The organism is Solibacillus sp. GQ1, assembly GCF_059758555.1.
Map to the genome: position 1 here is coordinate 1,095,759 of NZ_JCAXEX010000001.1, position 57,671 is coordinate 1,153,429.

At 38.3% G+C, this 57,671-nt stretch carries 54 protein-coding genes, 1 pseudogene and 1 riboswitch (2 of these 56 cut by a window edge); of the genes and pseudogenes, 44 read left to right on the top strand and 11 right to left on the bottom strand.

Annotated features, from left to right (window positions below):
• From AC6CH1_RS05340 to AC6CH1_RS05350, 3 genes are all read left to right on the top strand, one after another.
• Nucleotides 1–944 carry the 3' portion of a DUF4153 domain-containing protein gene (locus tag AC6CH1_RS05340; RefSeq protein ID WP_498316517.1) on the top strand. It extends 307 nt beyond the left edge of the window, so 944 of the gene's 1,251 nt are visible here — the last part of the coding sequence; its start codon lies off the left edge, out of view; it ends in the stop codon at nt 942–944.
• Nucleotides 945–1,121: 177 nt separating this feature from the next.
• Entirely contained in the window at nt 1,122–2,675 is a 1,554-nt protein-coding gene (locus AC6CH1_RS05345) for a class I adenylate-forming enzyme family protein (RefSeq protein WP_498316518.1), read from the top strand.
• Between the two features lie 81 nt (nt 2,676–2,756).
• Nucleotides 2,757–3,539, top strand: coding sequence for an enoyl-CoA hydratase/isomerase family protein (locus tag AC6CH1_RS05350; protein ID WP_251688498.1), 783 nt, complete (start codon nt 2,757–2,759; stop codon nt 3,537–3,539).
• A 115-nt stretch (nt 3,540–3,654) separates the two neighbouring features.
• Here the strand turns inward: AC6CH1_RS05350 and AC6CH1_RS05355 are convergent, their stop codons facing one another.
• Complete coding sequence (locus AC6CH1_RS05355; RefSeq protein WP_251688496.1) at nt 3,655–5,469, bottom strand: serine hydrolase domain-containing protein; 1,815 nt, start codon at nt 5,467–5,469, stop codon at nt 3,655–3,657.
• Nucleotides 5,470–5,653: 184 nt separating this feature from the next.
• On the opposite strand from AC6CH1_RS05355, the gene AC6CH1_RS05360 reads away from it, so the two are divergent.
• From AC6CH1_RS05360 to AC6CH1_RS05370, 3 genes are all read left to right on the top strand, one after another.
• Complete coding sequence (locus AC6CH1_RS05360) at nt 5,654–6,631, top strand: NADPH:quinone reductase (protein WP_498316519.1); 978 nt, start codon at nt 5,654–5,656, stop codon at nt 6,629–6,631.
• A 165-nt stretch (nt 6,632–6,796) separates the two neighbouring features.
• Nucleotides 6,797–8,635, top strand: a complete 1,839-nt coding sequence (locus AC6CH1_RS05365; RefSeq protein ID WP_498316520.1) for a hypothetical protein — start codon at nt 6,797–6,799, stop codon at nt 8,633–8,635.
• 132 nt (nt 8,636–8,767) lie between these two features.
• On the top strand, nt 8,768–10,195 hold the full coding sequence (locus tag AC6CH1_RS05370) for an aldehyde dehydrogenase family protein (RefSeq protein WP_251688489.1): 1,428 nt from the start codon (nt 8,768–8,770) through the stop codon (nt 10,193–10,195).
• A 443-nt stretch (nt 10,196–10,638) separates the two neighbouring features.
• Here AC6CH1_RS05370 and AC6CH1_RS05375 read toward each other — a convergent pair whose 3' ends face one another.
• Nucleotides 10,639–11,523, bottom strand: coding sequence for a glycine betaine ABC transporter substrate-binding protein (locus AC6CH1_RS05375; RefSeq protein ID WP_251688487.1), 885 nt, complete (start codon nt 11,521–11,523; stop codon nt 10,639–10,641).
• 406 nt (nt 11,524–11,929) lie between these two features.
• Between AC6CH1_RS05375 and AC6CH1_RS05380 the strand changes: the two genes are divergently transcribed.
• The 3 genes from AC6CH1_RS05380 (at nt 11,930) to AC6CH1_RS05390 (ending at nt 15,465) form a co-directional block, all read left to right on the top strand.
• On the top strand, nt 11,930–14,158 hold the full coding sequence (locus AC6CH1_RS05380; RefSeq protein ID WP_498316521.1) for an S-layer homology domain-containing protein: 2,229 nt from the start codon (nt 11,930–11,932) through the stop codon (nt 14,156–14,158).
• Nucleotides 14,159–14,407: 249 nt separating this feature from the next.
• Entirely contained in the window at nt 14,408–14,953 is a 546-nt protein-coding gene (locus AC6CH1_RS05385) for a GNAT family N-acetyltransferase (protein WP_498316522.1), read from the top strand.
• Nucleotides 14,953–15,465: a GNAT family N-acetyltransferase gene (locus AC6CH1_RS05390; RefSeq protein ID WP_251688479.1), complete on the top strand. Its 513-nt coding sequence runs from the start codon at nt 14,953–14,955 to the stop codon at nt 15,463–15,465. Before AC6CH1_RS05385 ends, AC6CH1_RS05390 begins: the two co-directional genes overlap by 1 nt.
• A gap of 124 nt (nt 15,466–15,589) precedes the next feature.
• Here the strand turns inward: AC6CH1_RS05390 and AC6CH1_RS05395 are convergent, their stop codons facing one another.
• The 3 genes from AC6CH1_RS05395 to abc-f all read right to left on the bottom strand — a co-directional run bounded on the left by AC6CH1_RS05395 (nt 15,590) and on the right by abc-f (nt 19,346).
• On the bottom strand, nt 15,590–16,534 hold the full coding sequence (locus AC6CH1_RS05395; protein WP_413078058.1) for a bile acid:sodium symporter family protein: 945 nt from the start codon (nt 16,532–16,534) through the stop codon (nt 15,590–15,592).
• Nucleotides 16,535–16,728: 194 nt separating this feature from the next.
• The gene (locus tag AC6CH1_RS05400; RefSeq protein WP_498316523.1) at nt 16,729–17,775 is read right to left on the bottom strand and encodes an LLM class flavin-dependent oxidoreductase; all 1,047 of its coding nucleotides are present in this window, start codon (nt 17,773–17,775) and stop codon (nt 16,729–16,731) included.
• 122 nt (nt 17,776–17,897) lie between these two features.
• Nucleotides 17,898–19,346 carry a ribosomal protection-like ABC-F family protein gene (abc-f, locus tag AC6CH1_RS05405; RefSeq protein WP_498316524.1) on the bottom strand — a complete coding sequence of 483 codons (1,449 nt, stop codon included), beginning with the start codon at nt 19,344–19,346 and terminating at the stop codon, nt 17,898–17,900.
• A gap of 471 nt (nt 19,347–19,817) precedes the next feature.
• Between abc-f and AC6CH1_RS05410 the strand changes: the two genes are divergently transcribed.
• Nucleotides 19,818–20,450 (top strand): LysE family transporter, encoded by a 633-nt coding sequence (locus AC6CH1_RS05410; protein WP_251688469.1) that lies wholly within the window; start codon nt 19,818–19,820, stop codon nt 20,448–20,450.
• 366 nt (nt 20,451–20,816) lie between these two features.
• The gene (locus AC6CH1_RS05415; protein WP_251690025.1) at nt 20,817–21,416 is read left to right on the top strand and encodes a DedA family protein; all 600 of its coding nucleotides are present in this window, start codon (nt 20,817–20,819) and stop codon (nt 21,414–21,416) included.
• A gap of 51 nt (nt 21,417–21,467) precedes the next feature.
• Here AC6CH1_RS05415 and AC6CH1_RS05420 read toward each other — a convergent pair whose 3' ends face one another.
• A complete protein-coding gene (locus tag AC6CH1_RS05420) occupies nt 21,468–22,331 on the bottom strand; it encodes a helix-turn-helix domain-containing protein (RefSeq protein ID WP_498316525.1) in 864 nt (287 codons plus the stop codon).
• A 212-nt stretch (nt 22,332–22,543) separates the two neighbouring features.
• On the opposite strand from AC6CH1_RS05420, the gene AC6CH1_RS05425 reads away from it, so the two are divergent.
• From AC6CH1_RS05425 to AC6CH1_RS05435, 3 genes are all read left to right on the top strand, one after another.
• The gene (locus AC6CH1_RS05425; protein ID WP_251688463.1) at nt 22,544–22,861 is read left to right on the top strand and encodes a hypothetical protein; all 318 of its coding nucleotides are present in this window, start codon (nt 22,544–22,546) and stop codon (nt 22,859–22,861) included.
• Nucleotides 22,862–22,986: 125 nt separating this feature from the next.
• Nucleotides 22,987–25,470: a hypothetical protein gene (locus tag AC6CH1_RS05430; RefSeq protein WP_498316526.1), complete on the top strand. Its 2,484-nt coding sequence runs from the start codon at nt 22,987–22,989 to the stop codon at nt 25,468–25,470.
• Entirely contained in the window at nt 25,470–26,336 is an 867-nt protein-coding gene (locus AC6CH1_RS05435; protein ID WP_498316527.1) for an ABC transporter ATP-binding protein, read from the top strand. Before AC6CH1_RS05430 ends, AC6CH1_RS05435 begins: the two co-directional genes overlap by 1 nt.
• Before the next feature lie 61 nt (nt 26,337–26,397).
• On the opposite strand, the gene AC6CH1_RS05440 is transcribed toward AC6CH1_RS05435, so the two are convergent.
• The gene (locus tag AC6CH1_RS05440; RefSeq protein ID WP_498316528.1) at nt 26,398–26,961 is read right to left on the bottom strand and encodes a DUF4256 domain-containing protein; all 564 of its coding nucleotides are present in this window, start codon (nt 26,959–26,961) and stop codon (nt 26,398–26,400) included.
• A 337-nt stretch (nt 26,962–27,298) separates the two neighbouring features.
• On the opposite strand from AC6CH1_RS05440, the gene AC6CH1_RS05445 reads away from it, so the two are divergent.
• Complete coding sequence (locus AC6CH1_RS05445; RefSeq protein WP_191701229.1) at nt 27,299–27,499, top strand: cold-shock protein; 201 nt, start codon at nt 27,299–27,301, stop codon at nt 27,497–27,499.
• 84 nt (nt 27,500–27,583) lie between these two features.
• Here AC6CH1_RS05445 and AC6CH1_RS05450 read toward each other — a convergent pair whose 3' ends face one another.
• Nucleotides 27,584–29,248, bottom strand: coding sequence for a sensor histidine kinase (locus tag AC6CH1_RS05450; protein WP_498316529.1), 1,665 nt, complete (start codon nt 29,246–29,248; stop codon nt 27,584–27,586).
• Between the two features lie 2 nt (nt 29,249–29,250).
• Nucleotides 29,251–29,952 carry a response regulator transcription factor gene (locus tag AC6CH1_RS05455; protein WP_498316530.1) on the bottom strand — a complete coding sequence of 234 codons (702 nt, stop codon included), beginning with the start codon at nt 29,950–29,952 and terminating at the stop codon, nt 29,251–29,253.
• A 143-nt stretch (nt 29,953–30,095) separates the two neighbouring features.
• Here AC6CH1_RS05455 and AC6CH1_RS05460 point away from each other — a divergent pair, with 143 nt between their 5' ends.
• The 4 genes from AC6CH1_RS05460 to AC6CH1_RS05475 all read left to right on the top strand — a co-directional run bounded on the left by AC6CH1_RS05460 (nt 30,096) and on the right by AC6CH1_RS05475 (nt 33,361).
• Nucleotides 30,096–30,617: a PH domain-containing protein gene (locus tag AC6CH1_RS05460; protein ID WP_498316531.1), complete on the top strand. Its 522-nt coding sequence runs from the start codon at nt 30,096–30,098 to the stop codon at nt 30,615–30,617.
• Entirely contained in the window at nt 30,586–31,962 is a 1,377-nt protein-coding gene (locus AC6CH1_RS05465; protein WP_498316532.1) for a PH domain-containing protein, read from the top strand. Before AC6CH1_RS05460 ends, AC6CH1_RS05465 begins: the two co-directional genes overlap by 32 nt.
• A gap of 160 nt (nt 31,963–32,122) precedes the next feature.
• Complete coding sequence (locus AC6CH1_RS05470) at nt 32,123–33,160, top strand: DUF1835 domain-containing protein (RefSeq protein WP_498316533.1); 1,038 nt, start codon at nt 32,123–32,125, stop codon at nt 33,158–33,160.
• Between the two features lie 60 nt (nt 33,161–33,220).
• Nucleotides 33,221–33,361 carry a hypothetical protein gene (locus tag AC6CH1_RS05475; protein WP_498316534.1) on the top strand — a complete coding sequence of 47 codons (141 nt, stop codon included), beginning with the start codon at nt 33,221–33,223 and terminating at the stop codon, nt 33,359–33,361.
• A gap of 295 nt (nt 33,362–33,656) precedes the next feature.
• On the opposite strand, the gene AC6CH1_RS05480 is transcribed toward AC6CH1_RS05475, so the two are convergent.
• Nucleotides 33,657–34,964, bottom strand: a complete 1,308-nt coding sequence (locus AC6CH1_RS05480; RefSeq protein WP_251688453.1) for a serine hydrolase — start codon at nt 34,962–34,964, stop codon at nt 33,657–33,659.
• A 191-nt stretch (nt 34,965–35,155) separates the two neighbouring features.
• Nucleotides 35,156–35,368 (bottom strand): alpha/beta-type small acid-soluble spore protein, encoded by a 213-nt coding sequence (locus AC6CH1_RS05485; protein WP_008406565.1) that lies wholly within the window; start codon nt 35,366–35,368, stop codon nt 35,156–35,158.
• Between the two features lie 262 nt (nt 35,369–35,630).
• Between AC6CH1_RS05485 and AC6CH1_RS05490 the strand changes: the two genes are divergently transcribed.
• From AC6CH1_RS05490 to AC6CH1_RS05610, 25 genes and pseudogenes are all read left to right on the top strand, one after another.
• The gene (locus AC6CH1_RS05490) at nt 35,631–36,398 is read left to right on the top strand and encodes a class I SAM-dependent methyltransferase (RefSeq protein ID WP_498316535.1); all 768 of its coding nucleotides are present in this window, start codon (nt 35,631–35,633) and stop codon (nt 36,396–36,398) included.
• Nucleotides 36,399–36,410: 12 nt separating this feature from the next.
• Nucleotides 36,411–36,920 carry a hypothetical protein gene (locus AC6CH1_RS05495; protein WP_498316536.1) on the top strand — a complete coding sequence of 170 codons (510 nt, stop codon included), beginning with the start codon at nt 36,411–36,413 and terminating at the stop codon, nt 36,918–36,920.
• 18 nt (nt 36,921–36,938) lie between these two features.
• Nucleotides 36,939–37,214 carry a GNAT family N-acetyltransferase gene (locus tag AC6CH1_RS05500; protein WP_498317738.1) on the top strand — a complete coding sequence of 92 codons (276 nt, stop codon included), beginning with the start codon at nt 36,939–36,941 and terminating at the stop codon, nt 37,212–37,214.
• A gap of 14 nt (nt 37,215–37,228) precedes the next feature.
• Nucleotides 37,229–37,633, top strand: coding sequence for an acyl-CoA thioesterase (locus tag AC6CH1_RS05505; RefSeq protein WP_498316537.1), 405 nt, complete (start codon nt 37,229–37,231; stop codon nt 37,631–37,633).
• A 3-nt stretch (nt 37,634–37,636) separates the two neighbouring features.
• Nucleotides 37,637–38,440 carry a DUF2785 domain-containing protein gene (locus AC6CH1_RS05510; protein WP_498316538.1) on the top strand — a complete coding sequence of 268 codons (804 nt, stop codon included), beginning with the start codon at nt 37,637–37,639 and terminating at the stop codon, nt 38,438–38,440.
• A gap of 15 nt (nt 38,441–38,455) precedes the next feature.
• The gene (locus AC6CH1_RS05515; RefSeq protein WP_498316539.1) at nt 38,456–39,343 is read left to right on the top strand and encodes a S16 family serine protease; all 888 of its coding nucleotides are present in this window, start codon (nt 38,456–38,458) and stop codon (nt 39,341–39,343) included.
• 167 nt (nt 39,344–39,510) lie between these two features.
• A riboswitch (cobalamin riboswitch) is annotated at nt 39,511–39,697 on the top strand.
• Between the two features lie 228 nt (nt 39,698–39,925).
• Entirely contained in the window at nt 39,926–41,587 is a 1,662-nt protein-coding gene (cobJ, locus tag AC6CH1_RS05520; protein WP_498316540.1) for a precorrin-3B C(17)-methyltransferase, read from the top strand.
• An 8-nt stretch (nt 41,588–41,595) separates the two neighbouring features.
• A pseudogene (gene cobK / locus AC6CH1_RS05525) lies at nt 41,596–42,345 on the top strand (precorrin-6A reductase); the annotation flags it as partial.
• Nucleotides 42,346–42,354: 9 nt separating this feature from the next.
• On the top strand, nt 42,355–43,029 hold the full coding sequence (locus tag AC6CH1_RS05530; RefSeq protein WP_498317739.1) for a precorrin-8X methylmutase: 675 nt from the start codon (nt 42,355–42,357) through the stop codon (nt 43,027–43,029).
• Nucleotides 43,004–44,140: a cobalt-precorrin-5B (C(1))-methyltransferase gene (locus AC6CH1_RS05535; RefSeq protein WP_498317740.1), complete on the top strand. Its 1,137-nt coding sequence runs from the start codon at nt 43,004–43,006 to the stop codon at nt 44,138–44,140. Before AC6CH1_RS05530 ends, AC6CH1_RS05535 begins: the two co-directional genes overlap by 26 nt.
• Nucleotides 44,115–45,311 carry a precorrin-6y C5,15-methyltransferase (decarboxylating) subunit CbiE gene (cbiE, locus tag AC6CH1_RS05540; RefSeq protein ID WP_498317742.1) on the top strand — a complete coding sequence of 399 codons (1,197 nt, stop codon included), beginning with the start codon at nt 44,115–44,117 and terminating at the stop codon, nt 45,309–45,311. The genes AC6CH1_RS05535 and cbiE overlap by 26 nt, the downstream gene beginning before the upstream one ends.
• Entirely contained in the window at nt 45,308–46,012 is a 705-nt protein-coding gene (gene cobI / locus AC6CH1_RS05545; RefSeq protein ID WP_498316541.1) for a precorrin-2 C(20)-methyltransferase, read from the top strand. Before cbiE ends, cobI begins: the two co-directional genes overlap by 4 nt.
• Complete coding sequence (gene cobM / locus AC6CH1_RS05550; protein ID WP_427710330.1) at nt 46,012–46,794, top strand: precorrin-4 C(11)-methyltransferase; 783 nt, start codon at nt 46,012–46,014, stop codon at nt 46,792–46,794. Before cobI ends, cobM begins: the two co-directional genes overlap by 1 nt.
• Entirely contained in the window at nt 46,787–47,926 is a 1,140-nt protein-coding gene (locus AC6CH1_RS05555; protein WP_498316542.1) for a cobalt-precorrin 5A hydrolase, read from the top strand. Before cobM ends, AC6CH1_RS05555 begins: the two co-directional genes overlap by 8 nt.
• The gene (locus AC6CH1_RS05560) at nt 47,923–49,281 is read left to right on the top strand and encodes a cobyrinic acid a,c-diamide synthase CobB (RefSeq protein ID WP_498316543.1); all 1,359 of its coding nucleotides are present in this window, start codon (nt 47,923–47,925) and stop codon (nt 49,279–49,281) included. The genes AC6CH1_RS05555 and AC6CH1_RS05560 overlap by 4 nt, the downstream gene beginning before the upstream one ends.
• Nucleotides 49,278–49,910: a precorrin-2 dehydrogenase/sirohydrochlorin ferrochelatase family protein gene (locus AC6CH1_RS05565; RefSeq protein ID WP_498316544.1), complete on the top strand. Its 633-nt coding sequence runs from the start codon at nt 49,278–49,280 to the stop codon at nt 49,908–49,910. The genes AC6CH1_RS05560 and AC6CH1_RS05565 overlap by 4 nt, the downstream gene beginning before the upstream one ends.
• Nucleotides 49,907–50,668 carry a uroporphyrinogen-III C-methyltransferase gene (gene cobA / locus AC6CH1_RS05570; protein ID WP_498316545.1) on the top strand — a complete coding sequence of 254 codons (762 nt, stop codon included), beginning with the start codon at nt 49,907–49,909 and terminating at the stop codon, nt 50,666–50,668. Before AC6CH1_RS05565 ends, cobA begins: the two co-directional genes overlap by 4 nt.
• Nucleotides 50,662–51,216 carry a nitroreductase family protein gene (locus AC6CH1_RS05575; RefSeq protein WP_498316546.1) on the top strand — a complete coding sequence of 185 codons (555 nt, stop codon included), beginning with the start codon at nt 50,662–50,664 and terminating at the stop codon, nt 51,214–51,216. The genes cobA and AC6CH1_RS05575 overlap by 7 nt, the downstream gene beginning before the upstream one ends.
• Before the next feature lie 12 nt (nt 51,217–51,228).
• A complete protein-coding gene (locus AC6CH1_RS05580; RefSeq protein WP_014824141.1) occupies nt 51,229–51,768 on the top strand; it encodes a cob(I)yrinic acid a,c-diamide adenosyltransferase in 540 nt (179 codons plus the stop codon).
• On the top strand, nt 51,768–53,261 hold the full coding sequence (locus AC6CH1_RS05585) for a cobyric acid synthase (protein ID WP_498316547.1): 1,494 nt from the start codon (nt 51,768–51,770) through the stop codon (nt 53,259–53,261). Before AC6CH1_RS05580 ends, AC6CH1_RS05585 begins: the two co-directional genes overlap by 1 nt.
• 5 nt (nt 53,262–53,266) lie before the next feature.
• The gene (locus AC6CH1_RS05590) at nt 53,267–54,109 is read left to right on the top strand and encodes a class I SAM-dependent methyltransferase (RefSeq protein ID WP_251688422.1); all 843 of its coding nucleotides are present in this window, start codon (nt 53,267–53,269) and stop codon (nt 54,107–54,109) included.
• On the top strand, nt 54,102–55,142 hold the full coding sequence (locus AC6CH1_RS05595) for a FecCD family ABC transporter permease (RefSeq protein WP_498316548.1): 1,041 nt from the start codon (nt 54,102–54,104) through the stop codon (nt 55,140–55,142). Before AC6CH1_RS05590 ends, AC6CH1_RS05595 begins: the two co-directional genes overlap by 8 nt.
• 1 nt (nt 55,143) lies before the next feature.
• On the top strand, nt 55,144–55,929 hold the full coding sequence (locus AC6CH1_RS05600; RefSeq protein ID WP_498316549.1) for an ABC transporter ATP-binding protein: 786 nt from the start codon (nt 55,144–55,146) through the stop codon (nt 55,927–55,929).
• Nucleotides 55,930–55,931: 2 nt separating this feature from the next.
• Nucleotides 55,932–56,915 (top strand): ABC transporter substrate-binding protein, encoded by a 984-nt coding sequence (locus AC6CH1_RS05605; protein ID WP_498316550.1) that lies wholly within the window; start codon nt 55,932–55,934, stop codon nt 56,913–56,915.
• Nucleotides 56,916–56,984: 69 nt separating this feature from the next.
• Nucleotides 56,985–57,671: the 5' portion of a sulfite reductase gene (locus AC6CH1_RS05610; protein WP_498316551.1), read on the top strand. It continues 51 nt past the right edge of the window; 687 of the gene's 738 nt are visible here — the first part of the coding sequence; it begins with the start codon at nt 56,985–56,987; its stop codon lies beyond the right edge, outside the window.

Consider the following 57,671-nt stretch of genomic DNA (forward strand, 5'->3'; position numbering starts at 1 on the left):
TTGGTATTATTCCCTTTATTGCTGCCTACTTTGTTTACAAGCATAAACCTAAAAAAAGTGTCATTTATTCGTTAGTGGCAATGTTCTTAGTTTCAGGAATTTATTTGAATATGCTGCCATTAAATTTCAACGACGATAGCATTATTTTAGCGTATTTACATTTCCCGATTTTCTTATGGGTACTATTAGGGCTTGCATATACAGGAAATGATTATTTAAATAGCAGTACAAGATTAGCTTATATCAAATTTAATTTAGAATATGGTATTCTCTACGTAAGTATGGCTGTTAGCGGGATGGTTCTGGCACTTTTAACAATGCAGTTATTTAGCTTTATCGCCTTGGATATTGGGGATTTCTATTTTAGCAATGTCGTGTTATTTGGTGCAGCGGCACTTGCAGTTGTAGGTGTACACCTCGTTTCAATGAATTTGAAGCTTGCCAAAAATATAACCCCATTTATAGCAAAAATTTTCAGTCCATTAGTATTAATCACTTTGCTTGTATACCTTGTAACGGTCTTATCGGTCGGAAAAAATCCGTTTTTGGACCGCGATTTCCTGATCGCTTTCAACGGCATACTACTTGGCGTACTGGCTGTTACAATATTCTCCATTACCGAGAAAGACTCGGACGATAAAAAGAGCATCTTCGACTATGTCAATTTCGCTTTAATCGTTGTTGCGCTAATTATTGACAGTGTCGCATTATCAGCGATCATGTTCAGAATGACATCCTATGGTATAACACCGAATAGGCTTGCGGTTTTAGGGGTAAATATACTAATCTGTGCAAATCTACTATGGATTATGATTTCCTATATGCGTTATCTGCAAAACAAATCCGGACCTAATGCTATCCAAAATGCCGTTACGAAGTATCTGCCGGTATACGGACTATGGGCAGCTTTAGTTATATTTACATTTCCGGTAATTTTTAATTAGTAATATAGCAATTTCAAGCAAAATATAAACGACCTATGCTTTGTGAGCAAGGTCGTTTTGTTTTTTCTACCTTTACATATATAAGTGGATATCCAATAAAGCGACTAGTCATCATTCTAAATATATCAGCGAATGAATATTTATTAATAATAAATATTAGAAAGAAAGGTGATGGAGATGGAACCAAAAGTATTATCGATGTCCCAACAACTGTTGATAGGGGAAGCGCTTAAATATGCCGCGCATAATGTTCCTGAAAGGGATGCGTTCATTTATGGAGATCGTCGAATAACCTATCGGGAACTTTTGTTACGTTCGAGGCATTTAGCAGGATGGCTACAAGCGCAAGGGATTGGTGTAAATGACAAAGTAGGGTGTTTGCTGAAAAATGGGCTACCATTTGTCGAGCTATATTTTGGTGTCTCATTAAGTGGTGGCGTTTTTGTCCCGGTCAATTACCGTTTAGTTTCTAAGGAGATTGAATATATTCTTAACCAATCCGATGTAACTATATTATTTATTGAAGAAGAATTCATAGAAAGCATTCGCTCGATTAACTTGCCTCAAGTTAAGCTCATTGTCCCAATTAAATGCGGGGATTCCGAACTTCAAACAAAAATGATTCCATATGAGGCAATATATAGTACTCCTGCTGACTACGAGGAAGTAAATGTCACTGACGAACATGCACATGCAATTATTTATACATCGGGTACAACAGGTAAGCCAAAGGGAGCAGTATTAACCCATAAAAATTATTATATGAATGCGATGAATAAACTCTATCATTCTCCACCTAGAAAGGGAGCAAAGCAACTGATTATTCCTCCTCTTTTTCACGTTGCGGCTCTATCCTCTCTTCTACAAAATTGTCTAATAGAAGGCACAATTATTTTGCATCGTGAGTTCCAGCCGGATGTTGTTCTAAAAACGATTCAGGATGAAAAAGTTGAAACAATGTTTATGGTTCCGGCGATGTGGAATTTTTTGTTCCAAGTGCCAAACTTATTAGAGTATGACTTAAGCTCGATGACAAACTGTGCTTTAGGTGGAGCAATCTGTCCTATTGAAATAAAAAGGAAAATTTTGCAAGTGTTTAAAAATGCAAGTATTTTAGAAGCGTTTGGACAAACAGAAATGAGTCCCTCCACAACTTATTTGACCGGTGAAGACGCACTTAGGAAGACTGAATCTGTTGGAAAACCTTCCATTAACGTAAGAGTAAGAATTGTCGATAATGAAATGAACGATGTGCCTGTTGGAGAAGTGGGAGAAATTGTGTATCAGGGACCCACTACAATGAAGGAGTATTATAAAAATGAAGAGGCAACCGAAGAAGCATTCATAGGGGGCTGGTTTCATAGCGGCGATTTAGTGAGAATGGATGAAGAAGGCTTCATTTATGTGGTAGACCGGAAAAAGGATATGATTATTAGTGGCGGTGAAAACATTTATCCGAAAGAATTGGAGGATGTTTTATATTCTCATCCGGATATTTTGGAAGCTGCCGTAGTGGGAATTCCTGATCCTCAATGGGGTGAAGCTGTCAAAGCATTTATTGTCTTAAAGCCTGGTAAACAGATGACTGAGGAACAGGTAATTCGATTTTGTCATAGTAGCATTGCTTCTTATAAAAAACCGCGGGCGATTGAATTTATGGAATCTTTACCTAGAAATGCAACAGGAAAGGTACTTAAAACGGTTTTACGTAAGGGAGCTTATCAATTATAACTACAGAAATGTACAGAATCTAGTTTTAATTTTAAGAATAGTCATATTTTTACAGGAAATAATGAAGGAGGCAGAAGCGGCTTGCTTAACAAAAGGATACAAGTGACAATTGCAGAAAATGGTGTTTGTACCGTTAAATTAAATCGCCCTCATGTGAGAAATGCGCTAGACCTTCCAATGCGGGAAGAATTAAGAGATTTCTTTACGGAAGTTAAAAACAATGATGATGTGAAAGTGATTATTTTAACAGGTGAAGGAAATACGTTTTCTGCGGGCGGGGATTTAAGTGCGTCAAAAGATGTTGATGGGGCAACCGGACGGAAGAGACTGCAATCGGGACACGAGATGATTTCTTCCATTGTAAATCTTGAGAAACCTGTTATCGCTGCTGTAAACGGAGCGGCAGCTGGAGCAGGGGTAAGTCTGGCATTAGCTTGCGATATGATCATTGCAAATCAATCTGCTGTATTCATTCAAAGCTTTTCAAAAGTCGGGTTAATTCCTGATTTAGGTGCCATCTATTTTTTACCTAGACTCATAGGAAGACATCGGGCACTTGAAATGATGTTTTTGGGTGAAAAAGTATCAAGCGAGCAGGCTCTAGAACTTGGGATTGTTAATCGAGTAGTTGAAGACGAGTTGTTGACAAATGAAATTTACAAATTAGCTAAACAGCTTACAGATGGTCCACAGATGGCTCTAGGATTAATGAAGAAATTAGTAAATAGAAGTGTTCTTGATGATCTGTCCCAATCTATGGAGCTAGAAGGATTTGCACAAGCAATGTGTTTTGAGTCGGCCAATTTTAAAGAAGGTGTCGAAGCCTTCTTTGAAAAACGAAAACCTGTTTTTAATAAATCTTAGATTGAAAAAATTGTTTTCATGAACAATGTACCGGGTGCATTACAATCCTAATTTCTCTGCACCAGGTACATGATGAAATAGAACGATTATGGAAGCGCAATCGCAAAAGGTTTAATTAATAATAGAGCTCCCAGCAAAGAATGAGTACGACGAGCAATAGTGCTGACATATATGAACATACATAGCGAATTTTTATACCACCTGCAGGTTTTATTTTTCTCCAGTTTAAAAATAACGTTACTAGACAAATAGCTACGAAGGCGATATATGCGAAATTCACCCAAAAATGAATTTTTAAGGCTGAATAAGAAACATAATTCAAAGTTCTATAGGCTAAAATCATGACATTTATAAAAGGTATAATATTAGTGGAAAGTAAAAGCAATTCCCATTTATCGATAACTGTCCCTCGGATTGCTTTTTTTCGATGGATGATTTTTTTGATGAACAAAATCACTATAACTATGAGCGTATACAAACCACTAAAAGCTGCCGCTATGATACTAAAAATATGAATGATTTTCATACTTTGAGAGACAGGCAAAAAATCACTTGTCGGCATTGAAATCTTTTCCACGTTACCACCATTCAGCGTAACATGAAAATATATACGGTAATCATCTAAAGATCTATAAAGATAAGGCGCGATTTGTTCAATTTCCATCCCAAAAGCATTCACTCTGTTTGTTTCTGTCGCTTCAAAATGACCAATACTAAGGGCACTGTACAGTTTAGTGAAACCTTTATAAGGTTGCCTTGCCATAAAGTAACTTCCATCAAGCTCATGCGTATTTGGCATAGTTTGCTTGCCAACATCAGCAGAATACTCCCCGTACACAAGGGTTGGCAAACCGTAACTCAGTCCTGCTTCACCCGCCTGATTAGTAAAAACAATTACGCCCAAATCTTTATCTTTTGAAAAGGTAAAATTACTCGAAAAACTATCTGTATTTCCCGCATGTTCAAACACTTCAACTGTGTATAGCCCTTTCCAAAAACCATGTGCATTACGTGGTACGCCATCGTCATAAACATCACTTGTCGTCAGCATTTCATCTAATGTACGGTTATCTTGAAACAACGGGCTGTTCTCGCCGTCTGCCGGCATAAGGGCCAACATGAATTTAGCTGCATCCTCGATTGTTCCAATTGCACTTCCGGCGGGATATAAACCGATAAAGATTCGTTCATTTTTAGAAATAGTAAATTCATCTTTGCTGCTCATAATATATCCATAAATGTCATCTCTTTTTACTTTTACATTTTCGTTATCTTCCTGTGTCGGATGAATCGTTGTGTCCTTCATACCTAAAACAGAAAATATATGATCGTTTACATAATCATAAAAAGGCTGTTCTGTAAGCTGTTCCACAATAAAGCCTGCGAGTGCTACACCATAGTTTGAATAGGCAACTACACTTCCTGGTTCGCGCACCTGATAAGGCTCAGTAATTTGAAGCATTTCTTCTAAAGGCTTTATTTCGTTTGCTGACATATAGAATAGATCTGTAAATTTTTCTTCCCAGCCAGCATTATGGTGCATCAGGTTTAACATTGTGATAGGGGTATCATGCCGTATTTTTGTCAAAAATCCTTCCGGTAAATACGCACGAATATCTTCATCTAATTTCAATTTCCCTTGCTCTACAAGCTGCATCACACTGGTCCACACAAGAAGCTTCGTAACGGAACCCCATTCAAAAACAGTATCCGTTGTGACTTTTACCTGATTTTCAACATCAGCAAAGCCATATGCCGTATTCAAGAAAATTTCTCCGTCCTTTATAATCAGTACATTGGCTCCAACTGTAGAAGTCCCGATGTATTTCGAAGCATATTCATTCACACGGTCCTTTAGCTCGGTATAAGCAATCCCTGAAGGTGTAGACATAAGTTCTTTTGCAGAAACAACGGGTACAAAACTTAGCACCAGTACAACTACCGATAAAATTATTTTTCTTATTATTTCTCCCCTCCTCTTATATCAATACATACTAAACAATTGAAATATTACAATTTAAAGAAATTACCTATGTTTTTAAGCGAAGCTATCTCTATACAAATAGTAATTTTTCTAATATTCTTAATACAATATAGATGATGGGGTGAAGTTAGTGAAAACGATAAGAATCAATCAATTTGGTACTTCAGAAAATTTAGTAGTAGAGCAGGCCAAATTGCATACGCCAGCTGAAAATGAAGTACTGATAAACCTTCATGCAGCAGGTGTGAATCCAAGTGATGTTTATACTTCTACAGGTACATATGCGATAAAACCGACTCTTCCGTATACGCCAGGCCTAGACGGTGCTGGGATTGTGGAAGAGATCGGCGAGCACGTGACAAACGTAAAAGTAGGGGACCGAGTATTTATCGCGAGCTTGCCGAATGGTAAGGCGACTGGTACATTAGCACAACAGATTGTTTGTGAAAGCCGCTTTGTTCATCCGATTCCACAGCATATTTCGTTTGAACAGGGAGCAGCATTAGGAGTTCCGGCATTGACTGCATACAGAGCAGTATTTGGAAGAGCAAACGTGCAGTCAGGGCAAACAGTTTTCATTCATGGAGCTAGTGGCGCTGTAGGTTTACAGGCTGTTCAAATCGCAAAAGCTTTAGGTGCAAAAGTGATTGGTACAGCAAGCCGTGATTCCGGGAAACAACTGGTAAAGGAAGCAGGCGCGGATGTCGTGCTTAATCATATTAAAGAAGAAACAATCGAAACTGTACTTGATGCCAATGACGGCAAAGGTCCGGATGTCATTATCGAATTTCTGGCAAACGAAAATCTGCAAACTGATTTGCAGATACTTGCCAAACACGGTGTCATCGTAATTGTCGGGAACCGCGGGGAAATTGAAATTAATCCCCGTCTAGTGATGCAAAAAGAATGTGATATACGTGGGATGGTACTGTTTAATGTATCGGCCGAAGAACACCAGGAACTGATATACGGTGTGTCAAAGCTGCTTGAAACAGAACAGCTAAAACCTGTTGTAGGTTACAGTTATCCATTGGAACAGGCTGGCAAGGCATTTGATGCAGTGATCAATGGGGAGCATAACGGGAAAGTAGTTATAAAAACTCAATAATTCATTTTGGGACTAGTATTTTTACTAGTCCTTTTTATCTGACTATTCTCATAAATAAAATAAATACTTGTGATATTATTTTATTAGTTTGCAACTATTTAACAAATAGTTAACAAAAGTTGTTATGATAGTTGTATAGAAACGAGAGGGATAGGTAGCAAGTAAATGGGATTTAAAGAGGAATTTAGGCGGGAAATGCGCAATGCTCAAAATGATATTGCAAATGAGGTAGAAAAGCAATGGGTCCTGGAGTTTGAAGGTCATCAAATAGAAGTCATGAATGGCATGATGGAAGAAGTGTTAAAGGTAGATGGCCAAATAATTGCACAAAATGTACGGAAATCAATCTGGTCGCATATAATACCATTTTCAACAATGAAAGGAACTTTTCAGTCAAAAAGCGGTAAGACACATAAAGTGGATGTGAAAATAGGCGGCTTTGTTAAATTGAATATAACGGTGAAAGTGGATGGAAAACAGCTGCTCCATGAAGCGATGAAACTGCAATTTTTACCATGGGCAAATAAGGAGTTTATAGTTCCGTTCCTTGAAGAGCAATTCAATCAAAATCAGCAGCTTATAACAAAAGATTTGCCGGATGACGGGTTTTTATATGATGAGCATCATCCGAAATTAGCGCCAGGTTTTGCAGACCAGCTTCATCAGGAGGCAGTAACACCATTTTATACAAAAAAGCTTATAAAGTTATTTTTGGAACAAGTCATAAATCCGAGTGATCGAACGCGGAAATCAACGTACGAAAAAATTAAAGATGAAAAGGTCATCAGCTATTTCCATGAATTTCTGGAGCTGTTTTCTGAAGCTGATAAAGATGAAGACCGAGTGAAAAACGAGGCGATTTGGCTGCTTGAACATGCAGCACATCGCGAAGTTGTGAAATTCGCGCTTCTCGTGTTAGGAACAGTTAAATGTGAAGAGTATAAGGAACGCTTGAAAGTGATTGCCTTGCATGAAGAATTCACCGGAGTAGCCTTATTTACGTTAACAAACGGCACAACAAACAGTAATGAAACGGTGTGGCATATTGCGCAAAATGTTTCGGACTGGGGTAAACTTGAAGCACTGAATTTCCTGGATGCCTCAAATGAAGAAATCCGACAGTGGATATTGCAAGAAGGACTGAATAATACCGTACCGGGTAATGCGTCAGCATTAATGTGTGCTGAAAAAGGAAAGCTTGATATCGAACTGCACGAGAAAATTATTTCCGGGAAAATATTTGACAGTGCAGGGTCAATAATATTAGCTCTTTTATACGAAGGGGCTTATCAAACGTTGGATGAATATGAGTATTCAGGTCAAGTACTGATGCGCTATACACATCATGCAAAAACACATTGCCTGACATTCAATCAATTTTTTGTTTTGACACAAATTAATGAGTACTTGCAATATGATGAAGAAACATGGGAAGATCGTTTTTCTTCTAACTGGAAACCGCATGAAAAGCGTACAGTAGAAGAAAACATCGAAGAAATTGCCCAAAACCCGTTATGGCTGCAGGAAGCGTTGGAAATACTGCAAAATGACCAAGTGAATGAGGAAAAAGCGTTAGCAGTAGCCAAATTTTATAAAGCAGATATTACGGACATCGTATTCGAAAAATTAAAGAATAATCCGGAAAACGTACAATATTATTATTCATTATTTGCCTCGAAGGATTCGCAAATTATCGAGCAGCTTATAGAAATTACGAATACTTTTGGAGATTTCAATGAACTGACGAACGAACAGAAAGTTGTTGTTTTATCGCTTATTGAAGAATTGGATCAGTATAATGGGGTTGGTATGGATTTCATTGGGCAAGCACTAAAAACTACTGACGACCATTTGCAGTATATGGCGATTCAGACATTGCATTCATTCGAGCGTTCACATTGGCAAGGTACGGAAATCGAACTGCTTGTTGTGCGTTATGCAAAAGAATCAAAAGATCCGGATGTGAAGGAAATCGCAAAGCAACTACTTGCAACAAATGAATAGAAAATGCTGTTTGAAAATTCGAAGTGCTACAACAGGCTTCGAATTTTTTTGCTTTAATAGTGAACTTCAAATGTTTACTGACAAGCACAGAGGGAATATTTTTAATAAGTCGATTTATAAAGGAGTTTGATTATGCTAAATCATACAAAACAATACATCAATGGGGAATGGATTGATTCTACTGGAACAGATACAATTGAAGTAATTAACCCTGCGACAGAGGAAGTGGTTGGAAAGATTAGCAGCGGAACTAAAGAAGATGTGAATCGAGCAGTCAAGGCGGCGAAGGAGGCATTTCCTTCCTTTTCAAAAATGTCAGTGGACGAGCGAATAAAGCTTTTGGAAGCTATTGCTGAAGAATATGAAAATCGTAAAGACGATTTAGTGAAAATAATGACCGCTGAATTAGGTGCGCCTATTACGAAATCGGAGGAAATCCATTATAAGATGGGGCTAACGCACTTTAAAGAAGCGGCAGAACAATTGAAAACATTTAAGTTTACTGAAGAACGAGAGAAGTCATATATTCAAAAAGAACCGATTGGTGTAGCGGGACTTATTACACCATGGAATTTCCCGACAAATCAAATTTCCACGAAGCTTGCCAGTGCATTGGCAGCCGGTTGTACAATGGTAGTAAAACCTGCTTCCCAAACACCATTTGCAGCAGTCATTCTGGCGGAAATTTTGGATAAAGCGGGTGTTCCAAAAGGTGTCTTTAATCTTGTCAACGGTTCGGGTTCAACAGTAGGTGAGGCAATCAGTACTCATCCGGATGTGGACATTGTATCGTTTACCGGTTCAGGTGAAGTTGGCAGCGGATTAATGAAGAATGCTGCAGAAGATATTAAAAATATTTCATTAGAACTTGGCGGCAAATCGCCTTTCGTTATTTTAAAAGATGCGGATGTAAAAGAAGCAGCGAAAACAGCATTAGGTCAAATCGCTATGAATACAGGGCAAGTATGTTCAGCTGCAACACGCATGATTGTACCGGAAGAAATGCATGATGAATTCATAGAAGCAATGAAAGGAATAGTCACGGAATTTCCGGTAGGGGATCCACAGGACGAAAATACATTTATGGGTCCTCAAGTTTCAAAAGACCAATGGGAGACCGTTCAATCCTACATTAAAAAAGGTGAAGAAGAAGGTGCAACCATTGTGATTGGAGGCCCAGGCAGACCAGATGGAATCGATAAAGGATTCTTCTCCAAAATTACGGTATTCACCAATGTGAAAAACGATATGACAATTGCACAGGAGGAAATCTTTGGTCCGGTTATGTCGGTCATCACTTATAAAGATTTAGACGAAGCAATCGATATAGCCAACGATACAATTTATGGACTTGCCGGTTATGTATTCGGAAATGATAAAGAAGAACTGAAGAAAGTCGCTTTATCTATCCGAGCAGGACAAATCCGTATTAACAATAGTGAAACGGATCGTTCGGCACCATTTGGCGGCTTTAAACACTCTGGTATTGGCCGCGAATGGGGCGATTATGGGATCGAGGAATTTCTTGAGCCAAAAGCGATTATGGGAATGCCACTTTAATTGGAAAGCTGTCCAAGTATTAGGAACTTGGACAGCTTTTTTATGTATTGGTGGAGCGGCCCTTGGATTTTATTAGAACAATTGGGAAGTATATTAGAAGAAGTGCGCTGGTTATTTGAAGATCTGAGTGGGATTTTAGAAAAGTAGACCCTCTTATTAGAAGAAACATGAAATATATTAGAACTTCAAGAATTTATTAGAACAAATGAAAATATATTAGCAGATTTCCGGATTTATTAGAAAATCGGGACCCGACCCATTCGCCATATCGCAAAATATTATAAGTTATCCACAAGTAAGTAACCATTTTTAGAATTATTGCGCGGGAAATTTTTGAATTATCAGATATTAGATGAAAGGTTATTCTTATTTTGCAGTTCTGCCTCTCTTCTATATAAAAGGGATCGAGATTATATTTCTCGATCCCTTAGCTAATTATAATACTATTCTTTTGCAGCTAAATCTTCAATGGAATCAATATCCATATATGCCGGGACAACAAAACCAAGCCGTGCACCTTTTAAGTTTTCCCCTAAATCAATAAAGTCATCTTTGTGCTTTTCATAAAAGGACTCATGTGTAATCGGCAGCCAAGGGGCTAATGAAATATCACCATTTCCTGTTGAAATAGCCTGGAACATAATCGCCGGGTCAACAGGAGTGATTTCGGCTTCAAAACCATGCTGTTCCAAAATGGCTTCAATGACATGTGATGAAGCATCCTCTGTGTCCCAAGGAGTAGAAATAATACTAATTTTTTCTCCGTTACCTTTTTCAACTCCAGAAGTCCATTCTGCGATCGTTTCCGAATTTTCCTCAACCCATTTGTTCGCAGCATCTTTAAAATCCGAATTTTGGGCATCTGTCATGACCGTTTCCATATCTTCGGGCTCCCAATAAAAGCGGTCCACTATTGTGTAGGCATTCGGTAAATCTTCTTTAAAACCTTTACGAACAATTGTATTAATATTTTCGATTTCACCTAATGATTTTTTAGGATCCTCTAAATATTTCAAATCATATTTTGCAAACATCCAGTGAGGGTTCCAACCTGTAATAATAATTGGTTCTTCATTTTTAAAAGCCTTATCTAATTCACCTAACATACCGGCTGTTGAACTTTCTGTAAGGTTCCAGTTATTTAGATTTTCATAATCTTGTAAAGCATTGTTTGCCAATTCCATTGTGCCGCTTCCCGGTTCAATGCCATTGATCGTGTAATTTAATTTTTCTTCAATTGTAGCACTGCTTTCCTCCTGGCTATTACAACCAACTAAAAGTAGGCCCGTTACTGCTACTGAAAATAATCCCATTTTTTTAAAATGCATAGTACTCTCCTTTTATCTCTTTTATAAAGAGACAACTTATAAAATTTTTAAAGTTGTTACTTTATAAATTATTAACTAAATCTTTATTTTTGTCAATTCAACATTTACTTAAAAAGGTATTTGCATAAAAAGAATTTACACTATATTTCAAAATAGGTGTTTTTTATTCTTTTGGGAATAATTTGAAATAAGACTCTTAATAACTGCTATTGTTTTCGAAAAGAGGTAAAAGGGAGGAATTAATTTTTTATGTTATTGATAAAACGATTAGACATATGGCTGATCGGCATTGGAGATTTATAATATTAAGTTAAAATATTACATATTATGAAACTTATTGTAGTTGTAATTCGTAATATGTAAGTGTAAACAGTTGTTTTACGAAAAAGAGATAGGGGGATGAAGAGTGGTAACTTTAAAAAAGGCGGGTGCCATGTTAACTGCAACAGCGCTGTCTGTTGGGTTATTAGCACCAATTGCTAGTGCTTCAACAATTGGAAATGAACGGATGGAGACATTGCCGATTCAAGTTGCACAAACGAATACAACGGTAACAAAAGATGATTTAATGAAGCGTTTCCGAGCATTATTTCCAAATGAGTTCTTACATGTATCTGAAAAAGATTTTCGTACAGGTACAGGATATTCACATCCTACAGACTCTACGGTGCGTTATGAACTTTATTTCTCAAAGAATATTGATGACCAATATGAACATGGAAGCTTTGTTTTTGCGGGAGATACGTTGGAGTTAGAACAATTCTACTATCAACCAGTAAACACAAAGGATGTATTGTTCCCGGCAAAATATTCAAAAGAAGAAGCGCAAAAATCTGCGGATAAATTTATGGAAAAGTTCAATAAAGGCGAGGGGTATGAGCTTGTGCCAAACGCACACGATTATTACTCGCCATCTATTTTAACGCGGCCTGTTGAATACTCATTTATTTATGAGAAGAAAAATTCAGGGATTCCAATTTCAGATCAAACTATTAATATTCGTGTGTTTGGGGATGGCACAGTATCATCATTTTATAGAACAACCTCTCCAAAAAATAATTTCACGTATGATGATCCGTCCAAAAAACAAGATGAATCTTCCATTGCTAACCGCGTGCAGGATGCTTTAAAAGCACAATTGTCCTATACAATTATACCGGATTATTCAACAGGGGATCACAAGGTTAAGCTTGTTTATGAACCAAATAGCCAGATTATTTCAGGTATCCATGCACAAACAGGGGATTGGTTAACTTTGGACGGACTCTCTTCAACATTATCCGCTAAATCAATTACACCGATTGTTTCTGCACCATTAGCGGCAAAACAGCCAAACATGACAGCTGATCAGGCGCGAGCATTGGCTGAGAAATTGCTTGCAACAGATATAAAAGGTGTTCAACTGGAGATTGGAGCGGTTGAAGAAACGACATCGGAGACTGGTAAAGAAGTCTTCAACATTCAATATATGTATAACTATCGTAATGGTGGAACAGGAACTGTGCTAACAATTGATAAAGCAACAGGGGAATTCATTCATTACAGTGATATTAAAAGTCATCTTGAAGAAGATAATAATGACGCCGAGGCAGAAGTGAAATTAACACAGAAACAGGCATTGGATAAAGCGATCGCTCTTGTAAAAGAATGGATACCATCATCTGCTCATAAGTATGCATTGCCAGTTAATGAAGGCTACCACGAAACTTACAATAATAGTTATAACTTTACGTTCCCACGCATCGTGAACGGCTTATCAGTAGTGGGAGACAACATTTCAGTAGGTGTCGATGCTAAAACTGGTGCTTTATTGAGCTTGTATATGAGCGATTATGGTGATTTGGAGTGGCCGGCAGCAACTGATCTTTTATCTGAACAGGAAGCAACAAAAATGTTGAAAGATGAGTTGAAACTGAAGCTGCAATATGTGAATCATCCAAAGGTCGGGAATGAGCAGCATTACAGTTTAGCATACCAACCAGTCTTCAAAGAAGGGGCTTCCGCGGGCATTGATGCCAAAACAGGTGAATGGTTAGATTCTTATGGAATGGCCAATTCGGACAAGCCGAAAATCGAGCATCCAAAAGCTGCTGAAGAATTAAATTATTTAATTCATGCGGGTATTTTAGAAGTGAATGAAAAGTTTAACCCAGATGCCCCTATTACTAAAGAGGAAGCATTAAAAGTATTACTTAAATCGGTAACATACATGTATTATAGCTCTAGTTACAATGAGTTTGAAACGGCGGCCGAATCATTTACTGATATAACGCCAGACGATGCCTCATATGCATTTGTCACACGTGCATTACAAATGGGAATGCTTGATGCATCTACTAAAACATTTAATCCGAAGACAGCTCTTACAAATCAGGAACTGGCAAAATGGGTAATTGGTACATTAAAACTAAATAAACCTGCACAACTGAGTGATATATATGAATTGAAATACAGTGATGCCGCACTTGTGGATAAGGAATTACGTGGTCACGTGGCATTAGCATATGCAATGGGATTACTTGAAGCTGAAAATAATCAGCTGAAGCCAACTAGTGAAGTTACGTATGCACAATTAGCTCAAGTAACAATTCGTTTAGCTCATAAAATGAACGAATATCAGATTAATAATTATTAATAGCAGGTTTGTTTTTAACACATTGACTTAATGAAATATCCCTTGCCATTTAAACGGCAAGGGTTTTCATATTTAAATATTTAGTTGCACGATTCATCCGTTGTGAAAACCGGATGACTAATACATAAAAGCATTTATACAAATGAAGAAGTCAAATATAACTAGGTGACATTAAGGGATCTTATATTGAAAATAGAAAATCAGATTGTCCACCGAATTATGCAATTTGCTTAAAAAAGGGGTAGTAATATGTTTCCAAAATTAGAAACCGAACGACTCGTTTTAAGAGAAATTCTACCTGCCGATGTAGAAGCGATCTATTCAATTTTTTCAAGTGAAGAGGTAACAAAATACTATGGATTGGACACATTTAAAACAATGGAACAGGCAGAAATGTTAATACAGGCATTTACTAGTAATTTTCAATCTGAAAAAGGAATACGCTGGGGAATTGAGAGGAAGGGCGTTCAGGGGTTAATCGGTACAATTGGCTTTAACTCATGGTCAAAAGCACATCGACGTGCAGAAGTTGGATATGAAATTCATCCAGAATTTTGGCGTAATGGCTATGCATCAGAAGCAGTAGCTAAAATCGTTGAACATGGATTTCAAGAGATGGAGTTAACAAGAATCGGTGCCATCGTTTTTGTTGAAAATGATGGTTCCAGTCAATTATTGATGAAACAGGGATTTGAAAAGGAAGGCATTTTAAGAGAGTATATGTACCAAAATAACGAGGCTTTCGATGTAATTATGTTAGCAAAGTTTAATCGGCAAAATGGAGGAGATGAATAATGGATATTAATCGAAATGAAATTTACTTTAGAAAGTTGAAATTAGAAGACTTCAATGCTGTAGTTGATTGGAGTAGGGATGAGCATTTTTGTGAAGCAAATGGATGGCAGAAAAATAGAGATCATATGGAATTATTTAAATGGTGGGAACGTTGTGTAGCCAACCAAGAAAAAGATATGATCCGTTTGGGAATTGAATATAAAAATAGACTTATCGGTTATGCTGATTTAGCCGAAATTAAAAATAATAGTGCTGAAATTGGTATTGCTATAGGAGACAGTACTCTTTGGAATGTTGGTATTGGGACACAAATGGTAAAAAAATTAATGGATTATGCGAATGAACAATTCGGAATTACCACATTTTACGGAGAGACACACGAAACAAATCATCGCTCCAGAAAAATGATGAAGAAGATCGGATTCACTGAAGAGAGCCGTGAAGGAACTGAATTATACATAGGTAAAGAAGTTAAATTAGTACAATATAAGTTGTTTTTGAAAGATAGATAAGTTTTTTTTCATAAAATGATTTCATGTACCGGAACAATAGCTATTTGAAAGCACCATAATACATAAGAACGAAAAAAAAGGTGGTACGAATCAAAATGCATTCGTACCACTTTTTCTGTAATATCTATTTATTGTTTTCCTTCTTATTCGCTTTTGATCCCCAATATGTAGCAAGAATCGGTCCCGAAATATTGTGCCAGAAACTGAAGATAGCACTCGGAACGGCTGATACTGGGTCGAAGTGGGCCATCGCTAATTGCGCTCCTAAACCTGAATTCTGCATCCCAACTTCGATCGATACTGCTTTTTGATCATCGTATTTCAGTTTAAATAGTTTTGCTACTAAAAATCCTAGTAAGTAACCTAAACCATTATGTAAAATAACAATGGCAAAAATGATTAATCCTGTTTCTAAAATTTTATCGCGGCTTCCGCTTACTACAGCAGCAACGATCATCACGATTGCCACAACTGATACTGTAGGAAGAATATCAACACTTTTTTCTACAAGTGGTCTAAATAAGAACTGTGCAAGAATCCCTAAAATAATCGGAATTAACACAACTTTAATTACTGACATAAACATGGCCATAAATGAAACTGGTAACCATTCACTTGCTAATAAGTAGATTAGAGCAGGTGTTACAAAAGGTGCTAATAATGTTGTGCATGATGTAATCGTAACAGATAATGCCGTATTTCCTTTTGCGAGGAATGTCATAACGTTTGATGACGTACCCCCTGGACAACAACCTACTAATATAACGCCAACCGCAATTTCTGGCGGTAAATTGAAAACTTTGGCTAACGCAAATGCCAGTAACGGCATAATAACAAATTGGGAAACGATTCCGATAATAACACCTTTCGGATGTTGAAGAATTAATTTAAAATCATCTAATTTTAATGTCATCCCCATACCAAACATGACAATTCCTAATAATATGGTGATGTAACTGCCAATCCATGTGAAATATTCAGGTATCCAAATTGCTAAACCAGCTGCAACCAGTACCCAAATCGCAAATGTATTTCCTGCAAACTTACCTATCTTCTGTAAAACTCCCATGATGATGTAACCTCAGCTTTCTATTGAATTCATGTTATTGTAATTTATTAAATTTCTAATTGCAATAATTTTCAGAATTTTAAGCAATTTCTTTATTATTCTAGTTAATAGAGTCGAAAAGTTATGGGGAAAATTAAATTTCATAAAAAAATGGGTTGTGCAGCAAAATACTGCCCAACCCATTAACTAACATTTTATCTATTCTTTAATTTTGCTACTTCCTCACGTACAATTGGTGCAACTTTCGTACCTAACAGTTCGATGGCATGCAGCACTTGGTCGTGCGGCATAGAACCGACCGGGACATGTAGGAAAAATCTTGAAATGCCGACATGTTCGTAAAGATAAATGATTTTCTTAGCAACCGTGTCAACATCGCCTACATAAAGAGCGCCTTCCAAGCTTCGGGCCTCATCAAATGCTTCGCGTGTGTACGGAGCCCATCCACGTTCACGGCCAAGTTTTGTCATTGCCGCTGCTGTTGAAGGGAAAAATTGTTCTGCTGCAAGTTCTGTCGTATCCGCAATAAAACCATGTGAATGGGAAGCGACACGCAGCTTCGAAATATCATGGCCTGCTTTTTTCGCTACATCATAATACAGTTGAACGATGCGTGCAAAATACAGTGGACTTCCTCCGATAATGGCCAATGTTAACGGCAAGCCCAATGTGGCAGCACGGATGGCAGATTGTGGTGTACCGCCGCTCGCCACCCAAATCGGTAATTTTTCCTGCACAGGGCGCGGGTAGATGCCGCGTCCTGGAATAGATGGACGGAAATGGCCAGTTGATGATACAATCTCATTTTCCTGAAGATTTAATAATAGATCGAGTTTTTCTTCAAAAAGCGCATCATAATCATTCAAGTTATTGCCGAACAAGGGGAACGACTCAATGAATGAACCGCGTCCAGCCATAATTTCGGCGCGGCCGTTCGATAGTCCGTCAAGTGTTGCGAATTGCTGGAAGACACGTACAGGATCGTCAGATGAGAGTACCGTTACAGCGCTCGTCAATCGAATTTGTTTTGTTTGCATAGCAGCTGCCGCGAGTACGACAGAAGGAACTGATGCTGCATAATCTTCGCGGTGATGTTCTCCGACACCATACACATCCAGTCCTACCGAATCCGCCAGCTTAATTTCTTCGACGATTTGTCGCAGTCGCTCGGCATGACTTACTGTTTCACCTGTTAACGCATCCGGTGTAGTTTCTGCAAAAGTTGAAATACCTATTTCCATGTGATGACCTCCAAATAATTAATGGCTCGTTTCCTTTTCTTACTATCATTACCATAAGGATTATTTTAGTGCACATCGGTTGGAAATGAAAGAATTGTATCTTTCGTAAAAAGCTTGTGAAATCATACTTCAATTAATGCGGTATCTTTTATCTCTATAATTCTTGTAGCCACTTGCTTCACAAAATAGTCATCATGGGAGACAAAAAGAATAGTGCCGTCATAGCCTCGGATAAAGTTTGCCAATGCCTCTTTTGTAGCTATATCAAGGAAGTTGGTCGGCTCATCAAGCAGGAGAATATTATATTGACCTAAAAACAGCTGACTTAAAAGCAATCGAATCCGTTCACCGCCGCTTAAAACAGTGATCCGCTTTTGTAAATCATTCTGTTCAAACTGCATTTGATGCAAAATAGTGCGAATAAACGCATCGCTGTATTCGCTTCGTGTTTTTATAAAACTCCAAACGGTCTCATGCGGTAAGTTTTGATAAGCAAGCTGTGAAAAGTGACCGATTTTTACTTTCGGTGAAAGATCTATATTTGGATGCTTTCCGACAATCGCCTGAAGCAATGTTGATTTTCCGCTGCCGTTCGGACCTGTTATAGCTATTTTTTCCTGTAGCCGAATTTGAAGCTGGCATTGATTTAAAAGGATCTTCTTTCCGATTGCTAAAGTAAGATCTTGCATCATAATCGGCACTTTATTATGAAGTTCCAGTGCTTTCGATTGTTTGAAGTGAAGTGGCACGTTTTCTTTTACTTTTTCGACAACGGAAAGCTGTTCAATCCGTTTTTCCATTGCTTTAGCCGAGCGGTAAACCGATTTTTGACTCGTTCCTTTAGATTTTGTTTCAAACATACGATTCGCTTTGGCTTTCGTTTCTTTTTTCGACATCCTCTTTGCCTCGGTAATTTTTTCGGCCTTCTTCATTTTTTCAGCAACAGCCTTCTCCAGGTGAGCCTTTTCGCGAACATATTTTTCATGGGCAGCAGCTTGCTCCTGTTTTTCCCGTTCTTTTTGCGCTGCATAATCGGAATAATTCCCGCTATAGACCGAAACATGCCCATCATTGACTTCCCAGATTGTCGTAACAATACTATCTAGCAAGTTCCGATCATGACTGACTATGACGACTGCTCCGTAATAATAGCGGAGTTGCTCCTGCAAAAATCTGATGCCGTCCTGATCTAAATGAGTTGTCGGTTCATCAAAAAGCATTGCCTCGTAGTAATGGCTGAATGCCTGTGATAACTTTAACCTTGTTTGTTCACCACCGCTATGTGGATCGACTGCCTTCAATTTGTGGGCAAGCGCGATATTAATATTGTCTTGTTTGATGGCAGGGGATGTTTGTTCAAAATAGAAATAATCAACAAGTGCGTTTACATTCCCTTGTTGTGGAATGAGCTGACCGGTTAATAATTTTAATAAAGTGCTTTTACCGGCACCGTTTTTACCAACAATCCCAATGCGGTCAAATTGATAAATTGCCAATTGCGGGATTGTAAGTACATCCTTATCTAAAAATTGCACGTGTATATTTTTTAGTTCAAAGCTTAAGTTTTCCATTATTGCTACCTCCGAAATATAAATTTCGTACCGATAGCTTATCGATACGAGCGGTTTGTGTAATCCGCCCGTATTAAAAGAATAGAAGCATCTGCATTGTTTTAGCCCTCCATTTTATACGTGAGTCTAAAACGCAATAAAAAAGCAGACATATGTATGCCTGCGCCGAAAAAATATAGAAGTCTCCCGTTTAAAGAGGGATCTCTATGGTTTCATCGTTTACAAGCATGACAAAAAAGCCCATCGAATGGGTTTGCTTTTTTATTGCCAGCTTAGAGTAAACGAAGTAAAAACATAGAAAAATCCCTCCTTCTCATAAATTAATGCCATCATAATAGATTTCCGGAAATAAATCAATAATGGAATTTACTAGGTAAATATTAAAAGTGATTGAAGATTAATAAATATTCAAATATAATTATATTTATAAAACGGACGTAAGAAGGAATTTTTCTTGGAAGACGTGGTCGAATGAGTTTATATTTTGCGTATGTCATGATTGGCCTTGCCATTGCAATGCCCGTTGGTGCCATTACAGTCGAAATGACGAAACAGGGTTTGAAAAATGGGTTTATGCACGGTTGGGCAGTAGGGCTTGGCGGAATGACAATTGATCTAGCTTTAATCATTGCCTTGTATTTGGGGGTGGCTAAATTTTTGTCGCTGGCTTATATTCAGCTACCGCTTTGGTTAATAGGAGCCGCCTTTTTATTTATTTTGGCTTTCGATTCAATTAAAAATGCTGATAAAGATATTGCGTTAGCTGGTGAGAAAGCGAATAAATCCTTTCTGTCAACATACCGCAATGGTTTATTAGTTGCTGTTTCACCAGGTAATCTCGTTTTCTGGATTTCTGTTTTTGGAGCAGTTTTGGCCGACTCTTATGCAGGAAAAGGGGCCAATCAATTTTTGATTGTTGCACTAGGCATTTTATCGGGTATTTTACTGCATGATATTGGTCTTTTAACAATTGTTTCACTTACAAGGAAAGTCATGAACCGAGCGATGATTAAATGGACTTCCATTATTGCAGGCTTATTATTATTCGGGTTTGGCTGTTACTTTATATATGAATTTATTCATGATTTAAAAGCATTAATTTAACTATTAGAACGGGTGATTCCAGAGTACATATGGTTTTGCCTGTTTGTTTTTATATTTGCATGTATTAGGAAGAGGCCATGCTGAAAATGCTCTGACATATCGCTTTTTGCATAGACATACACTGCTATAAAATTAAAAGTTTTGCGGAAGAGGCAACATTTGTGAAGAGAGGACGTTCTATTCTAAAGAAGAACATACATAATAATGGCATGTTTTCACAAATTCTATTGTGAATCAGTCAAAGTTTTTGTATGCTAAGTGAATGTAGAAGTGGACTTTGGAGTTAATATCGGTTTTTTCGATTTTAACTTTGGATATTGCAAATGATTGGAGTTGTTTTTGTTGTTAGATACAATCATTCTATCAATGATTGAGTTTTTTAAAGGGTTCGGATATTTTGGTGTACTGTTGGCACTTTGCTTTGAGTTTATCCCAGCAGAAGTTATATTACCGATGGCCGGATTTTGGATTGCTCAAGGGGAGTATAAATATTGGTTAATGGTGCTTGCCGGAACGGTAGGCGGAACAATTGGACCGTTGACATTATATGCGGTAGGGCGTTATGGTGGTCGCCCAATCGTCCTAAAATACGGGAAGTTCTTCTTGATTAATGAAAAGCAAGTGAATGCATCGGACAAGTTTTTCGCAAAATATGGTGCAGGTGTCGCATTTTTCGGCCGCTTTATGCCGATTGTTCGTACCGCAATTTCGGTTCCGTGCGGGATGACGAAAATGAATGTATGGAAGTTTACGATCTATACATTTTTAGCGATGTTCCCAATTACCGCGCTTTATGTTTATTTAGGCATTAAGCTAGGGGAAAACTGGGAGCAGGCAGGAGAACTGTTTAAACAGTACTTGCAGCCGTTTGTCATCATCATCATTATTTTGGCAGTAATCTATGCGATTTATAAATATCGCGTAAAGTTATTAGAGCGTAAAATGAACTTACCTAATAAAAAATAAATTCAAAGGGCAGCCGTGTTTAACAGGTTGCCCTTTTTAATTTGCTCTATATTATTTAACGATTAAATTACTTTTAATTTCCTTCTCCAACATTTTCACTAGTTCTGCTTGTTCTAAATGTTGAAGTAGCGTTAAACCCTTTTCAATAAAACCTTCATCTGCTCCGTTTAAATTATTTAGGCAAACGCCTTTTCTCACGTAACAGATCGACAGGTTAATAAAAAGCTGCTCCGATTTACACTTACTGCTTGCATCATTCAACAGATGTAGTGCGGTTTCAAAGTCTTTTCCTTTAATATTAATAAGCGACAAATTGATCAGAAAGTTTATTTTTAACTTATTAATATTTTGAAATCCGTTGTACTTATCGATATGGCGAAATGCAAATTCTTTTATTTCGGTTGCAGTAGAAATCGGAAAAACAAATAAAATGGCATTCAGCAAATAAATATCAGGTAAGTACAGTGTATTTCGCTGCGAGAGATCGTTCCATATAGGAGATATTGTTTCAGAAGCCAGTACAAAATCACTGGATCTTGCCAAAACGAGCATGCCTTCCATTACAGTTTGAATATTCATGATTAAATTGTCATTCGGATTTTGCTGTAAATAAGCTGAGCATTCTTTAATCATTAGGAGCAGGGCATTTTCGGAATTATATGTTTGATTGTAAAACTTCTTCATAATCCTTTGACGGTCATGCATTTCATAATTATTGCTTATGTATTCAAACTCTTCATAGGACATTTCAAGACGCCCCAAAAATTCCTTTAATATCGAAAACTTAATTTCTCTGTTTTCTCCTTTTTCAAACTTTGAGTAGTTGCCCTGTGAGCATATTTTTTCGCTGACATACTGTTGTGAATACCCTTTACCAACCCTGATTTCTTTTATAACATGCCCGTAATTATTCATTTCATCACCTAAATTATTCTTTTAGGCATATTATACACTTTTTGTCGGAAAGTTTGTAAAATTAATACAAAGGAGGGGGCAAAATGGTAGATTTATTAATTACAACTTTAGAACTGTGGATTATTGGAACTGGTGGAGGATAAGTTAGAAAATTAAAAGATTCATATATATAGCAATCAGGCTTTGGAATAGGAACAGCGGAGGAATCAATGATGAAAAAATTTAAATTGTTAAGTTTAAGTTTATTTGCAGCAATTTCTTTAAATGTATCCGTAAATATTTCAAGTATACAAGCAGCTGAAAGTTTGACACCTGAAGTTTCTGTCACATCCGATACACTTTGGTATTCAAAAGAAGTGCCCTATACAACGACACAATCGATGTGGGTAACGGTTACTCAAAACGGTAAAACGTATTCTGGTTATTTGTATAATCGTGGCTATGCTGTAGGGAAGCCGGGGTATTCCTTCTTTTCAGGCACGCTTAAAACAGGACCATATGCACCGCTTAGTAACGCAGAGCAGGAGTAATGGGGAAATCTGAATCTGATAATTTTCATATCCTCTTTGAAAAGGATAAGCCTCCGTTTTTTGGCAAATCTGCTCAAAGAGGAATTTATATTTTCAGCATACTAACAGGGTAAGGGGGAGGAATGATGTATGAAGTGATTCGTTTTCTTGTGAAAGGCTTGTTAAAAAGCAAATATATTTTTATATTACCTGTTGCAATTATTGTACTTGTCGGGACGATGCTCGTTATTAATAGTACGCAATCGGGTGCTACCAAGCATGAACTGCAGGAAACGTTCAACAATCGAAAAGATACAGTACATTTGCTGATTACAAGTACATTAACTAAAGAACGGGTTATAGGTCTTACTCCGGAAGAACAGCAATCATTGGGAAGTCTTCTATTAAAAGAACAATATATAGACGATATTTTAAAGAAATTAGACGAGAACGATTTACAGATTGCCGACCAGCAGCTTGCCTATTTAAACGAATATGAAAACTACATAGCATTCAAAGCAATTCCTTATCTTGGTGAACATACAGTGGCAGTTGAAAGGGAGAAAGCGGAAGCCATCATTGATCATCAGTTGGCCTATACCGAACAAGATACGCCATTTAAAACTGCCTTATTTACAAAGCAATTATTCCAAATTCTATTTAGCCCCGTTACGGCCTTTCTTCTATTATTAGTTTTTTGCTATAAATATATATTTGACCGGGAAAATCGGACATTCGATTTCTTTAAAATCAATTCATTATCCAGTAAAGCCATTTATTTTGGATACTTGATTCCTTTATGGATGGTCGTCCTGTGTTACATCGTTATTGCAAGTGTTGTGTCGTTACTGCCGCCACTATTAACAGGGAATCTGAACACAATTTACTATCCTGTTGAAGTGGCATTGAGTTCCGAAATCATTTTAGTCCCAATATGGAAATGGCTTGTGTTTATCCCGATTGGCTGGGGGATTTTCAGTGCGTTATTATTGCTGCTGTTTACTTGTCTGATTAAACAGCAAGCAAAATTAGGTTTACTATTCTCGCTGATCAGTTTACCGGTTTTAATCAGTTATATGATTTCATTGAAGACCGGGTTTCAGATGTATAACCCGATTCACTTGATTGTTTCGTATGAACAGCTATTACTGGATTCGAATCGTTTTGTCCCTTATTTAATCATCATGTTACTGCTAGTAGTGATAGGTACCGGTATTACTTATGCTGTCATTAATATGAAAAATGTCAGTTTTGGAGTGCCTGAATTTACAGCATCGAAAAAACAGTATGTACCAAACAGGAAATTTAAATTATTACAATTTGAGCATCTAAAGAAGAAGCGGAAAGGCCATATTCTTATAACTGTTATTTTGCTGTTTGGAATAATTGGCGGTACGGTCATTGTAGTGAATGAGCAGTACCGAACATTTCCTGACAAAGCACTGAAAATAATTGAGCGTTCCCAAAATACGATTATCCAGGATCAAACACATTGGAAACTCGTCGCAGATGAATTTGAAATGGAGCAGGAATTGCAACGACGGATGGCTGAGGAAACGGGTGAAGAGCTGGAAATGCTTGATCAAAATCCTTATCAGTCAATGATTAAACAATTAGAAATGCGATTTGAGGCGTTGGAACATCTGAAGGCTGATATTCACTCTCCTACATTTGCCGAGACATTTCGCGATGTGATGAACTCATTTGAACCTGGTACTTATAGAGAAAATGATAATACACTTTGGACATTGACTGACATGGTATCAGAAGAGCAGGAAATTATTCTGGATGGCAAAAGGATAACCCCGTGGCCGCTTGGACATAAATGGGTATCTAATTTTGATGATCCGAGTCAGGCTTTAGATCAAGAACATTATGAACGTTTAAAGCTGTTCCAGGAACAAAATACAAAATACGGGGACAGCAGCTCGTTTGCAATCTACAGGTTCTTGGAATGGAACATGATGTGGTTCGTCCTGATTTTATTTGTATTATTGTTATGGACAACGATGGCCGATGAATATAGGCCGAATCCATCGATGAGCTTTTTAGCAACAAAGCCAATTCGATTCTCCTCTATTTATGTATCGAAATGGATCTATAATTTAACGGTTGCCTGCAGTTTGTTGCTCATTACGGGTACTATTGTTTTCCTGATCGCTACATTTATTGGTGGAGTAGGTGACATGGATTATCCAATATTGATTTATGCAACAGAACGGCTGGAGGAGCACTTTTTCTTTTCAACTGCGAACAATGCCTATTTTTATTTTGAAAATTTGATGGCGCTGCTTGTCAAAAGTGGAGTGCTTATATTCATGCAGCTCTTCTTTTTAAATAGCTTGTTCAGCTTTATCGGGAAATTGATGAAAAATCATTATGCAGCAATTATCGTTACATCCATACTTGTCATTGCCGGGTACTTTGCAGGGAACCATTATATTAATCTAACAAGTAGTGTGTATAATCCGTTTGTCTATTTTGATACATGGAATATTGTAGATGGCTGGAAATCGATTGAGGCAAACAACGGAAAAGTGAACTTCCTGACGGGCGCGGTCATTTTACTAATCAGCGGGACTCTATTGTTCGGCATGGGGCTTCTATTTAAAAGGAAGGTGACATCATAATGGTATTGCAGGTGAACGAACTTGAAATGAAATACAAAAGTAAACAGGTGCTGGATAATATTACGTTTTCTATCGGTACCGGTGAAATAATAGGTATTGTAGGGCCGAATGGGGCAGGGAAATCTTCATTAATGCGCTCGGTATTAGGATTGGAAAAGATTAATAAGGGCACTGTCCATATAAACAATATTTCCAACAGCAACCCTGAATTCTTTAAATATATTTCCTTCTTGCCAAGTGATAATTACTTGTATATGCAGTTAACCGGTTATGATCATCTGTCGTTTGTGGCTAATATTTACCATATACAGCAACAAGAAATAGAAGATGTCATAGAGTTGATCGGCATCCGCTCGTATGTGCATCAGCCCGTCAAATCCTATTCTTACGGGATGCGGCAGCATTTGCTGATCGCGTTAAGTATATTGACAAAGCCGCTCATTATTTTAATGGATGAACCTTTTAATGGACTGGACCCGACGAGCATTATTGAATTAAAACAATTGATTGAAGTGCTACATGCAAAAGGAATCAGTATCGTCATTTCGACGCATAACCTGGATTTACTGGAAGATTTGACGGAGACAATCTGGTTCATTAAAGAAGGGAAGCTTTACACAAATCCATTGCATTCAAATAAGGAAGTACAATACGAAATTAAGTATTCATATCATAGTGATCTTCCCCAAGTAATGAAAAAGAGCCATCTTCCTTATAAAATTAAAGGTGATTTACTCATTACAGATGCTGCATTTGCGATTGAAACCTATCTTCAATGGTTATTAAAAAATAGTGTGCAAATCCAATCTGTGAATCCGATCAACCGGAACTTGGAAGAACTGTATCGTGATTTTTATAATCTATAATAGAAACAAGCCGTTGTCATAAAGTATGACAACGGCTTTATTTTTAGTTGAAATCGATAAACTAAACAGTAAGAGAGCCTCTAAATCCTCGGGCACCGTAGTACGAATCTGCGCCATTATGGTACATGAAAACCGTCTCATATCGACGGTCGCAGAAAATTGCTCCGCCAAGTTTACGGATATCCGGTGGTGTCAAAACCCAGCTTGATGTTTTTAAATCGAATTTCCCAAGTTGCTGCAATGAGCGGTATTCGACTTCCGTTAAAATTTCAATTCCCATTGAAGACGCCATATTCATTGCACTGTCTTCCGGTTTGTTCTTTTTACGCGCATCCAATGCTTCCTGGTCATAACAAATACTTCTGCGTCCTTTAGGGCTTTCAGCTGAGCAGTCCATAAATGTGTATGTGTCCGTTTCCTGGTTATATGCAACGACATCAGGTTCACCTTCTGTACGTTCCATTTCATTAACAGACCATAGTTTTACCGGATTTGCTTCGAGCTTTGTCTGCACATTTTCCCAATCGATATTCGGATGACGCTCCATATGCTGTAAAAAGCGTGCTTTCAATGTTGTAAGAAGCTGTTCTTGCTGTTCGTTTGTTAATACTTTTTTAGCTGCCATAATATTGAACACCTCGTTAAGTAGTTGATGCCTTTAATGATACTTTAGTTATGAGAATAATGTCTACTAATGGTTAATTTTCATAATAAATAAATCTACTAAAAAACATAGAGTGCATCAAAATTATATTTGCACGTAAATGAATTGTTTCATATGCATAGACAAATGAATTAATATGGTATATACTAATGTTAATAAGAAATGTTACAAGACAACAATAAATTCACCTATTACAATATGTATTCGTGTTTTATTTAGTACTTATTGTAATATGTGAATTTTTTTCTTTATGAGGAATTGTGATCTTATTAAATTTAATTAAATGGAGGTCATTTAAATGACACAAGGTACAGTAAAATGGTTTAACGCAGAAAAAGGTTTTGGATTTATCGAAGTTGAAGGCGGAAACGACGTATTCGCTCACTTCTCAGCAATCCAAGGCGACGGTTTCAAATCTTTAGACGAAGGTCAAAAAGTTGAATTTGAAATCGAAGACGGTCAACGTGGCCCACAAGCTACAAACATCGTAAAACTTTAATTTTAAAGCTGCAACGATAAACTGCATCCCAAATATGGGATGCAGTTTTTTTGTTACATAATGATTTAATCTTTATAAACCTTCCTAAATTTTGATTGACGGGAAAACTAAATCAATCTGAGTACCTTTTCCAATTTCACTTTGTATATCGATTTTTCCGCCCTGTAATAAAATCAGCTGTTTTGTAATTGCCATTCCTAGACCCGTTCCTTCAAGGGATTCGGTTGTATTGGTTCCGCGATAATAACGATTAAATAAATGTTCAATGGTCCTTTCATCCATTCCAACACCATTATCAAGAATGGAGATGAAGACTTCATTTGAATCGTGTGTAACATTAATGGAAATTACTGTTCCGCATGGATTATGCTTAATTGCATTTATTAATAGATTATCCAATATACGCTGCAGCCATTTCAAATCGAGTTCAACTAGAATCACATCTTCGCTGGCATTGAAATGAAATACATAATCTTTGAAATCCTGGTGATTGACAAGCTCAATAATCGTACGGCGTACTATTTCATTTACATCAAGCACATCTTTAGTTAGGGGTAGTTGTCCATTTTTTAAACGATATGTTAGTGTTAAATCCTCAATGAGAGCCATCATATAGTCAGATTTTTCGTCAATGACCGCATAAAATTGTTTCTGTTCCGCTTTCGTCCATTCATATTCAGATTGCAGCATTTTTACATAACCGATGATGCTTGAAAGAGGGGTTTTTAAATCGTGCGATAAGCTACTAATCCATTCTTCGCGTGTTTTTTCAATTGACAGTTGCTGTTCCTCATTTTTCTTCAATGTTAAAGTCATATCTTCTAATGTTTCGAATAACTCTTTATATAATTTATATTTGTGTTTAATATGTCCCTTCTTATTGTATAAAAGTTTATGTCCTGTTTTATTCGTGGGCAGATTATAATTTTTATCGCCAAGCTGTCTAATCCATTTCATCATAATGAGTAGTGGTGAACCAAATTTTTTTGCGTAATATAAAGTACATAGCATTAAAAAGAAAAAGATGATGGCTACTCCGATGAAAAATGGCTTTTTGAAATCTGTGAAAAACGCCAAGTCATCCCAGACATCTTGTTTATAGGCTACTATGAGTGATTTACCTGTTGTTTCATTGTAAATAGATGCAGTATTATATAGCTCCTTATTTTGAAGCTTTGCAACTGTATCGATTGTAAGTACATTGGAAATTGGATTTACTGCTTGAAGTAAATCACCGTTTGCATTCAAATAATATATAATGGCATCTGTTCGAAATGTTGGCAATCTGTTAAGTGACCAGTCAATGTTTTTATTAACTTCCTGTAAGGTTATAGCGGCTTCATTATATGTATTATATGAAACAAAATACGGCTCTCCATTCAAGGGTGTAATCGTTATAATTGTTGTGGTGACAAACGGCATGTCCTGTAACAAAGCTTTAAAATGGACTTGTTCGTTCTCAGGTACATTGTAATGATACAGCAAACGGCCATCTTCATTAAATAACGCAAGCCATCCACCCTGCTGTCTAATGGCTTCTTTAAATTTTTGATCCAACTGCCAGCTTTCGTCATGTTTTTTTATTGAACTCTCAAAAAATACATAGTCTGCGTTATGGATATTATGATAGGATTCTGAATCTGCAATAAAATAGCCTAACGCAATGAAAAGGCTAACAAGACTAATAACTAGCAGAAATGATAAAAAACCAACTTGCATCAAAAATTGTGTAATCAATCTTCTTTGCATTTCTATACCTCGCCGCCATTCGGCATAAATTTATAACCAAGTCCACGTGAAGTCACAATCCATTTAGGGTTACTCGGATCACTTTCGATTTTTTCACGCAGTTTGCGTATATGAACCATAACCGTATTGTCCTCGCCTAAAAAATCCTCTCCCCAAACGTGTTCATATAATTGGGCTTTGCTAAACAGTTGATTTGGATGTTGGCAAAAGAAAACAAGCAGTTGATATACTTGCGCGGGCAAATCGATGACTTTATCGTGTACAGTTACTACTCCTGCGTTTAGCTGAATATGCAGATTTGGAAATACAAGTTCCGTTTCATTCTTTGGTTTAATGGACTGGCGGCGGAGATGTGCTTTTACTCGAGCAACTACTTCAAGGGGATTGAAGGGCTTTGTAATATAATCATCTGCACCTAACGTAAAACCGGATAGTTTATCCAAATCTGAATTTCGCGCTGTTAAAAAGAAGATGGGGACATCTGTTAACTGACGAATTAGTGGGCAAATGTCAAAACCGCTTTGACCAGGAAGCATTACATCCAGCAAGATGAGGTCATATGTATGCCGTTTGCAGTATGCAAGCGCGTCTTCAGCATGAAATACTGCATCAATGTCATTAAAACCTTCTTTTATTAGAATCATCTTAAGCATTGTACTAATAGCTACTTCATCTTCAACAATTAAAATTTTTGAATTATACAATAATCTCACACCTTTCTAGTTCTCATATTACCATCAAAATAGAAGTCTATTGGAGGAATTAAGCAAAAATTAAGGTTCTGTTACGCTTTAAATAAGCTAAAGAAATTATAGTGTATATATCTTATTTATTGGGAGATGAACGTATGTTAAGAGATGGAGGACTGGAAAATCGGTTATCAAAAAAAGCAGTTATCTATTGGCGTATTGAGGAACTATTTTCGCTTATTATAGTAGTATTGATTTTTGGGTGTTTATTGGGCTGTGAATTGTATTGGGATTGGTCACGTTGGCTTATGTATGGGTTTATTACTTTATTGGCCTTAAGTACTATTTTTACGATATTTGCCCTTTTTACGATGAAAAAGAAATATCAACATTGGACTTATAGATATGATGATCGCTTTTTCAATATACGTGAAGGGGTTTTTATAAAACGTCTAGTTGTGTTGCCTTTTGAAAAAATTCAGGCCGTCATATTAATAGAGGGGTTTTTATTAAATCAATTGGGTCTTGCTGCCATTGAGTTACAAGGGATTGAAAAAGTATATAGTTTGCCGGCTCTGGAGAAGGAGACCGCAATTCAAATACAGCAGGAGTTAGCTGAATTGACGCGACATAAGGGGGCTGCTGTAAATGAGACAATCTCCACTACTCCTTTTATATAAGGGTCTATCGCTTATTCGCAATGCGGTTTTCTTTTATCTTTTTTTGTTTGTGGTGAATAGGGATTCATCTGCAGCAATAATTGGATTCGGACGGTCTACATTTTGGCTAGTTCTTTGTATGAGTATCATTTATATTTTGGCTGACTGGTGGGTAACAACTTTTAATGTTGATGGGCATCATTTGGTGAAACGTACCGGTATTTTTGCCCAAAAAACTCAGCAAATACCGGTTACACAGTTGGAACAGGTGACATTAAAGCGACATTGGTTTCACCGTTTAACAAATACAGTATGTCTTAGCTACCAGTTGCCGGATGTAAATGAGGAGCTGAAAATTGAAATGATTGATGAACGAAAAATGATGCATTTACAAACGAAACATGAAGTTGAAAGGAATATAATTTTTAAACCGACAAGTAAGCAGTTAGTGAAGGCTTCCTTTACATCATTGCGTTTTTTATTAGCCATTCCTTTTCTTTTTTCTCTTTATTCTCGGGTTGATCATTTTATTCATTTAGAGCCGTATACAGTACTACTTATTAACAAACTGAAGACGGATTCTGTATGGCTTTTAGCAACGATTACAAGTTATATAGCTGTTTCGATAGGATGTGCACTTATATTTACCTTTGTGAAATTTGGACAAAACCAAGTTGTGAAGGATAGGGACAAGCTTATCATTCGGAAAGGAATTATTAATGAATCAAGAGTGACAATTGACTTTTCAAAAATTACCGGAATTGAAGTACGTCAAAACTTTTTGAAACGGCTACTAGGTCTAGCAGAAATCAGATTGAAGTTTAAAAGTAAAGATGCTAACGAACTCCAGTCAATTTATCCGTATTTTGAATATGAGCAGGCAATTGCATTTATCAATACTCATTTTCCGGAGTTTGCATTTGCTGGTAAACAAAATAAGTTAACAAAAGTTGCCCTGATTCCAAGGACATTCCGAGCAAGTATACTGACAATAATAATTTGGCTAGTATGTGCCTTAGTACAGGAGTGGCTACCATTTCCCTATTATTCGTTAGGTACTGTATTAAGTATTACAGTGTTATTAGGGTTTGTATTAGCCTATAAGCAATTCCGATTTGGAGTTGATAAAGATCGATTTCAACTAAAACAAGGTATATTTGGCAGCAAGATTACGATTGTCAGATTTAACAATATATGCAGTTTTGAACAGGAAGAATCATTGCTCCAGCGGTGGCTGGGACTTCGAACAGTAGCAATACGAACTTATACGGAACAACTTAGTGAATATCAACTAAGGGATATACGTGCACACGATTTGAAGAATCTAAAAAAAGCATATATTTATGGCCTTAGTTCCACTAAATAATTGATTATCGCAATCATGTTCTATTGAAAGTTAGAGTGAATATTCTCAACAACAAATCCCGTTCCTAATCCGATTTTAGGAACGGGGTTATTTTGTTTTTCAGGAAAGTTATACCGATATTGGATTTATGGTAAAATTTGATAGAAAGGGGGGTATTCATTTGTTTTATGAATTGAACGCTGTTATTGATCAATTAGAAGGCAAAGAACGGAAAGCCTTATTAATGCAAATCTTTTTACGGATGCAAGTAGTCGAAGAAAGAAATGGTTATTCAGAGGAGCAATTCTTTTTAGATATTAAAAATACATATAACAACCTGTTGGAGTACAAAAAGAATCAAGCAAACGATGAGCCTGTACAATATCAAGCAACACATATTGTCTTCGGGGACTCGCCATCAGGCAGCCTGAAATTTGCTTTAAAAAAGTTAGGGCTAAGTCATCAGGAAAGGATTATTACGTTTTCCGATTTGTTTTCTATTGGTCCCATTTGGAACTTACATAACTTACAAGGTATTTCGAATCGATCTAAATGGTTTAGAAATCATATCATTATTGATGATGAGGATCTCTATCATCACGAAGAACATTTTAAACAAACGATTGTAGACCTTCAACAAACGCCAAATGATCACCCAATTATTATTTGGGCGGGGGAAAATGCACATGAACAAACAGGTTTACGGTTTGTACTTTATTTATTAAAAGAGAAGGCAAACGATATCCATATCATTCATACTAATGAAGCATATAAAACTTATTTTGATCGACCCGATATCGATTTTACGCCGTTAAATATGGGGGAACTGTCATCAGATCAATTAATGGAAATTTACGAAAACGAGAAAAAGGGTCATCTATTGACGCAAGCGGAACGTAAAACTTTAGAAGATGAATGGAAGCAGCTTTGTCAAACTAATGATGTTTTACGAATCTGGGAAAATCAAAAGATAAAAAGTGTTCCTGAAAATTTTTATGATACTTACATTATCAATACAGTGAAGAAACTTCATCAAAATAAACAGAATAAGGAATTTATAAAATCAGCCAGAATTATCGGAGAAGTAATGGGTCATTTAGATCAATATATTGGTGACCATTTTTTGGAATATCGTGTCAGACGTTTAATTGTCGATGGTGTATTTGATTTGGAAGGTGTACCAAAGGCAATGCGTTACTATAGCATAAAAATTCGGTGAAGGTACTATATGTAAATTTAGCAACACTTCAAAACATCCAGTATAAGAGCAGGGGAGTATATGAAAAAAATTAATATACCGATCATTTTGAATGTAGCCGTACTTATCTTTATAATGGCGACCTTTTATTGGGGATTTGAACAATTATTTATGACGAGACTGGTGTTAATTTTCTTTGCACTTGTCTGCTTATTATTTTAAATAAAAAAGGATTACATTTCTAGAAATAAGATGTTATTTATCATTTTTAGTGTCGTTAGTCTAATCCAATAGTGATAAGTATTCTTGCAGATAATAGCTCATTAAATCACGCAATCAATAATACGGATTATCTTATTCCTTTGTTTACGTATGTCCTGATAGTCATTATGTATAAAGAGCTGTATACGGAAAGTGGATAAAGGATCAGAGGAATAATCGATTGAAAAAGATGCTTAGCCAAATCAGGCAAAGCATCTTTTTAGATTGTTGCGGTATTTACAAAATCAAACCAAACTTAGTTTAAAAGCGCCTCACGTACCTCATCACGAAAATCTGCATCGTTCAAAAGCTTTCTTTCAAATGAATTTCGGTTATTTCTCAACAGGAAATGCTCATGAAATTTCAGGTTATTAAGTAAAATAACAAATTCGTACTGATCTCCCTTAAGGTTTTCAACATACATCGCGTTGTTTAAGACGAACAGTGTAGAGCCGCCCTTTGAGCCAATATGTGTATATTTCTTATAATTTTCTTCATTTAATTGCATCGGCCACTCCATTAGATCCCGGATTGTTTCAGCTGCATTTGATGGCAGCTCGTCATTGGAAATAAGGGCGAGCAGTTTCCCGTAATCATTTGCAGAAGCGCCAATTAACCGATCTGACCAAACTCTTTGTACGGCAGGGGATGAGTCAAATGTAGTCTCACTTGCATTAATTTCTCCTGTTTTCATTTGAAGGCTTATCGATTGAGCTAACTTGCGATAGTCGTCCATTGATAACTTTTGGAGCGCCTTGATTAATTCTTTTTCGGACATCCCATCCTTTTGGATAGATTCAGGAATGAGGAGCGCACTGCCAATTGGATAAATGTCTTCGTGCTGTGTTAAGCCTAACGCTGTTTTACGCTGATTTATCGCATCAATACCGAGCAGATTAATTAAATAATCTGTATTGGCATTTGAGCTATACGTAATCATTCCTTTTGCAACATCATGCAAAGTGACTTCATTATTTTGGATGCCCCGATCTTGTTTCACAGCTTCTAACCATGCTTCATGACCGCCCCCATCAGTATTTTTCCAATAAAAACGGTTCAAGTCGCCCAAAGGTATTGACTGGTCTTTTTGAATTTTATTTTCTTCGACCTGCATGGCATATTCAACTGCAATAAGGATTTTTACTGTACTTGCTAATGGCCGTATAACAGTTGACTGGTAAGTAATGACAGGTTCGCCGTTTTCAGCAAAATAAAAGGAGCTGGATTCCGGATTTTCCTTTAAATGTTGAATAACATAATTGGGATTGTCCCGAAGTAGAGCATATGCTGCAATTCCTGCAATTAAAGTAATGACCCCATAAATCGTTAACCTCTTTTTTGTATAGGTTTTACGATCAAACAAAATCATAGCCAGAACACCAAATAGGAAAGCAATGAGGAAATTTATATTGAAAACTAAAACGGCAATAATAATTCCGGATATAATTCCAATCGTTACAATGGCTTTCTGAACTTCTTCACGAGTTCTTTGCGCCTTATTCAAAAAGGGAATTAAAGTAAAGAAAATAATACCGAGCAGACCAATCCAACCATAAATATTCATATATGACCTTTCCTCCTTCTTATCCAATCCCTAAAGCAAAGTGGGTAATTCCATAAATTGTTATTACTGTTATTTACGGAGGGAAGCAGTAAAAGTTTCATTTCTTTTTGGTTTGTCTATGTATGTAATCTCCTTGAAAAGCCAAAATGAAAAGAAAACGCTACAAATTTGTAGCGCTTCCTTCTCGTTAATTATTGTTGGTTGTTTGAATTGCCGCGTAATTGCTGCTCTGCCATTTGAACTAGGCGTTTCGTAATTTCGCCACCTACAGAGCCGTTAGCACGAGCTGAAGCGTCTGGTCCTAATTGAACACCAAACTCTTGTGCAATTTCGTACTTCATTTGGTCAACTGCTTGTTGTGCACCAGGTACACGTAATTTGTTTGAGCTATTGTTGTTTGCCATTGTTATCGCCTCCTTATGACATTAGAATGCACAGGGAAGAAAGTTTCATACCATATCAGAATTAGGTAATTTACAGTTCAATTGGTAACGTTTTTATAATATGGTGTTTTTATAATAATCAAATCATAGATAAACACTAAATCACACAGGATAGCTCGCACCGCAACTAAAACAAATTAGAAAAATTGTCGGATTGTAACATATGGAATAAAGTGGTTTAATTGGGACATACAGTATAGGCCCGTCATCGTTACAGAAAGGAATGACTTTTTTGAATACAATTATCGAAAACAATAAAAAAAGCTGGGATATTGTAGCGAAGCATTTTGCTGGAGGAGATGCGTTGCCAAGCTATGGACCATTAGCACAAACCGAAGAGGAACTGAATTTAATCGGAAGTGTTGCCGGCAAAACAGTGCTGGAAGTTGGATTTGGGAGCGGTCATTCTCTTTTATATATGAATAACAATGGTGCAAAGGAGCTTTGGGGTGTTGATTTTTCGAGTGCCCAAATGGACCTGGCACAGAAAACGTTATACGGCATTGAGGCAAGCTTATTTACGGCTCCAATGGAAGAAGAAATCGGTCTGCCGAAAAATTATTTTGATTTAGTGTATTCCATTTATGCGATTGGCTGGTCAAGTGATCTTCCGGCAACGTTTAAGTTAATTTACAGCTACTTAAAAGAAGGAGGCGAATTTATTTTCAGCTGGGAACACCCTTTATATAATCAAATCAAATGCCGAGATCATCAGTTTAGTTTAACGGATTCCTACCAGCGTGAAGGATATATCGAAACAACGACATTTAAAGGGGAAGATGCGCCAATGCAAATACCGAAATATAAAATGGCGACATTTATAAATGCACTTTTAAAAGCAGGCTTTGAACTTGTAGAAATTATTGAAAGTGATATTCCGGTACATGCAAAAGGTGAAGAAATTCCGTATTCCGAAAAATATTATTCTCTACATAAAGCAAGCCACTTTCCAACAACCTTTATCGTAAAAGCTCGTAAACGAACTATATAGGAGGCAACTATAATGATTCGAAAGTTAACAAACGAAGACCTTGAAACTACATTGGCACTTGTACATAAAAAGCCGGCAGAAAATTTATTTATCATCGGTGATATTGAAGCGTATGGGATGGAATCGGATATCCAGGATTTATGGGGGCAATTTGAAGGTGATCAGCTAAAAGCGATTTTACTGCGCTATGATCAAAACTATATCCCGTACAGTGAAGGAAACTATGATACCGAGGGATTTGCCAAAATAATTAACGAAAATCGAGGTCAGATAGAACTATCAGGGCTTCAGCATTTAGTCGCTCCATTAAAGAAATGGATTGACCGCGTTATTCGTCGGGACAGCGAAACGTATTATGCAAAATGTACAGAATTGACCGTTCCCACATCTGATTTGGATTTTTCAAATGTGACGTATTTACAGCCAAGTGAATACGAAGAAAATATTGACATGCTCAGATCGATTCCGGAATTTTCAACGGGGACATTTAGTGTAGAAGGAAGAGAGCGCGCAGAAAAATGAAAAACGGGGCGTACTTATATTATTCGTGACGAACAGGGTGTGATGGTCTCTTCAGCATCAACAACAGCGGAAAATTCCCAGTCTGCAATGATTGTAGGCGTCGGAACGAGACCGGGATACGGGAAAAAAGGATATGCGACACATTGTATGTTGAAACTTTGCCGAGACCTGCTCGCTGAAAGAAAATCAATTTGTCTGTTTTATGATAATCCGGCTGCTGGACGCATTTATAAGCGGATTGGGTTTGAAGATATCGGTTATTGGACTATGGTTCGTTATGAAGAGGGGAAATAAGGGGGAGACAAATTGTGAGAACATTATTAGCAGAACAACCGATTCAAATAAACGCCTATGATATCGATGCAATGGGCATTGTTAGTAATATTGTGTATGTAAGGTGGTTTGAGGATTTACGTATGGCTTTTTTAAATGAGCATTACTCATTGGCAGAGATGATGGCAGTGCAAATCTCCCCAATCTTGATGAAAACAGAGATTGAATACAAAGCCCCTTTAACAATTTTCGATAAACCGGTCGGACGTTGCTGGATGATAAAAATTGGGCAATCAAGTTGGGAAATGGAGCTGGAAATTACAACGGAAAAGCATACCCACTGTACCGGAAAGCAATCAGGATGCTTTTTCAATTTAGAAAAGAAAAGAGTTGCGAAAATTCCTGATCCATTAAAGAAGCTTTTTGAAATGGAGCAATAAAATATGATGAAAGAACAATTAGAAGGAATTGTAAAAAAGTCGATTAATCTGGATTTAATTGATTTTAACGAATTAATTCAGTTCATGCTGGAAAATATCGGAAATACGGATGGCTATTTACGTGACAACTTAATTTATCGGGGATTTTGCGAATTAATTCTGAATGAGCAATTTACTGAAGAACAATTAGTATTAATATTAAAAACATGTTCGGATGATGAGCACCTTTATTTAAATATTACACAGAGCAATCCTTCTGATGATGTATTTACAAGATCGTTTTCGGCACTCGTTATCACCCTCATTTTAGGGAAAGATCTTGAAAATAGAAGTTTGCCAGAAGAACTTGTTGTTGAGGCTATTCACCGAAGTATTCATTATTTATTTCTTGAGAAGGATTTCCGGGGATTCGACACTACAAAGGGCTGGGCACATGCGGTTGCACATGGAAGTGACTTATTAACAGAAGCAATTAGACATCCGTTGATGAAGGATTCCAAATTATTATGTAATGCATTACAAAGTTTAAAAAGCTGTCTTCATACTGAATATGCTTTAATCGATGAGGAAGAAGAGCGTATGTTACCGGTCATTGATGCGTTACTGGATAAGGGACTGACGGATGAGCAATTGGTAACGTGGCTAAAAGGATTGCATTACATAGAAGTAGAGGATTGGCATAAGAAATACCGGTATGAATGGAACGTAAAGAAATTTGAGGCAACATTATTAAAACATTTATTAAAATCGACCAAATGTACAAAAACAGCCGATTGGATTATTTTTGGAAATTCAACTTTTGTTTAGTAAGGAGTTGAAAAATTGAGACGTATTTTTTTAATGATACTGCCATTCATTTTATACATAACAGGCTTACTCGCATATTATTTTGATAAGATTAACGGTTATCAATTTATTATTTTTATTATAGTGGGCCTGGGTATTTCAATTTTCGGATTCTTTGTTTACCGGAACCAGAAGAAGTTGAAAGCAGCTTTTTTAGGGATTTTTTATATACTAGCCCTATTAGCTGTCTTTGAAAGCCGACTGATTGATTATGAAAAATATACTTATTTTCTTATGTCATATAACGAGCCTTTTGAAATAGTGAAAGACTCAGGAATCAATGTATTGGCAGTCGAAGTGATTGAGATCCCATATATAACGGACTTGAACTACTTAATTCATACTATGGAATTTTCAACTAATAAAGAAGTTTTGGATGCGGAAGTTGTTACGAATAAAATCCGGTATCGTTCGAAAAATGAAGAATTACTTAGTTATGTACGTCCTACGGAGAAACATTTTGAGACAATGAAGGAAAATGTCATTGCTTATTTACCAGAAAACGCTTTTGCTATTAATCAATTTTTAGAAAGAGAAGATATAGAAGGTGACAGTGCAGGACTTGCCACTGTATTAAGCGCTCTTATCGAAAATGGTGACGTTAACAATAATATTCCGATTGCCGTAACTGGAGCGATTGATAGCAAAGGAAATGTGAAGGAGATCGGTTCAATAAAAGCGAAAACTTTGATTGCCGAACAAAGCGGTTTTTCTTATATTTTTTTGCCTGATGAGAATGCAGAAGAGGCAAGGAAAGTGAAAAAAGATGAGCAGCTTAATATAGAAATTATCGCTGTGGCATCTATAGAAAATGCTGTAACTGATATAGAAAAACTAAATGAAATAGAGTCATTAAATAAATAAAATGAAAAACAGAAAATAAACAACCTTTGTTAATTAAGATAGGAAATTAATGTGCAAAGGACCGAAATAATGAAGGGACAATGCTTTATCTTCACTGAAAAAAACTGATATCATAATAATTGTTCTATCATTTTTTAATAGACTATGTTATTTTTATAATAATTTAATAATTTGCAATTTAAATAAGTGCTTACAGAATTTTGTAAGGTAAAAGGGAAATTAGTGAAAGACTAATGCAGCCCCCGCTACTGTAATAGCTGATGAAATCACAATGAATCACTGTCGTAAAGATGGGAAGATGTGAAAGTAAAAGGAAGCTTAAGCCAGGAAACCTGCTTATTTAAACGATACTTACTTTTCGGAGGGAGAAGTATAGGCGAAACAAGTAATTGTTTTTGTGTTTTTCTATACTTTTTTAGTATTAATTTCACATGCCCGTACCTCTTTCTAACGAGAGGTGCGGGCTTTTTTTATTTCTTAGTGGATAAGCAATACTAGTTTTTAATGAAATCCACATAAGAAAAATTATCATCACGTCCTATTTGGTGCGCGATGTATTTTTCTAATAGGGAGGGTGTTTACATGCAAAAAGGAAAGATCTTTGTTGTAGGGTTCGGACCTGGAGATCGGGAACATATAACAAAACGTGCAGTCGATGCACTACAGCAAAGTGATCACATTATGGGCTACAAAACGTATGTTGAACTGATTGAGCACTTAGTGACGGCGAAAACTATCGTCAGTACGGGAATGACTGAAGAAGTTTCACGTGCGCAAGAAGCTGTAAAACAGGCTGAAGCCGGCCATATAGTTGCTGTTATTTCCAGTGGTGATGCAGGTGTTTACGGAATGGCAGGCCTCGTATATGAAGTATTAATCGAAAAGGGATGGACTGCAAAAGAAGGGATTGAAGTAGAAGTCGTTCCGGGTATATCAGCGATTAACTCCTGTGCAAGTTTACTTGGCGCTCCTGTTATGCATGATTCGTGCACAATTAGTTTAAGTGACCATTTAACACCATGGACGGTCATCGAAAAACGGATTGAGGCAGCGGCAATGGCAGACTTTGTCGTTGCGTTTTACAATCCTAAATCCGGCAGACGGACAAGACAAATTGTGGAAGCACAACGAATATTGCTTAAGTATCGTTCACCTGATACACCTGTCGGATTAGTAAAAGCGGCCTATCGGGATACGCAGGACATTGTGTTAACAACACTAGAAGAAATGCTCGAACATGATATCGGAATGCTGACAACGGTCGTCGTTGGGAATTCCTCAACATTTTACTACGATAATAAAATCATTACACCGCGTGGTTATCAGCGAAAATATACTTTAGGGCAAGAAAAACAACTATTAAAACCGCACCAACGTTTGAAAAAAGAAGCGGAACCTTGGGCGTTGGATCAGGAAACGGGTGAAGCAAAGACCGGGTATGAAAAAATTGAAGCTATAGAGAAAAAAATAGTTGAACCAGCAGCCATTAAAACAACCGCATTACAGCTTGCAAATGAAGCATTAGCGCTCGTACATAAAGAAACGTCAGCAGTAAAAGTTGAAGAAAATCCTTTTTTAGTGCAGCAAGAAGTGGAATCCATATTTGAGTTTGCTATATCACCAGGTGTTGCCAGTAAAATGATTACACCTGCACAAATGATTACATTGGCAGAGGTTGTAGGAGAACGGGGTACGATGGAATATACGCCTGATCACCGTCTCGTGTTGAAGGTACCAACTGATTCACCTCAAAGAATCGTAGAAACGGTAGAAAAAACGGGTTTACTTGTTCAACCTGTCGGCGACGTAGTAATCGTCAAGGCGTGTGATTTCTGTTACGGCGAAAAAGCCGAATCCATTCCATATGCTGAAGAGATTATGGAAACACTTGGTGGCATTAAAATGCCGAAAGAACTACATGTCGGTTTTAACGGTTGCGGAATGGCATGTTATCGCGCGGTTTTTGATGATATCGGCATTGTTTACCGCAAGAAAAAGTTTGATTTGTTTATCGGTTCCAAACCAGTTGGACGAACAGCACATGCAGCACAACCTGTCCTTGAAGGGATCGATCCCGAAAAATTGATTCCTTTACTAACAGAAATCGTTGCGGACTATAAAGAAAATGCACATCCGAATGAACGTTTTTTCAAATATTTTAAACGTGTAAAAAAAATCCTGAATTTCAATTATGTTGATATGTCATGCAAAATTAAAGTGGAAGAGGCCCCTTGTGGAGATTAGGTGAAATGATGATTTTATTTTTAGCTGGAACAAGTGATGCAAGAGAGCTGGCTGTTCAATTAATGCAAGCGGGACAAGAATTGGTGGCGACTGTCGTGACGGAATCTGCTGCAGCGAGTCTACAGGAAGCGAATGTTCCGTACCATGTCGGTCGTTTAACAGAACAGCAAATGAAGGAACTAATTGAAGAACGGCGGGTAACAACGGTGGTAGATGCAAGTCATCCGTATGCAGAAGAGGCTTCCAACACAGCGATGGCCGCTGCAAATTTAACGGGTATTCCCTATATTCGATATGAACGTCCGCAGCAAAGTTATGTACATCCGCTTGTTACGGAAGTGGAAACGTATACAGAAGCGGCAATTGCTGCATCTGCATATTCAGGAACAATTATGTTGACAACAGGCAGTAAAACGCTTGCCGTTTTTACGGAGCAATTATTACATAACGAAAATATTCGTCTAGTATGCCGGATGCTGCCAAATAAAGAGAATATGGAGAAATGCGATACTCTTGGGGTGAAGCAGCGCGATATTATCGCAATCCAAGGACCGTTTTCTAAAGAATTGAATAAAGCGCTTTACGAACAGTTCAGCACAACACTTATTATTACAAAGGAAAGCGGGAAAGTCGGTTCGGTAGACGAAAAGATGGATGCGGCTCTGGAAATTGGTATTCCCGTCATCTTAATTAAAAGACCAAAAATACAATATGAAAACTTATGCACTTCATTTGAAGAAGTGTTTGAAAAATTAGGAGAAATAACAATGGCAAATATGAATTTTAATACAGACTTCGTACCACTAACAGTAGACCCGGACAAAATTTATGACTATAGTTTTGCGATGATTAAAGAAGAAATGGGCGAGCATCCATTTACGGATGAACAATGGCTTGTTGTTCGCCGCGTTATCCATGCTTCAGCAGACTTCGAACTGGGCCGCAGCATGATTTTTACGGATGATGCGATTGAAGCAGGAATTCAGTCAATTTTAGCTGGACGTCATGTTGTTGCCGATGTTCAGATGATTGAAAGTGGATCAGGGCGTAAACGATTCCAAAAACATGGCGGGGATTTACATTGTTATATCGCAGATGAAGATGTATCAATCGAAGCAAAAAAACTGGGAACAACCCGTGCAATTATTTCGATGCAAAAGGCGACTCAATTACAAGAAGGCGGTATTTATGCAATTGGGAATGCCCCAACAGCTCTACTTGAATTAATTCGTCTGATTAAAGAAGGCCTTGCAAAGCCGGATTTAATTATTGGGATGCCTGTTGGGTTCGTTTCGGCAGCAGAATCGAAAGCGGAATTAGCGATTTTAGAAGGAATTCCGTTTATTACGAATGTAGGAAGAAAAGGTGGTAGTACTGTAACCGTCGCAGCACTAAATGCCATCTCAATCATGGCAGATGAACGAGCAAAAGAAGCGAAATAAAAAAGATCCGTCGGAAATGCGTCACGGCTACACAACAGGAGCTTGTGCAACTGCGATGACAAAAGCTGCCTTGTACGCACTTGTGACCGGAGAAGTTCCTGAACATGTAACGATTCATTTACCTGTAGGAAAGGATGCCACATTTACGGTGGTATCTTTTGCAGTAAAGGAAAATGAAGTGATGTGTGAAACGATTAAGGATGCAGGGGATGATCCGGATGCAACACATAAAGCACGTATTCAAAGTACGGTTCGTTTTATAGAGAAAAGCGGTGTTCACTTAGATGGTGGAATCGGTGTTGGTCGTGTAACAAAAGCAGGACTGCCCGTGCCTGTCGGAGAAGCGGCAATTAACCCTGTTCCGAGAAAAATGCTTCATGGTGTCGTCGAAGAGGCGATTCAACTTTTCCAAATTGACAAAGGAATCGAAGTGATCATTTCCGTTCCGGACGGTGAGGAAATCGCGAAGAAGACATTAAATGCAAGGCTGGGAATACTGGGTGGCATTTCCATATTAGGTACGCGCGGAACGGTCGTACCCTTTTCAAGTTCTGCCTATATGGCTAGTATCGTGCAGGCAATTAGTGTTGCAAAAGAGGCAGGCTGTGACCATCTTGTCATTACAACCGGCGGACGCAGTGAAAAATATGCAATGAAGCAATATCCGCATTTACCGGAAGAAGCATTTATAGAGATGGGGGATTTCGTCGGTTTTACGTTAAAGCATATCGCCCGTAAAGAGATTCCCCAAGTGTCACTTGTGGGGATGATGGGGAAATTTTCAAAGGTAGCACAGGGTGTCATGATGGTGCATTCAAAAAGTGCGCCGATCAGTTTCCCATTTTTGGCTGAAGTTGCGAAAAAAGCCGGAGCTGATCCAGAAATAATCGAGCAAATATTACATGCGAATACGGCATCACAAGTAGGAGAAATCATGCAGGGGAATGACCAGTTTTTTGAAGCGCTTTGTAAAAACTGCTGTTACTTTGCACTGGATCATATGAAAGCGAAATTACGTGTTTCCACATCGCTGTATGCAATGAACGGGGACATGCTAGGAAAGGCTGAGAATATTGAACAATTGGATGAAAATGATTGGTATCGGGGATAACGGATCAGCAAGTTTACTCCCTCAATATATCGCTTGGATTGAATCAAGTGAAGTACTAGTTGGTGGTGAGCGTCATCTAGACTTTTTCCCGGATTACACTGGCGAAAAGATCATTATAAAAGGTGGACTATCACAATTAGTGGAAAAGCTGCAAGAAGAAAAAAGAAACATCGTTATTCTAGTATCTGGTGACCCGCTATTTTACGGACTAGGCGGTGTTTTGGCGAAGAAGCTCCCGTTAGAAATTTACCCTTATGCCAGCTCTGTTCAATTAGCATTTACAAGAATGCAGGAAAGCTGGCAGGATGCCTATTTAACGAGTGTTCATGGCCGGTCAATGAAGGGGCTTGCCCAAAAAATCGATGGCCGGAAAAAAATAGCGATATTGACCGATGAAGAAAATTCACCGAATGCACTTGCCCGCTATTTAAATGCGTTCGGCATGACCGAATACGATGCGTTTGTAGCAGAAAACTTGGAAGGTCCAACTGAACGATGTCGTCATCTTTCTTTGGATGAAATGGAGAAGGCCGAATTCTCACCATTGAATGTCGTTATTTTAAAGCAGCGTGAAGCTGTTGAGCGTGCGTCAATCGGTATTGATGATGACAAGTTTATTCAGCGGAAACCTGATAAAGGGCTCATCACAAAAAAGGAGATCCGAGTTCTTTGTTTACAAGCGCTGCAATTAAAAGAAACGAGTATCGCATGGGACATTGGGACATGCACAGGCTCAGTTGCCATTGAGATGTCAAAAATTGCGCGCGAAGGTCAAGTATTTGCGATAGAAAAAAATGAAGCCGATTTAGAAAACTGTCTTCAAAACCAGCATATTCATCGTACAGATTTTACAGCTGTTTTAGGAAAAGCTCCGGAAAGATTAGAAGAATTTCCTGATCCGGACGCCATTTTCATCGGTGGCAACGGCGGTAATATGGAGCAGTTGCTGCAACTATGTGTGAATCGATTAAAGCCAAATGGCCGCATTGTTATGAACATCGCAACAATTGAGAACTTAGCAGAAGCTATGGGGCATTTTAAAAAGTTCAATTGTGATGTTTCTGTACTGCAGGCACAAATCTCAAAAAGTAAGCCAATTTTAAATTTAACGCGTTTTGAACCGTTAAATCCAATTTTTATCGTAACAGCACAGAAAGGGTTGGAATTATGACAATCGGTACATTAATCGGATTAGGTGTTGGACCAGGTGATCCGGAACTTATTACAGTAAAAGCGTTTAGAATGTTGAAAGAATGCCCGGTCATTGCGTATCCACAAAAATTGCGCGGCAGTAAATCGTATGCCCAACGAATAATCGATGTGTACGTTAATCCGGCGGAAAAAGAAATGCTAGGGCTTGTATTTCCGATGACGAAGGACGAGGAGACGTTGCAGGAAGCATGGTCAAAATCCGCAGAGAAAATCTATGCACATTTGAAAGAAGGCCGAGATGTCGCATTTGTAACGGAAGGCGATCCGATGCTTTTTAGTACATATATACACTTGATGAAATTAATGAAGGAAATGCATCCCGACGTTCCAATGAAATCGATTGCAGGGATATCTTCATTTAATGGAACTGCCAATCGTTTAGGAATCCCATTGGCAGACGGCGATGATCATGTAGCAATGATTCCGGCGACTTCGGATATGGCAGAGATGCGTCGCGTTATTGAGACCCATGACGGGATTGTGTTCATTAAAGTAGCGAAAGTATTGGATGACATGCTCGATTTACTCAAAGAGATGAACTTACTTGAAAAAACGCATGTTGTGACAAAAGTAACTTCAGATGAAGAAATTATTTGGAAAACGAATGAATTGCGTGGAGCTGAGCTCAATTATTTATCATGTATGGTGGTGCGAAAATAATGAAGAAAATTTGGATTATAGGTGCTGGCCCCGGCGACCCGGATTTAATTACCGTAAAAGGCCTTAAACTTCTTCAACAGGCGGATGTTGTCATGTATACAGATTCGTTAGTTAGTGAAACGCTAGTTGCCGAAGCCCGAGCGGATGCAGAAGTAATCCGTACAGCAGGCATGCATTTACAGGAGATGGTTGATTGCATCGTTGAACGTGTCAATGCAGGGAAAATGGTTGTGCGTTTACATACGGGTGACCCGGCAATGTACGGGGCAACAATGGAACAAGTGGCATTGTTGAAAAAACATAATATTGGCTATGACGTTATTCCAGGTGTGAGTTCCGTATTTGCTGCCGCTGCAGCCGTAGGGGCAGAACTAACGGTTCCTGATTTAACGCAAACGTTAATCTTAACACGAGCAGAAGGACGTACACCGGTACCTGAGCGTGAAAAACTGCAAGCATTGGCAAGCCATCATTGCACAATTGCAATGTTTTTAAGTGCCACATTAACGAAAAAAATTACTAAAGAACTACAGGCTGCGGGCTGGTCGGACGATACACCGGTTGCCGTTATTCAACGGGCTTCATGGCCAGATCAAAAGATCGTTCGCACGACAATTGCTGAACTGGATGAAGCGATGCGGACAAACGGCATTCGCAAACATGCGATGATTTTAGCCGGCTGGGCACTTGATCCGAACATTCATGAAAAAGATTACCGTTCAAAATTGTATGATGCAACATTTACACATGGTTTTCGTAAAGGTGTGAAAGTCGATGATTAATTTACGTGAAGGGGAAATACCGGAAGTTCGTGTGACAAAACCTTATGCACTTGTAGCCATTACAAAGCACGGTGTGGCGAATGCGCGAAAGTATGCGGAGAAGTTTCCGTATGTCGATGTATATTATATGAAGAAATTTGAGCAGGGCGATGAGGCTGAAAAAAATATTCAATTATTTGACGGGACGGTGCGCCTGTTACTGCCTGCATTATTTAAAGCATATAAGTCGATGATATTGATTATTTCCCTTGGTGCAGTCGTTCGGATGATTGCCCCAATTTTAGTAGATAAAAAGAAAGATCCGGGTGTTCTTGTTGTTGATGATAAAGGACAATATGTCGTAAGTGTTTTATCCGGACATATCGGTGGTGCGAATGCCCTGGCAAATGAGTTTGCACAAGCAATCGATGCGACTCCGATTGTAACTACAGCATCCGATGTTCAAAAAACAATCGCGGTTGATTTATTTGGTGCACGGTACGGATGGGTTTGGGAAAGTGAAGAGAAATTAACGCCTGTCAGTGCTTCAGTAGTAAATGAGGAACAGGTTGCGATTGTTCAGGAAACGGGTGAAAAAAAATGGTGGCTGCATGAAACACCGATACCTGATACCTTGAAAATTTACCGGACAACAGGGGAAGCAATCGCTGCAAAACCACATGCCACATTGCTCATTACTGATCGGATTATCGAAAAAGAGGAAGAAATATTACTTGAAAACGGTGTAATTTACCGACCAAAATCAATTGTTTTAGGAATGGGCTGTAATCGCGGAACATCTGGAGAAGAAATTGAACAACTAATTGATGAAACGCTTGCAGAACTAAAGCTGAGCAAAAAAAGCGTCAAAGCAATCGCCACAATCGATTTGAAAAAAGATGAACAAGGTTTCCTGCAAGTAACGGCTAGAAACAACTGGCAGTTTATAACGTATACACCCGCAGAGCTAAATGAAATGCCGCTGCAAAATCCATCGGAAACTGTTTTTAAATTTACAGGGGCATACGGTGTTAGTGAACCTGCTGCATTACGGTGTGCCAATGCGACAGACTGGCTGTTGGAAAAAAAGAAAAGCGGCAATGCAACCATTTCCATTGCCCGGATTACATTTGATGAGGAGGAAATCGAATGAATCGTTTCGTATTAGCCGGAACAGGCAGTGGCGTAGGAAAAACAACATTTACAATTGGCATTATGCGTGCACTGATGAAGCGCGGCTTAACTGTTCAAGGATTTAAATGCGGTCCGGATTATATCGATCCGACGTATCATACAGCGGTAACGAGAAGGTCTTCACGCAATATTGACAGTTTCATGATGACCGAAGATGTCGTACGCACAATTGTTGCGAGAAACAGCATTGATTCAGATGTTTCGATTATTGAAGGTGTCATGGGATTTTATGACGGGAAGTCGCCATTATCGAATGAAGGATCGGCGGCACATATTAGTGAAATTACAGACAGTCCGGTAATTTTAATTGTTAATGCAGCAAGTATGGCCCGAAGCGTCGCTGCTATAGTAAAAGGATTCCAGCAGTTGGACAAGAACGCCAATATTGTGGGGGTTATTGCCAATCAGCTTGGGAGTAAAGGCCACTTTGAAATTATTAAAACAGCGATCGAACATGAATGTAACATCCCCGTTCTCGGCTACCTGCAAAAAGGTGCGGTACCAGCGTTGCCGAGCCGTCATTTAGGTTTAGTACCGGCTATTGAACGAGGAGAGCTCGATCCGTATTTCGATGAGCTTGCAGCTGCTATTGAAGCAACTGTTGATCTGGATTTATTGTTACAAGTCACAAAAGCGTCCGAATTGGAGCAAACTTCAAAGATTTTCGAAATACAAGAAAATACGCAAGAAATTCATTTGGCTGTAGCAAAAGATGCAGCATTTAACTTTTATTATGAAGAAAATTTTGAATTACTGAAAGCAAACGGTGCAAAACTCCATTTCTTCTCGCCACTTGAAAATGAACCGGTTCCTGAACTGGCACAAGGTTTGTATATTGGAGGAGGGTTCCCTGAAGAATTTGCTGAGAAACTTGCACAGAATGAAAAGGCAAAAAATTCGATAAAACAAGCGATTGAAAAGGGAATCCCGACACTTGCGGAATGTGGCGGCTTCATGTATTTAACAGAAGAAATTTTCAACCGTGAAGGAAATGGCTACAAAATGCTTGGTGTCATTCCGGGAAGCGTTCGTATGCAAGATAAGTTAGCGGCGTTAGGTTACAGAGAAATTACCGGTGTGGAGGGCAACTTTTTAATTGGTAAACAGGAGCTGGCTAAAGGTCACGAATTCCATTATTCCGTATACGAAGGAAATCATGAAACACCTGCTTATTTTACAAAAGGGCGCTTTGGAGCGAAACAGGAAGGGTACTCACATGGGAATCTAGTTGCTGGATATACACATTTTCATTTCGCATCCAATCCACAACTAGTGAAAAATTGGCTTGCAGCTTGTTTGGGGGGAAGAATATGAATTATTTTCCGTTAATGGTCAATATAGATTTTAAAAAAGTGGTGATCGTTGGTGGAGGCCATGTAGCACGTCAAAAAGTGGAAGCATTATTACCTACGAATGCCGAGATTACCGTTGTCAGTCCAACAGTAACGGATAAGTTAAAAAACTATTTAAATGAAGGCAGAGCAGTATGGAAACAAAAGCTTTTTGAACCGGCTGATTTAGACGGTGCAGCCCTTATTTTTGCGGCAACGAATGATGAAGCAGTAAATGATGCTGTGGAAGAAGCAACACAGCATTGGCAATTATTAAATCGTGCAGATGCTTTAGGTCGTATGGATTTTATGAATCCTGCGGTTGTCCGTCGTGGAGATTTTGTTGTAACGGTGTCGACAACTGGCGCAAGTCCGGCGCTTACTAGAAAAGTAAAAGCGGACTTAGAGGAACAATACGATGAAAGTTATTCGGAATATGTTGCTTTTTTAAAGGAAGCCCGTTTGCTTGTTCTTAATAATTATGAAGGCGATACAAAAAAAGCAGCGCTCGCTCAATTGCTTGAACCTGAAATACTCGATTGGATTCAGCAAAAGAATGAGGAAAAATGTGCACAGTTTTTACGTCAGATTGAAGCGGGAGAAGTCAATTGAGCGGATTTGTTTATATAGTTGGTGCTGGACCGGGTGACCCGAAATTACTGACAATACGTGCATTAGAGTGCATTCAGATAGCTGAAGTCATTTTATATGACAGATTAGTAAACCCAGAAATTTTAAAACACGCACCAGCCCATTGCGAATTAATTTATTGTGGCAAAGAACCGGGAAAGCATGGCCTCATACAAGACGAAATTCATCGTGTGCTCGTTGAAAAAGCACAGCAGAACAAGCAGGTTGTGCGTCTAAAAGGTGGCGACCCATTTGTCTTTGGACGAGGCGCAGAAGAAGCAGCTGTTCTTCGCAATGAAAATATTGAATTTGAAATTGTCCCAGGGATCACAGCAGGAATAGCGGCACCGGCATATGCAGGCATACCCGTTACACATCGTGATTATGCAACAAGCTTTGCGATTGTTACCGGGCATGGCCGTGAAGAAAAGGGTCAGGATTTTTTAAGCTGGGCAAGTCTCGCACAAATCGATACGATTGCGTTTTATATGAGTATCGGTAATATCGATCATATTACGAAAAGTCTAATCAGACACGGAAAGAAACCGACAACCCCGGTTGCAGTAATTGAATGGGGAACAACAAGTAATCAGCGTACGATTACAGGTCAATTAGAGACGATTTCCGAAAAAATTCAGCAGGAGAAAATGGTCAACCCTTCGATGATTCTAGTTGGGGATGTTGTAGGAATTCGTGAAGAAATTGCCTGGTTCAATGAAAGGATTGAGACAACATGTTAGAAGCATTAAAAAAACGACGGGCGGTTCGTCAATTTTTACCTAAGGAAGTAGAACAGGAAAAAATTGAACAATTATTGGAGGCAGCAACTTATGCACCGAATGACCGTATGCGCGAGCCTTGGCAATTTTATGTGCTGCAAGGAGATAGTTTAAAACGTTTTGAACAAGTAGCATTCAATTATTTACAGCAGCGCTTCCCGACAAAACCAAACTTAGTGGAAAGCTCCATGCAGGCCGTTACAAAAACACCGCTTATCATTGTCGTTACTTCTGCTGTAGTCGAAGGTGATGAAGGGGCGACGCTGGACAATAAATTTGCTGTCAGCGGTGCAATCATGTCGATATGGCTAATGGCTGAAGCGCTTGGTTTAGGCATGGTGTGGCGGACACGCGGAGTCGGTCTTGTACATGAAACAGCTTTGCATGAATTTATCGGGGCGACGGATTCCGAACACCTCGTAGGTACGTTATGTATTGGCTATCCGGAGGAACCAGTTACAACGGAGAAAAAACGTACACCATTTTCAGAAAAAACTACTTGGGTATAGGGAGGTACTAACATGGCGAGAAAAGGAATGCTGCTCGTATATACGGGTGAAGGAAAAGGCAAAACAACCGCTTCATTAGGTGTAACCTTACGTGCAATTGGCCGTGGGATGACGGTGAAGTATTTTCAGTTTATTAAATCACCGGAACGTACATATGGAGAACAAATTGCACTTCGGAAATTAGGTGTTGAAACCGTTCAGCTCGGCATTGGCTTTACGTGGACAAAAACACCGGAAGAACACAGGGAAGCGTTAAGAAAGGCTTGGCAAATTGTAAAAAAGGAATTGCAGGATGAAACGACGGATTTACTAGTTTTGGATGAATTAAATAATGCATTGGCAATTTCAAAATTCCCAATCGATGATGTTTTGCCTTTAGAGGAAGTACTTGAAGCAATTCGGAGTCGACCTGCCACAATGCATTTAGTCGTCACAGGACGTTCGGCACATCCGGATCTTATTGCGATGGCTGATCTGGTTTCAACCGTTGATGCAACGAAACATTATTACAGCGAGCAGGATGTCACAGCTATGAAGGGGCTGGAGTTTTAGTGCAGGCAATCATGATTCAGGGCACAGCATCCGATGTGGGAAAAAGTGTACTATGTACCGCATTATGTCGCATCTTAGTTAATGACGGTTACCGGGTTGCTCCGTTCAAATCACAAAATATGGCGCTGAATTCGTATATTACAAAAGATGGAGGAGAAATTGGGCGTGCTCAAGGGGTCCAGGCAGAAGCGGCAAAAATTGATGCAACGACAGATATGAACCCGATTTTACTGAAGCCTAAAGGGGATATGGTATCAGAAGTGATTTTGCACGGTAAACATTTTGCAAACATGGATGCGGTCAGTTATCGTGAACAATTTGTAGAAGATGTCATGCCTGAAGTACGTACATCGCTTGAACGTTTATCGGATAACTACGATGTTCTTATTCTGGAAGGTGCGGGAAGTCCTGCGGAAATTAACTTGAAAAGTCGTGATATTGCCAATATGCGAATGGCACATGAAACGGACGCGTCAGTGATTTTAGTGGCGGACATTGAACGCGGTGGTGTTTTTGCTTCACTCGTCGGAACGTTAATGTTATTGGATGATGCGGAAAAAGCACGTGTAAAAGGAATTATTATTAATAAGTTTCGCGGCATGAAAGAACTGCTGACAAGTGGAATCGATTGGCTGGAGGAATATACAGGTATTCCTGTACTTGGTGTCATACCGTATTTCGATGTTCAAATTGAGGCAGAAGATTCGATGGCCCTATCCAGCCTGCGCTTAAAGAAGCCACAGCAGCATGAATTTGCGGTTGATGTCGCCGTTATCCGTTTACCGCGTATATCTAATTTTACTGATTTGGATCCATTGTTTGAAGAACCGGGTGTAGGCGTGCGCTTTGTCTCAACGCTTAGTGATTTAAAAAATCCGGATGTCGTAATTTTACCAGGTACTAAAAACACGGTGGAAGATTTTTTATGGCTTCAGCAAACTGGGCTGATGCAAGGTATTTTACAATTAGCGAATCAAAATGTCCGCATTATCGGTATTTGTGGAGGTTATCAGATGCTTGGTGAGATTATCCGTGACGAACAGGCGGTTGAAAGCACTGGCGGAACGTATTTGACATTAGGTCTGCTGCCGATCGAAACAACATTTATCAATAGTAAGCAAACGGTTCAAGTTTCGGGAAGAAGCTGCACAGGTCATGAGATTGAAGGCTATGAAATTCATTTAGGCCGCAGTGTTGCGACTAAACCGTTGAAGCCTTTCATCCAATTTTATGACGGCCGGACAGACGGTGTCTATACTGACCAAGTATTTGGTACATATGTTCATGGGATTTTCCAAAATCGCCTATTTACACGCGATTATTTTAATACAATCCGTGTGCAAAAAGGAATGGAGCCAATTACAGGAGAAGTGTTATCCGATTTTGAACGTCGCGAACAAGCCTATGAAATGCTGGATCGCCATGTTCGTGGGCATTTGGATATGGAGAAGATTTATTCGTTTATTTCGGAAGCCAAGTTTGAAAAGAGGTGAAGTTGATGGCTGTTTTACATGGGCCACTTGCAATTGATTTTGAGCAGCTCTGGAAGGAAGGGATGCTGGACTGGCATGGAAATATGCCGGAACGGATGAAAAATGATGCATTGGAGGAAGCATTTTGGGCCCAATCGATGCAAAAAAAGTCCTATAAACAAACGGATGCACATGCCATTCCGATTTATGAAAAAATTCGTCAATACATACCACAGGGTGCAAGCTGTCTGGAAATGGGACCAGGTTGGGGGAATTATACATTTCCTTTAAGAGAAGATGTCGGAAAACTTACATTGGTTGATGGCTCAAAAAGTGTTTTAAACTACTTGCAGCAGTATTTCAAGGAAGACGATGCGGTAAATTTTGTCCATGCGAAGTGGGAAGAAGCAGATGTTGAACAGCATGATATAGTAATCGGGGTCAATTGCTATTACCGAATATATGAGATGAATGATGCACTGCTGAAAATGAATAATTGCGCAAAGAAAAGAGCAATCATCGGTTTAACAACAGGTCCAATTCAACCACATTATGATGTTTTAGCGAAGGAATATCACTATCAGATTAAATATCCCAGAAGAGACTATATTGAAATTTTAAATATGCTGTACCAATTAGGAATTTATGCAGATTGCGAAATGCTGCCATTGGAACGTGTTTATTACTATGACAGTTATGAAGCGCTCTATGAAGCACAAAGTAAAAAAATATTATCGAATCCGTTTGATTTAGAGCATGTTAAAGAGGCACTTGCCCGATTCGTTAAAGTGGAGGAAGGCAAGATTGTTTACCGTCATAAATTTTATGCAGCGATCATTAGTTGGGAGCCGGTAAACTTTTATGAATAAAAAAAAACTTTGGCTATGGTTGCCTATTTTAATCATTGTGCTCGTCATATCGATTATTGGTGCAATCATGGTAGGTTCTGTAGGGATCACACCCCAGTTAATTATTGAGGTTTTACTTTTTAAAACAGGAATTTTAAGTGAAACAAACGCTTCTAAGGCGCAGCAAATAATTATTTGGGAAATCAGGGTGCCACGTGTACTATTGGCACTTCTAGTCGGAGCATCATTGGCAATATCGGGTGCTGCAATACAGGCTCTAGTAAAGAATTCCATTGCAGATCCTTACATACTCGGTGTTTCGTCGGGAGCATCTGTCGGGGCAACTTCAGTAATTTTATTCGGTGCATTTAGCTTTTTCGGAGTGTTTGCTTTATCGCTTGCCGCTTTTTTTGGTGCAATATTTGCCGTAATGATTGTATTTATGCTTGCCCGGGTGAATGGGAAAACTTCGATGATTCGATTATTGCTGTCGGGGATTGCGGTTTCCATGGTGTTAGGTGCGATGACCAACTTTATGTTGATGATTTCAAAAGAACAGGGCGGTGTTCAGGCAGTCATGTTTTGGATGCTTGGCAGTTTAGGCGGGGCAAAGTGGTCAAATCTCGGAATACCTTTAGTTACTTTTTGTATCGTATTTCCATTATTACTACTAAGCTATCGTCAACTGAACGCACTGTTACTAGGTGAAGAAACAGCATCGACTTTAGGGATCCATATTGAACGATTCAGGCTGTTCATTATTATCATTGTATCTTTACTAACCGGCGTCGTAGTTGCTGTAAGCGGGAGTATCGGATTTGTCGGTCTCATTGTCCCGCATATTGTACGGATGATTGTCGGGTCCAATTATAAAGTAGTTTTACCGCTAAGTGCGCTGCTTGGAGCCATTATTATTATTTGGGCTGATATGGGTGCACGTATTGCAATTGCACCGGAAGAGATGCCAATCGGAATTGTTACCGCATTATTTGGCAGCCCTTTCTTTATTTGGATGCTTCGTCGGGAGCGCTATGCATTTGGGGAAGGAGAATGAGATGATCCAGCTACAACAAGTTGAATATTCGGTGGATGATAAGGAGATTTTGAAAAGCATTTCTTTGGAAATCGTCGAAGGGAAATTTATAGGGATTATTGGTCCAAACGGCAGTGGTAAATCAACAATGCTTAAGATTTTGTACCGTCACCTGAAACAATCATCGGGAAAAGTAACTTTGCATGAACAGGAAGTCTGGGATATTTCCCCGAAAAAACTGGCAAGACAAATAGCGGTCGTTAGTCAAGAGTCCGCTATATTATTTGATTTTACAGTAAAAGATTTGGTAATGATGGGACGCACCCCTTATAAAGGCTGGCTCAGTTCTGAAAACTCAGAAGATATGTCAATCGTGGACAGAAGCATGAAATTAGCAAATATTGGTCATTTAGCCAATCGAACATTAAGTAATTTATCAGGTGGCGAAAAAAAACGAGTAATGCTCGCACGTGCATTGGCACAGCAGGCAAGTATTCTCATATTGGATGAACCGACAAATCATTTGGATATTGAACACCAGCTCCATTTAATGGATTTAGTCAAAGATTTACCGATTACGATCATTGCGGCGTTACATGATTTAAATTTAGCTGCAGCTTATTGTGATGAGTTAATTGTTATGAACAATGGAACATTACATATTCATGGTTCACCGGAAAATGTATTGACGACCCCGATGTTAAAAGAAGTATTTCATATAGATGCAGGGATTTCTAAAAATCCGTTCACAGGGAAAATGCATTTATTTTTTTATACGAATACACAAATAGATACTATAGGAGATTAACAATGAAGATTCGTAAAAATCTATGGGCTCCGTTTGCCCTAGCATCCGCATTAATTTTAGGGGCATGTTCGGATGAGGAACAAAGTATAAAACAGGCGACAGCAGATTCGGATGAAACAGTTCAGGCAGTAACAATTGAAAATGAAGGCATGTCCATTACATATGAAGAAGCTCCCCAAAAAGCGATTTCCATAAATCAGCATGTAACAGAAGTAATGCTTGCACTCGGCTTGGAAGATTCGATGGTAGGTACAGCTTACTTGGACGACCAGATTTATCCTCCGTTACAAGAAGCGTATGACCAGGTTCCGGTACTGGCTGAACAATATCCTTCGAAAGAACAGGTTATTTCAACAGAAGCCGATTTCATTTACGGTGGCTGGGCAAGTGCCTTTAATGAGAAAAACTTAATGTCACGCGAAGAAATGGAACAATTGGGAATCCGCAGTTACCTGCAGTCTTCCTCAGTAAAAGTGGCTCCGGAGTTAGAGGATATTTACACGGATATCCGTAATATCGCAAAAATCTTTCGTGTTGAAGAGCGCGGAGAAACATTGATTGAAGAAATGAACGCTAATATTGAAAAAATTAAAGAAAAAGTTCCTACTGTGGACAAACCAATTGATGTTCTAGTATTTGATAGTGGTGATAAAGATGTATTTACAGCCACTCAAAACTTTATGAACACTCTCGTGAAAATGGCGGGAGCAAATAATATTTTTGGTGATATCGAGAAAAACTGGGCAACGGTTTCAAAAGAAGATGCTGTAGAACGTAATCCGGGAGCTATTATTGTAATTGATTACGGTTCTACTACAGCAGAAGAGAAAATTAATTTCCTGAAAAATGATCCGGCACTGAGCCAAACACCGGCAGTACAAAATGAACGTTTTGTTGTTTTACCATTATCGGCTGCATCAGAAGGTGTTCGTGTGGCAGAAGCGCTTGAAATTATTGTAAAAGGTCTTTACCCTGATTCATTCTAATCTTTCAAAATCAAAGGGATTCCACCAGTCGACACAAGTGCGTAATTGATGAATGGGAGCGGTGTATATATGCAAGAATATGCTAAGAAAAATTTTGAAAAGGCGTTGCAGCTGCCGATGCCTAACAAGACATTTGCAAAATTAAAAGCAACGGATGACTATGTAGCATTAATTGTACGACCAGGGTTAATAAACAAACATTTAACAAGTGATCAGCTGATTGTGTTAGCGAATCTTGAAAAATCTGGCGCTGTAAAATATTCTGCCGGCCATAGTTTTATTGTTACTGTCCATCGTTCACATATTGAGCAGGCAATGGAAAAATTAACGGAAGTGAATTTGTATGTGGCATCCCAAACACCAAGTGCTTTATTTAAATGTTGCGACTTTTGTGATGGGGATTTGTTAGACGGTTTACCACTTGCAAAGGACTTACTAGAACAAGTTGAACAAATGCCATTAAAAAATAGGGTATGCATCGGCTTTAATGCATGCACCCAAGCATGCTATAACGCGGTTCAGGATGACTTGGCACTCATTTTTCATAATGGCAAAGTTGATATTTACGGAGGCGCGATTCCAATGGGGAGACGTGCCAGTTCCGGGCATCTATTATTAAAAAAAGTACCGGAAAATCAAGTGATCGATCTTGTGAAAAATATATTAGGAAAGTACAATGCGTCATCAATCGATAAGTTTTCGGCGTTCGTGCACAAAAATAAAACTTACTTTGATCAACTACAAGAAGGAGGACTC

Excerpts from the sequence above, each read along its gene's own strand:
- AC6CH1_RS05485 (WP_008406565.1), bottom strand. The coding sequence starts at position 35,368 with ATGGCAAACAACAATAGCTCAAACAAATTACGTGTACCTGGTGCACAA.
- AC6CH1_RS05365 (WP_498316520.1), top strand. The coding sequence starts at position 6,797 with ATGGGATTTAAAGAGGAATTTAGGCGGGAAATGCGCAATGCTCAAAAT.
- AC6CH1_RS05420 (WP_498316525.1), bottom strand. The coding sequence starts at position 22,331 with ATGAATAATTACGGGCATGTTATAAAAGAAATCAGGGTTGGTAAAGGG.
- AC6CH1_RS05450 (WP_498316529.1), bottom strand. The coding sequence starts at position 29,248 with ATGCAAAGAAGATTGATTACACAATTTTTGATGCAAGTTGGTTTTTTA.
- AC6CH1_RS05465 (WP_498316532.1), top strand. The coding sequence starts at position 30,586 with ATGAGACAATCTCCACTACTCCTTTTATATAAGGGTCTATCGCTTATT.
- cbiE (WP_498317742.1), top strand. The coding sequence starts at position 44,115 with ATGAAAATGATTGGTATCGGGGATAACGGATCAGCAAGTTTACTCCCT.
- cobM (WP_427710330.1), top strand. The coding sequence starts at position 46,012 with ATGAAGAAAATTTGGATTATAGGTGCTGGCCCCGGCGACCCGGATTTA.
- AC6CH1_RS05475 (WP_498316534.1), top strand. The coding sequence starts at position 33,221 with ATGAAAAAAATTAATATACCGATCATTTTGAATGTAGCCGTACTTATC.
- AC6CH1_RS05370 (WP_251688489.1), top strand. The coding sequence starts at position 8,768 with ATGCTAAATCATACAAAACAATACATCAATGGGGAATGGATTGATTCT.
- AC6CH1_RS05575 (WP_498316546.1), top strand. The coding sequence starts at position 50,662 with ATGTTAGAAGCATTAAAAAAACGACGGGCGGTTCGTCAATTTTTACCT.
- AC6CH1_RS05495 (WP_498316536.1), top strand. The coding sequence starts at position 36,411 with ATGATTCGAAAGTTAACAAACGAAGACCTTGAAACTACATTGGCACTT.
- AC6CH1_RS05415 (WP_251690025.1), top strand. The coding sequence starts at position 20,817 with ATGATTGAGTTTTTTAAAGGGTTCGGATATTTTGGTGTACTGTTGGCA.
- AC6CH1_RS05580 (WP_014824141.1), top strand. The coding sequence starts at position 51,229 with ATGGCGAGAAAAGGAATGCTGCTCGTATATACGGGTGAAGGAAAAGGC.
- AC6CH1_RS05410 (WP_251688469.1), top strand. The coding sequence starts at position 19,818 with ATGAGTTTATATTTTGCGTATGTCATGATTGGCCTTGCCATTGCAATG.
- AC6CH1_RS05395 (WP_413078058.1), bottom strand. The coding sequence starts at position 16,534 with ATGGGAGTTTTACAGAAGATAGGTAAGTTTGCAGGAAATACATTTGCG.
- AC6CH1_RS05565 (WP_498316544.1), top strand. The coding sequence starts at position 49,278 with ATGAATTATTTTCCGTTAATGGTCAATATAGATTTTAAAAAAGTGGTG.
- cobI (WP_498316541.1), top strand. The coding sequence starts at position 45,308 with ATGACAATCGGTACATTAATCGGATTAGGTGTTGGACCAGGTGATCCG.
- AC6CH1_RS05600 (WP_498316549.1), top strand. The coding sequence starts at position 55,144 with ATGATCCAGCTACAACAAGTTGAATATTCGGTGGATGATAAGGAGATT.
- AC6CH1_RS05460 (WP_498316531.1), top strand. The coding sequence starts at position 30,096 with ATGTTAAGAGATGGAGGACTGGAAAATCGGTTATCAAAAAAAGCAGTT.
- AC6CH1_RS05490 (WP_498316535.1), top strand. The coding sequence starts at position 35,631 with ATGACTTTTTTGAATACAATTATCGAAAACAATAAAAAAAGCTGGGAT.
- AC6CH1_RS05425 (WP_251688463.1), top strand. The coding sequence starts at position 22,544 with ATGAAAAAATTTAAATTGTTAAGTTTAAGTTTATTTGCAGCAATTTCT.
- abc-f (WP_498316524.1), bottom strand. The coding sequence starts at position 19,346 with ATGGAAAACTTAAGCTTTGAACTAAAAAATATACACGTGCAATTTTTA.
- AC6CH1_RS05440 (WP_498316528.1), bottom strand. The coding sequence starts at position 26,961 with ATGGCAGCTAAAAAAGTATTAACAAACGAACAGCAAGAACAGCTTCTT.
- AC6CH1_RS05385 (WP_498316522.1), top strand. The coding sequence starts at position 14,408 with ATGTTTCCAAAATTAGAAACCGAACGACTCGTTTTAAGAGAAATTCTA.
- AC6CH1_RS05605 (WP_498316550.1), top strand. The coding sequence starts at position 55,932 with ATGAAGATTCGTAAAAATCTATGGGCTCCGTTTGCCCTAGCATCCGCA.
- cobJ (WP_498316540.1), top strand. The coding sequence starts at position 39,926 with ATGCAAAAAGGAAAGATCTTTGTTGTAGGGTTCGGACCTGGAGATCGG.
- AC6CH1_RS05400 (WP_498316523.1), bottom strand. The coding sequence starts at position 17,775 with ATGGAAATAGGTATTTCAACTTTTGCAGAAACTACACCGGATGCGTTA.
- AC6CH1_RS05445 (WP_191701229.1), top strand. The coding sequence starts at position 27,299 with ATGACACAAGGTACAGTAAAATGGTTTAACGCAGAAAAAGGTTTTGGA.
- AC6CH1_RS05435 (WP_498316527.1), top strand. The coding sequence starts at position 25,470 with ATGGTATTGCAGGTGAACGAACTTGAAATGAAATACAAAAGTAAACAG.
- AC6CH1_RS05375 (WP_251688487.1), bottom strand. The coding sequence starts at position 11,523 with ATGCATTTTAAAAAAATGGGATTATTTTCAGTAGCAGTAACGGGCCTA.
- AC6CH1_RS05430 (WP_498316526.1), top strand. The coding sequence starts at position 22,987 with ATGTATGAAGTGATTCGTTTTCTTGTGAAAGGCTTGTTAAAAAGCAAA.
- AC6CH1_RS05590 (WP_251688422.1), top strand. The coding sequence starts at position 53,267 with ATGGCTGTTTTACATGGGCCACTTGCAATTGATTTTGAGCAGCTCTGG.
- AC6CH1_RS05480 (WP_251688453.1), bottom strand. The coding sequence starts at position 34,964 with ATGAATATTTATGGTTGGATTGGTCTGCTCGGTATTATTTTCTTTACT.
- AC6CH1_RS05560 (WP_498316543.1), top strand. The coding sequence starts at position 47,923 with ATGAATCGTTTCGTATTAGCCGGAACAGGCAGTGGCGTAGGAAAAACA.
- AC6CH1_RS05510 (WP_498316538.1), top strand. The coding sequence starts at position 37,637 with ATGATGAAAGAACAATTAGAAGGAATTGTAAAAAAGTCGATTAATCTG.
- AC6CH1_RS05345 (WP_498316518.1), top strand. The coding sequence starts at position 1,122 with ATGGAACCAAAAGTATTATCGATGTCCCAACAACTGTTGATAGGGGAA.
- AC6CH1_RS05530 (WP_498317739.1), top strand. The coding sequence starts at position 42,355 with ATGGCAAATATGAATTTTAATACAGACTTCGTACCACTAACAGTAGAC.
- AC6CH1_RS05595 (WP_498316548.1), top strand. The coding sequence starts at position 54,102 with ATGAATAAAAAAAAACTTTGGCTATGGTTGCCTATTTTAATCATTGTG.
- AC6CH1_RS05390 (WP_251688479.1), top strand. The coding sequence starts at position 14,953 with ATGGATATTAATCGAAATGAAATTTACTTTAGAAAGTTGAAATTAGAA.
- AC6CH1_RS05535 (WP_498317740.1), top strand. The coding sequence starts at position 43,004 with ATGAACGAGCAAAAGAAGCGAAATAAAAAAGATCCGTCGGAAATGCGT.
- AC6CH1_RS05555 (WP_498316542.1), top strand. The coding sequence starts at position 46,787 with ATGATTAATTTACGTGAAGGGGAAATACCGGAAGTTCGTGTGACAAAA.